The organism is Ruegeria sp. O6 (genome assembly GCF_056535045.1).
The window spans coordinates 332,059-389,532 of record NZ_JBQERM010000002.1 but is presented as its reverse complement, the minus strand read 5'-3'; the positions used below and the strand labels follow the sequence as shown (position 1 = coordinate 389,532).

General features: G+C 58.8%; 53 protein-coding genes (2 of these 53 cut by a window edge). 16 read left to right on the top strand and 37 right to left on the bottom strand.

The features are described from left to right. The 12 genes from tilS to ruvC form a co-directional block, all read right to left on the bottom strand. Positions 1–727, bottom strand: partial view of a tRNA lysidine(34) synthetase TilS gene (tilS, locus tag ACR0DY_RS05255; RefSeq protein WP_480546337.1) — the 5' portion only. Its footprint begins 533 nt before the window's first position; the window shows 727 of its 1,260 coding nt (coding positions 1–727); the start codon lies at positions 725–727; its stop codon lies beyond the left edge, outside the window. Next, entirely contained in the window at positions 718–1,542 is an 825-nt protein-coding gene (gene ybgF / locus ACR0DY_RS05250; protein ID WP_480488343.1) for a tol-pal system protein YbgF, read from the bottom strand. The genes tilS and ybgF overlap by 10 nt, the downstream gene beginning before the upstream one ends. A 4-nt stretch (positions 1,543–1,546) precedes the next feature. After that, positions 1,547–2,056, bottom strand: a complete 510-nt coding sequence (gene pal / locus ACR0DY_RS05245) for a peptidoglycan-associated lipoprotein Pal (RefSeq protein WP_267364104.1) — start codon at positions 2,054–2,056, stop codon at positions 1,547–1,549. A 72-nt stretch (positions 2,057–2,128) separates the two neighbouring features. Beyond that, complete coding sequence (tolB, locus tag ACR0DY_RS05240) at positions 2,129–3,448, bottom strand: Tol-Pal system beta propeller repeat protein TolB (protein WP_480488197.1); 1,320 nt, start codon at positions 3,446–3,448, stop codon at positions 2,129–2,131. After that, positions 3,445–4,548 carry an energy transducer TonB gene (locus tag ACR0DY_RS05235; RefSeq protein WP_480488199.1) on the bottom strand — a complete coding sequence of 368 codons (1,104 nt, stop codon included), beginning with the start codon at positions 4,546–4,548 and terminating at the stop codon, positions 3,445–3,447. The genes tolB and ACR0DY_RS05235 overlap by 4 nt, the downstream gene beginning before the upstream one ends. Before the next feature lie 9 nt (positions 4,549–4,557). Next, positions 4,558–5,034: a protein TolR gene (gene tolR, locus ACR0DY_RS05230; RefSeq protein WP_480483970.1), complete on the bottom strand. Its 477-nt coding sequence runs from the start codon at positions 5,032–5,034 to the stop codon at positions 4,558–4,560. Between the two features lie 2 nt (positions 5,035–5,036). After that, complete coding sequence (gene tolQ / locus ACR0DY_RS05225) at positions 5,037–5,732, bottom strand: protein TolQ (RefSeq protein WP_209505518.1); 696 nt, start codon at positions 5,730–5,732, stop codon at positions 5,037–5,039. Positions 5,733–5,841: 109 nt separating this feature from the next. Further along, positions 5,842–6,225, bottom strand: a complete 384-nt coding sequence (gene ybgC / locus ACR0DY_RS05220) for a tol-pal system-associated acyl-CoA thioesterase (RefSeq protein WP_480483971.1) — start codon at positions 6,223–6,225, stop codon at positions 5,842–5,844. Further along, positions 6,222–6,845: a hypothetical protein gene (locus ACR0DY_RS05215; protein ID WP_480483972.1), complete on the bottom strand. Its 624-nt coding sequence runs from the start codon at positions 6,843–6,845 to the stop codon at positions 6,222–6,224. The genes ybgC and ACR0DY_RS05215 overlap by 4 nt, the downstream gene beginning before the upstream one ends. 64 nt (positions 6,846–6,909) lie before the next feature. After that, positions 6,910–7,929: a Holliday junction branch migration DNA helicase RuvB gene (ruvB, locus tag ACR0DY_RS05210; RefSeq protein WP_267364110.1), complete on the bottom strand. Its 1,020-nt coding sequence runs from the start codon at positions 7,927–7,929 to the stop codon at positions 6,910–6,912. A gap of 4 nt (positions 7,930–7,933) precedes the next feature. Further along, the gene (gene ruvA / locus ACR0DY_RS05205) at positions 7,934–8,611 is read right to left on the bottom strand and encodes a Holliday junction branch migration protein RuvA (protein ID WP_480507047.1); all 678 of its coding nucleotides are present in this window, start codon (positions 8,609–8,611) and stop codon (positions 7,934–7,936) included. Further along, on the bottom strand, positions 8,608–9,105 hold the full coding sequence (ruvC, locus tag ACR0DY_RS05200) for a crossover junction endodeoxyribonuclease RuvC (RefSeq protein WP_209598197.1): 498 nt from the start codon (positions 9,103–9,105) through the stop codon (positions 8,608–8,610). Before ruvC ends, ruvA begins: the two co-directional genes overlap by 4 nt. Before the next feature lie 333 nt (positions 9,106–9,438). Between ruvC and ACR0DY_RS05195 the strand changes: the two genes are divergently transcribed. Beyond that, a complete protein-coding gene (locus ACR0DY_RS05195; RefSeq protein ID WP_480483975.1) occupies positions 9,439–9,654 on the top strand; it encodes a DUF1127 domain-containing protein in 216 nt (71 codons plus the stop codon). 107 nt (positions 9,655–9,761) lie between these two features. On the opposite strand, the gene ACR0DY_RS05190 is transcribed toward ACR0DY_RS05195, so the two are convergent. The 4 genes from ACR0DY_RS05190 to ACR0DY_RS05175 form a co-directional block, all read right to left on the bottom strand. Further along, positions 9,762–10,118, bottom strand: a complete 357-nt coding sequence (locus ACR0DY_RS05190; RefSeq protein ID WP_480483976.1) for a hypothetical protein — start codon at positions 10,116–10,118, stop codon at positions 9,762–9,764. Between the two features lie 89 nt (positions 10,119–10,207). Continuing rightward, complete coding sequence (locus tag ACR0DY_RS05185) at positions 10,208–11,086, bottom strand: 50S ribosomal protein L11 methyltransferase (RefSeq protein WP_480897894.1); 879 nt, start codon at positions 11,084–11,086, stop codon at positions 10,208–10,210. 65 nt (positions 11,087–11,151) lie between these two features. Then, on the bottom strand, positions 11,152–12,384 hold the full coding sequence (locus ACR0DY_RS05180) for an MFS transporter (protein ID WP_480473741.1): 1,233 nt from the start codon (positions 12,382–12,384) through the stop codon (positions 11,152–11,154). Positions 12,385–12,469: 85 nt separating this feature from the next. Then, positions 12,470–14,665 carry a primosomal protein N' gene (locus ACR0DY_RS05175; protein ID WP_480546329.1) on the bottom strand — a complete coding sequence of 732 codons (2,196 nt, stop codon included), beginning with the start codon at positions 14,663–14,665 and terminating at the stop codon, positions 12,470–12,472. Positions 14,666–14,753: 88 nt separating this feature from the next. On the opposite strand from ACR0DY_RS05175, the gene fsa reads away from it, so the two are divergent. The 4 genes from fsa (at position 14,754) to ACR0DY_RS05155 (ending at position 17,994) form a co-directional block, all read left to right on the top strand. Continuing rightward, the gene (fsa, locus tag ACR0DY_RS05170; protein WP_209505487.1) at positions 14,754–15,407 is read left to right on the top strand and encodes a fructose-6-phosphate aldolase; all 654 of its coding nucleotides are present in this window, start codon (positions 14,754–14,756) and stop codon (positions 15,405–15,407) included. Positions 15,408–15,604: 197 nt separating this feature from the next. Next, positions 15,605–16,312 (top strand): DUF484 family protein, encoded by a 708-nt coding sequence (locus tag ACR0DY_RS05165; protein WP_480483979.1) that lies wholly within the window; start codon positions 15,605–15,607, stop codon positions 16,310–16,312. Beyond that, a complete protein-coding gene (locus ACR0DY_RS05160) occupies positions 16,309–17,229 on the top strand; it encodes a tyrosine recombinase XerC (RefSeq protein ID WP_480546327.1) in 921 nt (306 codons plus the stop codon). Before ACR0DY_RS05165 ends, ACR0DY_RS05160 begins: the two co-directional genes overlap by 4 nt. Before the next feature lie 69 nt (positions 17,230–17,298). Continuing rightward, positions 17,299–17,994, top strand: a complete 696-nt coding sequence (locus ACR0DY_RS05155) for a CDP-alcohol phosphatidyltransferase family protein (RefSeq protein ID WP_480483981.1) — start codon at positions 17,299–17,301, stop codon at positions 17,992–17,994. Positions 17,995–18,016: 22 nt separating this feature from the next. Here ACR0DY_RS05155 and ACR0DY_RS05150 read toward each other — a convergent pair whose 3' ends face one another. Next, entirely contained in the window at positions 18,017–18,484 is a 468-nt protein-coding gene (locus tag ACR0DY_RS05150; protein WP_267364127.1) for a hypothetical protein, read from the bottom strand. A gap of 76 nt (positions 18,485–18,560) precedes the next feature. Next, on the bottom strand, positions 18,561–19,016 hold the full coding sequence (locus tag ACR0DY_RS05145; protein ID WP_480546325.1) for a methylated-DNA--[protein]-cysteine S-methyltransferase: 456 nt from the start codon (positions 19,014–19,016) through the stop codon (positions 18,561–18,563). 132 nt (positions 19,017–19,148) lie between these two features. Between ACR0DY_RS05145 and ACR0DY_RS05140 the strand changes: the two genes are divergently transcribed. Beyond that, a complete protein-coding gene (locus ACR0DY_RS05140) occupies positions 19,149–21,119 on the top strand; it encodes a hypothetical protein (protein WP_480546323.1) in 1,971 nt (656 codons plus the stop codon). 42 nt (positions 21,120–21,161) lie between these two features. On the opposite strand, the gene ileS is transcribed toward ACR0DY_RS05140, so the two are convergent. The 8 genes from ileS to ACR0DY_RS05100 all read right to left on the bottom strand — a co-directional run bounded on the left by ileS (position 21,162) and on the right by ACR0DY_RS05100 (position 32,522). Continuing rightward, positions 21,162–24,074 carry an isoleucine--tRNA ligase gene (gene ileS / locus ACR0DY_RS05135; protein WP_480483984.1) on the bottom strand — a complete coding sequence of 971 codons (2,913 nt, stop codon included), beginning with the start codon at positions 24,072–24,074 and terminating at the stop codon, positions 21,162–21,164. Between the two features lie 164 nt (positions 24,075–24,238). Further along, complete coding sequence (locus ACR0DY_RS05130) at positions 24,239–26,947, bottom strand: DUF2339 domain-containing protein (RefSeq protein ID WP_480897891.1); 2,709 nt, start codon at positions 26,945–26,947, stop codon at positions 24,239–24,241. 80 nt (positions 26,948–27,027) lie between these two features. Continuing rightward, positions 27,028–27,507 (bottom strand): DUF2269 family protein, encoded by a 480-nt coding sequence (locus tag ACR0DY_RS05125; protein WP_480546341.1) that lies wholly within the window; start codon positions 27,505–27,507, stop codon positions 27,028–27,030. Then, positions 27,507–28,823: an SDR family oxidoreductase gene (locus ACR0DY_RS05120; protein ID WP_480897889.1), complete on the bottom strand. Its 1,317-nt coding sequence runs from the start codon at positions 28,821–28,823 to the stop codon at positions 27,507–27,509. The genes ACR0DY_RS05125 and ACR0DY_RS05120 overlap by 1 nt, the downstream gene beginning before the upstream one ends. A gap of 76 nt (positions 28,824–28,899) precedes the next feature. Further along, positions 28,900–29,610, bottom strand: a complete 711-nt coding sequence (locus tag ACR0DY_RS05115; protein ID WP_267367744.1) for a VIT1/CCC1 transporter family protein — start codon at positions 29,608–29,610, stop codon at positions 28,900–28,902. Positions 29,611–29,672: 62 nt separating this feature from the next. Continuing rightward, positions 29,673–30,662, bottom strand: coding sequence for a YcjF family protein (locus ACR0DY_RS05110; protein WP_480483987.1), 990 nt, complete (start codon positions 30,660–30,662; stop codon positions 29,673–29,675). After that, positions 30,655–31,110, bottom strand: coding sequence for an N-acetyltransferase family protein (locus ACR0DY_RS05105; protein WP_480483988.1), 456 nt, complete (start codon positions 31,108–31,110; stop codon positions 30,655–30,657). Before ACR0DY_RS05105 ends, ACR0DY_RS05110 begins: the two co-directional genes overlap by 8 nt. Further along, complete coding sequence (locus tag ACR0DY_RS05100) at positions 31,107–32,522, bottom strand: YcjX family GTP-binding protein (protein WP_480488219.1); 1,416 nt, start codon at positions 32,520–32,522, stop codon at positions 31,107–31,109. The genes ACR0DY_RS05105 and ACR0DY_RS05100 overlap by 4 nt, the downstream gene beginning before the upstream one ends. Before the next feature lie 107 nt (positions 32,523–32,629). On the opposite strand from ACR0DY_RS05100, the gene truA reads away from it, so the two are divergent. Then, positions 32,630–33,397 (top strand): tRNA pseudouridine(38-40) synthase TruA, encoded by a 768-nt coding sequence (gene truA, locus ACR0DY_RS05095; protein ID WP_480483990.1) that lies wholly within the window; start codon positions 32,630–32,632, stop codon positions 33,395–33,397. 1 nt (position 33,398) lies between these two features. Here truA and ACR0DY_RS05090 read toward each other — a convergent pair whose 3' ends face one another. From ACR0DY_RS05090 to ACR0DY_RS05080, 3 genes are read right to left on the bottom strand one after another with little or no spacing between them, the layout of a single operon-like run. Beyond that, positions 33,399–34,313, bottom strand: coding sequence for a nickel/cobalt transporter (locus ACR0DY_RS05090; protein ID WP_480488221.1), 915 nt, complete (start codon positions 34,311–34,313; stop codon positions 33,399–33,401). After that, positions 34,298–34,972: a DUF1007 family protein gene (locus tag ACR0DY_RS05085; protein ID WP_480546317.1), complete on the bottom strand. Its 675-nt coding sequence runs from the start codon at positions 34,970–34,972 to the stop codon at positions 34,298–34,300. Before ACR0DY_RS05085 ends, ACR0DY_RS05090 begins: the two co-directional genes overlap by 16 nt. 44 nt (positions 34,973–35,016) lie before the next feature. After that, positions 35,017–35,820 (bottom strand): thioesterase family protein, encoded by an 804-nt coding sequence (locus tag ACR0DY_RS05080; RefSeq protein WP_480897887.1) that lies wholly within the window; start codon positions 35,818–35,820, stop codon positions 35,017–35,019. A gap of 231 nt (positions 35,821–36,051) precedes the next feature. Between ACR0DY_RS05080 and ACR0DY_RS05075 the strand changes: the two genes are divergently transcribed. Continuing rightward, entirely contained in the window at positions 36,052–36,987 is a 936-nt protein-coding gene (locus ACR0DY_RS05075) for a 2-hydroxyacid dehydrogenase (protein ID WP_480488223.1), read from the top strand. Positions 36,988–37,002: 15 nt separating this feature from the next. Here ACR0DY_RS05075 and ACR0DY_RS05070 read toward each other — a convergent pair whose 3' ends face one another. Continuing rightward, positions 37,003–37,311: a hypothetical protein gene (locus ACR0DY_RS05070; RefSeq protein WP_480488225.1), complete on the bottom strand. Its 309-nt coding sequence runs from the start codon at positions 37,309–37,311 to the stop codon at positions 37,003–37,005. 224 nt (positions 37,312–37,535) lie between these two features. Between ACR0DY_RS05070 and ACR0DY_RS05065 the strand changes: the two genes are divergently transcribed. The 3 genes from ACR0DY_RS05065 to ACR0DY_RS05055 all read left to right on the top strand — a co-directional run bounded on the left by ACR0DY_RS05065 (position 37,536) and on the right by ACR0DY_RS05055 (position 39,844). Continuing rightward, positions 37,536–38,369: a bifunctional allantoicase/(S)-ureidoglycine aminohydrolase gene (locus ACR0DY_RS05065; protein WP_267366556.1), complete on the top strand. Its 834-nt coding sequence runs from the start codon at positions 37,536–37,538 to the stop codon at positions 38,367–38,369. Positions 38,370–38,480: 111 nt separating this feature from the next. Further along, a complete protein-coding gene (locus ACR0DY_RS05060; RefSeq protein WP_480483996.1) occupies positions 38,481–38,804 on the top strand; it encodes a hypothetical protein in 324 nt (107 codons plus the stop codon). 53 nt (positions 38,805–38,857) lie between these two features. Continuing rightward, positions 38,858–39,844 carry a type I glyceraldehyde-3-phosphate dehydrogenase gene (locus tag ACR0DY_RS05055; protein ID WP_480488227.1) on the top strand — a complete coding sequence of 329 codons (987 nt, stop codon included), beginning with the start codon at positions 38,858–38,860 and terminating at the stop codon, positions 39,842–39,844. Positions 39,845–39,880: 36 nt separating this feature from the next. On the opposite strand, the gene ACR0DY_RS05050 is transcribed toward ACR0DY_RS05055, so the two are convergent. Beyond that, positions 39,881–40,816, bottom strand: coding sequence for a LysR family transcriptional regulator (locus tag ACR0DY_RS05050; protein ID WP_209598213.1), 936 nt, complete (start codon positions 40,814–40,816; stop codon positions 39,881–39,883). A gap of 329 nt (positions 40,817–41,145) precedes the next feature. Here ACR0DY_RS05050 and ACR0DY_RS05045 point away from each other — a divergent pair, with 329 nt between their 5' ends. Both ACR0DY_RS05045 and ACR0DY_RS05040 read left to right on the top strand, forming a co-directional pair. Next, positions 41,146–42,951, top strand: coding sequence for an autotransporter assembly complex protein TamA (locus ACR0DY_RS05045; RefSeq protein WP_480483998.1), 1,806 nt, complete (start codon positions 41,146–41,148; stop codon positions 42,949–42,951). Positions 42,952–42,989: 38 nt separating this feature from the next. Beyond that, the gene (locus tag ACR0DY_RS05040; RefSeq protein WP_480483999.1) at positions 42,990–47,036 is read left to right on the top strand and encodes a translocation/assembly module TamB domain-containing protein; all 4,047 of its coding nucleotides are present in this window, start codon (positions 42,990–42,992) and stop codon (positions 47,034–47,036) included. Between the two features lie 22 nt (positions 47,037–47,058). On the opposite strand, the gene ACR0DY_RS05035 is transcribed toward ACR0DY_RS05040, so the two are convergent. From ACR0DY_RS05035 to ACR0DY_RS05015, 5 genes are all read right to left on the bottom strand, one after another. Beyond that, positions 47,059–47,580 (bottom strand): thioesterase family protein, encoded by a 522-nt coding sequence (locus ACR0DY_RS05035; RefSeq protein WP_480484000.1) that lies wholly within the window; start codon positions 47,578–47,580, stop codon positions 47,059–47,061. Between the two features lie 10 nt (positions 47,581–47,590). Further along, positions 47,591–48,379 (bottom strand): cyclase family protein, encoded by a 789-nt coding sequence (locus ACR0DY_RS05030; protein WP_480484001.1) that lies wholly within the window; start codon positions 48,377–48,379, stop codon positions 47,591–47,593. 111 nt (positions 48,380–48,490) lie between these two features. Next, positions 48,491–51,274 (bottom strand): formate dehydrogenase subunit alpha, encoded by a 2,784-nt coding sequence (gene fdhF / locus ACR0DY_RS05025; protein ID WP_480484002.1) that lies wholly within the window; start codon positions 51,272–51,274, stop codon positions 48,491–48,493. Between the two features lie 13 nt (positions 51,275–51,287). After that, positions 51,288–52,991 carry an NAD(P)H-dependent oxidoreductase subunit E gene (locus tag ACR0DY_RS05020; RefSeq protein WP_480546311.1) on the bottom strand — a complete coding sequence of 568 codons (1,704 nt, stop codon included), beginning with the start codon at positions 52,989–52,991 and terminating at the stop codon, positions 51,288–51,290. 85 nt (positions 52,992–53,076) lie between these two features. Then, positions 53,077–53,958, bottom strand: a complete 882-nt coding sequence (locus ACR0DY_RS05015; protein WP_480546309.1) for a LysR family transcriptional regulator — start codon at positions 53,956–53,958, stop codon at positions 53,077–53,079. Positions 53,959–54,185: 227 nt separating this feature from the next. Here ACR0DY_RS05015 and ACR0DY_RS05010 point away from each other — a divergent pair, with 227 nt between their 5' ends. Beyond that, a complete protein-coding gene (locus ACR0DY_RS05010; protein WP_480484004.1) occupies positions 54,186–54,776 on the top strand; it encodes a hypothetical protein in 591 nt (196 codons plus the stop codon). A gap of 95 nt (positions 54,777–54,871) precedes the next feature. Here ACR0DY_RS05010 and ychF read toward each other — a convergent pair whose 3' ends face one another. Next, positions 54,872–55,969 carry a redox-regulated ATPase YchF gene (ychF, locus tag ACR0DY_RS05005; protein ID WP_480484005.1) on the bottom strand — a complete coding sequence of 366 codons (1,098 nt, stop codon included), beginning with the start codon at positions 55,967–55,969 and terminating at the stop codon, positions 54,872–54,874. Positions 55,970–56,169: 200 nt separating this feature from the next. On the opposite strand from ychF, the gene ACR0DY_RS05000 reads away from it, so the two are divergent. Further along, positions 56,170–56,658: an acyloxyacyl hydrolase gene (locus ACR0DY_RS05000; protein ID WP_480484006.1), complete on the top strand. Its 489-nt coding sequence runs from the start codon at positions 56,170–56,172 to the stop codon at positions 56,656–56,658. 101 nt (positions 56,659–56,759) lie between these two features. Beyond that, positions 56,760–57,474, top strand: the 5' portion of a protein-coding gene (trpA, locus tag ACR0DY_RS04995) for a tryptophan synthase subunit alpha (protein ID WP_480518752.1). It continues 77 nt past the right edge of the window; 715 of the gene's 792 nt are visible here — the first part of the coding sequence; it begins with the start codon at positions 56,760–56,762; the stop codon falls past the right edge of the window.

Genomic DNA, 57,474 nt, shown 5'->3' with positions numbered 1-57,474 from the left:
ACCCTGCGGATTCTTGCGTACAGAGGCCAAGTGCCGTGTTTGCCTGCGCCAGATTATCCGCCACGCGGGACAATGAAAGCGCATCAATTCCCAAAGGTTCCAGCCCACCCAAAGCTTCGCGCGCCTTGATCCGATCGAAACGGGCATCCTGATTCGAAGGATCGTCCACCCATGCTACGCCAGCCTCAGTCAGATAGGAGCGCAGCTGTTCACGGGTGATCCCCAGCATCGGACGCAGCAACGTCAGACCCCGCCGTTTCCGAATAGCCGACATGCCGGACAGGCCCGTGACCCCGGATGATCGGCCCAACCGCATCAGCAGTGTTTCCGCCTGATCATCTGCGGTGTGGCCCAGCGCAATGGCGTCGATTCCGCGGCCCTTCGCCCATTCGGATAACAAATCATATCGCGCCTGACGTGCCCGGTCCTGCAAGTTGCCGGTACCGTCCCATCCCGGCCAACGCAGCGTATCATGAGACATCCCCAACGCAGCCGCCTGCCGAAATACCGTTTCGGCCTCGCACGCGGATTCGGGTCGCAAACCGTGGTCGACCGTGGCAACGAAAAGAGTGATGGCCTCATCTTGCGCCACCTGATGCAAAAGATGCATCAAGGCGACGGAATCCCCGCCTCCCGAAACGGCAATCCCCAACTTGCGCGGAAGTGTTTCCGGTAGCTGGGCGCGCAGGTCTGCAAGTAGTTTGCCGGAGTGATGGTTCAAGTACATCCCAACGCGGTCATCTCCTGCGTGGCGCTCGAAAACTCTGGCGCAGAAGGAAAGCGTACTCCGACCTCATTAAGCGTGATGCAGGCCTGATCGGTCTGTCCCAAACGGCCAAGCGCCGCGCCCAGTTCGTACAGCGCCTCGGGTGCAAACGCGCCCTCGGAATCACCCGTGAAGCTGGCCAGAAATGCCCGGGCCGCTTCGCGTGTGTCGCCAATCCCTTCTAGGGCATGACCGCGTTTCAGGTTGGCTTCGGGCGCCAGCGGACTGCCGGGATAGCTTGTTTCAAACTGCGCAAACAACGTGGCAGCAGTCTGGAAATCGCCATCGGCCAACGCTTGCGAGGCAGCATCAAAATCAGCACGCTCACCTATGGCAAGTTCAACATTATCGGTCGCCGTTGGCGTTTCGATACTTGTTGGTCCGGTTATCACAGTGGCCGTGTCACCACCCAATGTCGAGGTCTCACCCAACGTCGACAAATCGCCGCCTTCCAGTTCAACCAGCCGGAACTCAAGGTCACCGATGCGGTTGGTGCCGTCGGTGACAATGTTCTGCACCCGCTGGTTCAATTGCTCGGTCTGGCGGGTCAGGCGCTGCAATTCGGCCTCGATGGCATCCACCCGTTCAAGGACCGAACTGCCGGACAGGTTAGGTGCGGGTGAACCCGTAGTGGAAAATTCGCGTTTCAAACGCTGAATTTCCACATGTAGCACCGTCAGTTCCTGACGGATGTCCGCAAGGGTCTGTTGATCCTGTGCCTGTGCTACACCAGCCGTCGCCACAACCGCCGCCAAAACCCATCCTGCAATGCGCATCATCTTACCCCAGAGTTGACCCGGTCAGAACCGTTACCGCACGGCGGTTCTTGGAATAACATTCCTCGGTGCTGCAAATCTCGATCGGGCGTTCCTTGCCATAGCTCACGGTGTTCAGGCGGCTGCCCGCAACACCGCGCGAAATCAGGTACTCACGCGCAGCGTTCGCCCGGCGTGCGCCCAGCGCAAGGTTGTATTCCCGCGTGCCCTGCTCATCCGCGTGGCCTTCGATCGTTGCGACAAAATCCGGATTGGCCAGCAGCCAGTCCGCCTGCCCTTGCAGCACTGTTTGCGCCTCGGGCGACAGGGTTGACTGGTCAACGGCAAACAGGACACGGTCCCCGACTGTTTGCTGGAAATACGCGGGCGAGCGCGGATCACTCGGTGATCCGGGGACAATGGATCCAATGCCTCCGCTACCACCACCGCCACCCAAGGCTGAGGGGTCATTGTTTGTGCAGGCGGCGATCACACTCAGCGCGCCCAGCGCCAGAACTTTGCTCAATACGTTCATTTCAGGTGCCTCGTGTTATGTTTATTGCCGCCTGTCTACCACAGGGACGATTTGTTGTGAACTTTGCTGCGATCAATTCTGCAATGGGCCCCAGGACGGATCGCTGCCGCCGTCCGGTGTACGTACCGGGCGCAGGTTCCTGCCCGAGATATCCACCGAGTAAAGCGATGCCCTACCACTGGCCCCCTGCGTTTCGCGGGTGAACATGATGACCCGGCCATTGGGCGACCAGGTGGGGCCTTCATCCAGGAAAGAGGCTGTCAGCAAACGTTCTTCTGACCCGTCGATGCGCATCACGCCGATATGGAACCGGCCCTGGTTCTGCTTGGTAAAGGCGATCAGGTCGCCGCGCGGTGACCAGACCGGGGTACCATAGCGGCCTGCGCCAAAGCTGATCCGCGTGACCTCGCCCCCGTTTGCTGCCATCACGTACAATTGCGGCGTGCCGGAGCGGTCGCTTTCAAAGACGATCCGGCTGCCGTCGGGTGAATAGCTGGGGGCAGTTTCAATTGCGGGCGTGTTGGTCAGGCGCGTGCTTTGACCCGAAACGATATCCATCTTCCACAGATCGGTATTGCCGCCCTGAATCAGCGAATAGACAATCGACCGGCCATCCGGCGAGAACCGAGGCGAAAAGCTCATCGTCCCGTCCTGCGTCTTCAGTTCCCGCGGTTTGGGGCGCCCGACTTCAGTCACGTAAATGCGCGGGCTGCCGCTTTCATAACTGGTATAAAGCAGCCGGTCACCGGTGGGTGAGAACCGGGGCGCCAGAACGATTGCGGCGCTGTCGGTCATGTACTGCACATTCGCGCCATCGTAATCCATGATCGCCAAACGCTTCAGGCGCTGGTCCTTCGGCCCGCTTTCCGAAACAAAGGCAACGCGGCTGTCAAAATAACCGCCTTCACCTGTGATCCGGCTATAGACCTGATCGGCCACCTTGTGCGCCATGCGCCGCCACCCGTCTGTGGTACCTGCCAGTTGAAGGCCATTGCCCAGTTCCTGGCCCGAGAACACATCCCACACCCGGAACCGGACCGTCAGTTTCTGACCTGACACATTGACAGCGCCCGTGACCAGCGCGTCAGCGTTGATCGCCTTCCAATCCGCAAACTGAACCGGAGCTTCGAAGCTGCTGACCCGGCTGATGAACGCATCCGAGGAGATTTCGCGGAACAACCCGGTCCCGGTCAGGTCAGCCGCCACCACGCGCGATATATCCTGCGCGAACTGAGCTGCGGCCGGGCCGTCCGGCACAAAATTCGGAACGGCAAAGGGCAAGGGTTCGATAATCCCCTCATCCAGTTCCAGGCGCAAAGGCCCGTTCTGTGCATAAACCGGCGCAGACATCAGTGTCAGGCCGACAAAGAGGCTGGTCAGAAGCTTCATCATTTGATCCGCATCCTCTCGGGGTTAAATGTAATCTCAACATCCTGCCAATGTTCGTATTTGTCAGCAGGCAAATCATATCCTTTGGCCCCGCAGCGCAAAATAGCACGTCGCGCAGCCTCGTAGGCCTGTTTAACGGCTCCCGCCGAGCCACCAGAGCTGTCCAGCATCCGAACACTGCCACCGACGACCGTACCATCACGGTTCAGTGAAAACGCGACAACAACCACAGTGTTCAGCGCATCCGTGGACAAGGAACCCACATTCCAACATCCAGAGACAGCCAGTCGCATCGCGTCTTTCTCTCCGCTGGTCAGCGGTGGGCCAGAAGGTTCGGACCCGCTGCCCAAGGCTTCGGCCAGGGCGTCGTTGATTGCCGTTTCATCGGTTTGTTTCTCAGGTTCCGGGGTCGCCTCAGGCGTTTTGGCCACAGCGGGTTCCGGCGGCGGGCTTGGCCGGTTTGGGCGCACGCGCGGTCGCGGAGATGTCAGGGGCGACTGGTCCTTGGTTTCCTCGGCTTCGGTCACAATCTCCGGGGCTGCCTCTTGCGGCGCGGTCTGATCCTGCTGTTCCTGTTGAACCTCTGCGCCTTCATCCAGGGATACCGGAGGCGTTTCAAAATCATCAGGCTTTGCCTCGGGCGGTGGCGGAGCTATTGCCTCAGGCGCGACGCGGTCTGATGGGCGCGGCTGTGCCTCCGGACCGGGCGGCGCAGGCTGTGCAACAGGCTCGATCTGAGGTTCCGTCAGAACCGGAGGCTCGTCAGGAACCTCGGGTTCTGGCGGCGCTTCCACGATGATGGGCTCTGGCTCTGGTTCCGGTTCAGCCGGTGCAACAGGTTCAGGGCGGGGCTGTTCGTCACTCTCGGGTTCCGGCGGCTTGGTCACAGCCTCCGGCTCGGGCGGCTGCTGCAACGCGGTCGGCACTTCGGGGAGTTCCGGCGCATCCCGCTGGGCCGTCATGGCCGCGAATTGTTCAGCCGTGATCACAGAGACATCCTGCACAGCCATCGGCAACGGTTCGGACCGGAAGGTGCCGCCGAATATCGCCCATCCGATCAGGCTGACATGCGCAATCGCTGAAATCTTGGTGCCGGTATCCACCGTGCGACCTCACTCTCCACCTTCATCCAGCGTCGGCCCGCCGGTATCGGTCACAAGGCCAACGTTGGAAAACCCGCCCGCGTTCAGCGCACCCATGACCTGCATCACCTGTGCGTAAGGGATTGCGCCATCGGCCCGCAGGAAAACCCGGTCACTGCTCCGCTCTGCCGCAATGGCACGCAGCTTGCCAATCAATTCTTCGCGCAACACGTCGGTGGTCTGGATCTGCACGCGTCCGTCAGCGGTCAGGGTCACGGTCAAAGGCTCTTCATTGTCGCCGGGCAGCGCACTGGCTGCGGTCTTGGGCAGATCGACCGGAACACCAACCGTCAGCAATGGCGCGGCCACCATGAAGATGATCAGCAACACCAGCATGACATCCACGAAAGGTGTCACATTGATCTCGGCCATCGGCTGCGCGCGACCGCGACGCCGACCACGCCTGCGCCCATTGCCGTTCGAAGATTGCTGGATCGCAGCGCCCATCGTCAGCTGTCCAACTGGCGCGACAGAATGGTTGCGAATTCATCCGCAAAGGCTTCATAGCCGCCAACGATCCGGTCACTATCGGCGCTGAGTTTGTTATAGAAAATCACCGCCGGGATCGCCGCCAAAAGGCCCAACCCTGTCGCCATCAACGCCTCGGCAATACCGGGGGCCACAACGGCAAGGTTGGTGTTTTGCTGTTCGGCAATCTCGATGAATGCATTCATGATGCCCCAAACGGTGCCAAACAGCCCGATAAACGGAGCCGTGGAGCCGACAGTTGCCAGAATGGGAAGACCTTTTTGCAGGGTTTCCGCCTCTTTCGCGATGGCGACATCCATCGACCGGTCGATCCGCGCGGTTGCCCCGGCAATCAGCCCGCCATCATTGCGATGTGACCTGCGCCACTCGATCATGCCTGACGCAAAGATCTTTTCCGAGCTGCCATCCGGCTGCGTTCCGATCTGCTCGAACAACTCATCCAACGGGTTGCCCGACCAGAAGCTTTCATCAAAAACCTGCGCCTCGCGTCGGGCCGCGCGATAGTTGATCAGCTTCTGAATGATGATCCCCCAGGACCAGATGGATGCGCCGGTAAGTACCAGCATCACCAGTTTGACGATAAAGGTCGCGCGGGCAAACAGCCCCCACATGGAGAAGTCGATCTCCTGCGCCAGCGCCAGCGTTTCAGCTTCCATGAACCTGCTCTTTGTTTTGCCTGATGGCCGTTCGTTTGGCCTTATTTTGCCAAACGCTATCTCAGTTGGTCATGAAAAGCCAACAGAACCACCCATGGTCCGCAAATTGTTACATCAATGCGCGAATCTCTGCCGGCAATCGGATCGGTTTGCCCGCTTTATTGATGCAAACGGCCGTGACAGATGCACGAAATATTTCGGTCTCACCGCGGCGAACAAGCTGCGCCATAGTCAGACGCACGCCCGAGATTTCGGTGACCTCGGTTTCGACGATCAATTCATCATCAAACCTTGCAGGCCCCAGATACTCGGCCTCGACCCGCCGCACGACCCAAACAATGCCCTCCTCCCGCATGGCGTTTTGGTCATTGCCCAGATTACGCACCCAGTCCGAGCGCGCGCGCTCGATATAGCGCAGGTAGTTCGCGTGATAGACAACCCCACCCATGTCGGTGTCTTCATAATACACGCGGATGGGGTAGGTGTGTTTCATTGCAACGCCTCCAGTCGGGCAAACAGCCTTAACGCATGCGAGGCATCCTGTGCCGCCCGTGGCAAAACCGGATCATAGGCCGCCCGGATCAAGGACGCGATGTCGGGACGCAGGATCGTGGCCTCACCTGCGATTGCCAGTGGAGATTGATTGCGAAATGCAGTGTCCGACCAGAGCAAGATGGTCTGCACGACCTGATTGAGCGCAAGGGTTTCCGCCGGAACCTTGCACAATTCCTTGTCCATGCGCAGAAACACAAACGCCGCGCGGACCGCGCCATCTTCTTCGAACCGGAAAATGCGGTACTGGTTTGCATCTGCCGCGACCAGCCGCGCAACCAAAGGTTCCAGATCCGGGATCAAGCGATCAAGGTCCGGTACCTCCAGCAGTTCCTGCCAGTCCCGGAAAAAGAAAACCATGCAATTCGCGCCAAGCTCAGGGTCCGTCTCGGCCATTTGGTGACCGGCCAGCGTGACAACGGCTTCGAATGCCCCCTTTACGGTGGCCAGCGTCTCGTCTTCGACGCCGAAAACGATCGGAACAATAGGCCGCCCCCAGCGCGCAAACAGAAACTCGCCGCTTTCGCGTGTGAACAGCGCTTCAATTTCTTCCGGTGTCACCGCCAGCCCTTCATCTTTTCAAAAATACTCTCGCCGAAAGGCATAAAATCTAAGCGCGCGGGCTTCAACCGAACAGATCGCTTTGCCGCTTGGGCGCGGCCATCCCAAGATGCGTCCACGCCTTCTGCGCCAACATCCGCCCACGCGGAGTACGCTGGATCAGCCCCTGTTGCAGCAAATAGGGCTCAATCACTTCCTCAAGCGAGTCGCGGCTTTCGGACAGCGCGGCAGACAGGGTTTCAATCCCCACCGGGCCACCTGCATAGTTTTCGGCAATCAGCTTCAGATACCGCCGGTCCGCACCATCAAGGCCCAAATTATCGACGCCCAGACGGGTCAAGGCACCATCGGCAAGGTCCCGTGTGATCCGCCCGTCCCCTTCGACAATCGCGAAATCCACAACACGCCTCAGCAATCGCCCGGCGATACGTGGCGTTCCGCGCGACCGGCGCGCGATTTCGCGCGCACCATCGTTATCCGCGGGCGCGCCCAGTTTCCGCGCGTTCCGGGTGACGATTTCGTGCAATTCATCAACCGTGTAGAACTGAAGCCGGGTCGGGATACCAAATCGGTCACGCAAGGGCGTTGTCAGCAGACCCATCCGCGTGGTGGCCCCCACAAGTGTGAATGGCTGCAACTCGATCCGTACAGTGCGCGCAGCAGGGCCTTCGCCGATAACAAGATCCAGCTCGAAATCTTCCATCGCCGGGTACAGCACTTCTTCCACCGCCGGGTTGAGCCTGTGAATCTCGTCGATGAACAACACGTCCCGCGATTCAAGATTGGTCAGGATCGCCGCCAGATCCCCCGCCTTGGCCAGAACCGGGCCAGAGGTCATGCGAAAGTTCACCCCCAGTTCACGCGCCATGATCTGTGCGAGGGTCGTCTTACCCAACCCCGGAGGTCCGTGAAACAAGGTGTGGTCCATCGCCTCGCCGCGTTGCCGGGCGGATTGAATAAAGATGCGCAAATTGGCACGCGCCTCAGCCTGACCAATGAATTCATCCAGCCCCTGAGGACGCAAAGCGCGGTCATTGTCTTCCGGCAGGGGCTCCGGGCGCAGGGTGGGATCAGCGTCAACCATTCACTTACCCTTTCGGAGCCAGCAGCCTGAGGGCCGCGCGGATCAGATCAGCCTCGTCAGCATCCGGCTGGCTTGCAGCCGCTTCAGCCACGGCACCTGCCGCCTCGGACGGCCCATATCCAAGATTGGCCAGCGCCGACAACGCCCCGGCAGACGCGGCCGCGGCACCCGATGGCGGTTTCGGAACACGTCTCGGCGCGGGTGTAGAGTCATTCGGTTCAACAACCTCAAGTTCCGGCCCGTCCATCGCCTGAGCAATCGTGCCGCCCATGGCCATCACTCCGGGTGCCTTGTCCTTGAGGTCCAACACGATCCGCTGGGCGGTTTTTGGCCCGACGCCCTTGGCCGCCTTGACCGCACCCCAGTCCCCCAGGGCAATTGCGCGGCTGACACCGTCGGGCCCCAATGCACTCAGGATCGCCAGCGACACCTTCGCGCCGACCCCCTGAACCGAGCACAGCAGGCGATGCCACTCTTTCTCGACAAGCGACAGAAACCCGTAAAGCTGCATAAGGTCTTCGCGGACGACCATGTCAGTGTAGATCGAGACCGCCTCACCCGCCCCCGGCAATGCCGCCAAGGTCCGGTCGGAACAATAGACAAGATAGCCGACGCCCCGAACATCGATCAGCACATGATCCACCGCGCGGTAATCCAGCCGCCCTGTCAGTTTGCCGATCATGCCCGCACCTCTTTCACACGCGCCTGTTGCGTTTTCCCGTAATAGGCATGGCAGATCGCAATCGCCAGTGCATCCGCCGCGTCGGCCCCTTTCGGCAAACAGCCCGGCAATTGCAGTTTGACCATATGCAAAACCTGCTCTTTCTCGGCATGACCCACACCCACCACGGTCTTTTTCACCCGGTTGGGGGCATATTCCCCCACCGGCAGACCGGCCTGTGCCAGCGTCAGCAACGCCACACCACGTGCCTGCCCCAATTTGAGGGTTCCGGCCCCATCCTTGTTCACGAATGTCTGTTCGATAGCAGCCTGATCGGGTCTGTGATCCGCAATCACTTCGACAATCTGATTGTGCAGCGACAGCAGCCGCTCGCCCAGATCGTCCCCATCCGATTTGCACAACCCGTTGGCCACATGGCTCAGGCGGCTGCCATTTGATTCGATGACGCCCCATCCCAGGGTTCTAAGCCCCGGATCGATGCCCAGAATTCGCATATTTTGCCTCGGCCTGCTCGGGTTGTGTGATCTTTTTTCAACGCCTAGCACGAAGCGTGAACATTTTCCAAGCGAATTGACCCCAGGGCTGAAAACGACACGCGTGTCTCAGGCGCGACTTCGGGCGCGTTTTGCGACCCCGTGAAGTCTGAATTCGACACTTTCCCAAAGGCTTTTTCACCAATTGTTAAAGGGGATTACAGCTTCGTGAAGCCTTGCAGAAAACGCATAGGACACATGCAAAAACTGAACTTGTGCGAACGAAATGACAGCACTAGATGCCCCGCAGATCGCAGAAATGCAATGTGAACACTAACCAGAAGGAAACAGGATATGGCTGCACTGGACACAACCCGCGTCGCTACCACTGGCTCGTTCGGCCTTGTTGGCCGTATCGGCGCATTTTTCGTATCGGCCGTTAACGCCGCAGTTGAATGGAATGACGCCCGCGTAACCCGCAACGCGCTGACCGGTCTGACCGACCGCGAACTGGATGATATCGGCCTGTGCCGTGGTGACATCGACATCATTGCCGAAGGTCGCCGCTAAGAACCGACCCCAACACTTATATGCCCCTTCCTCCTCCCTTGAGGGGCACACAAAAACACCGCGCACCATAAGGGTACGCGGTGTTTTTTTTAATCCGAGGGAGCGGATTAGTAGAAAACTTTGTTCAACTGACTGGCGAGGGCTTGCGACACAGGATCGATTTGCATCACCCAGGCACCGGCTTTTTCGACTGGTGTGCCTTCGTTCAGGCTGTCGATCCGATATTGATAGCCGGTGGGACTAAGGTGGGACAAAAGAAATGCTTTGAAGGCGAAGAAACCCACAAGCGTAAGCAACAGCACCTTTGCTGGCACCGCCGAGCTCACCCGCTGCGGCCTCATCACAACCAGGCCATCCTTGCGCATCGTCGCACGATAGCCACGGCTCATCTTTTGGTGTTTCTTGTTCAGGCGATTTACGCGCTGATTGAACTCCAGTTGTTTACCCGTCATGGCAGCCTCCAAAAACCGCCCCCCTCGACTTCATTCAGAAAACGGTAAAAAGAGATTGCGACAAAAACGTGGCAAAAACCTATAAAACTCCTGCAAATAGCCTAATTCGCGCCCTGTTTGGTTAAAATTAGGGTCGTCCACTCACCAATCTCGGCCCTATAGGTCTGATTGAACCCGTTTTGTGAATAAACGGAAACCACGTCATCGGCCTGTTCGTTAAGGATTCCCGACAGGATCGCATGCCCACCTGGGCGGAGATTCGCTGCCATTTCGGGTGACAAGGCCACCAAAGGCCCTTTGAGGATATTGGCAAAGATCAGATCGTAGGGTGCGTGTGCCTTGAGGTCGGGATGATCGAAACCTGCGGCTTCAACACACCGAACCGCGCCGGACATACCGTTTGCCTTCAGGTTGGCTTCGGCCACTTCAACGGCCACTTCGTCGATATCGCTGGCAATGAAATCGCCATCCCATACCCGGGCTGCCGCCATGGCCAGAACGGCCGTGCCGCAACCGATATCCGCTACTTTCGAGGCACTGAATCCTTCATCCAACAACCGGTCCAGAGCTTTCAGACATCCCAGCGTGGTGCCATGATGCCCGGTACCAAAGGCCATTGCCGCCTCGATCAGCAGTGGAATGCGACCGTCGGGCAGCTTGTCGGCATCGTGGCTGCCATAGACAAAAAAGCGGCCCGCCTCAACCGGGGCAAGCTCTCGCCGCACATGGGCCACCCAATCGGTTTCAGGCAATTCCGACACAACAAAAGGTTTGGCTTCAAAGGCAACTGCCAGAACGGCCAGTGCGGCCTCGTCAGGGGCTTCGGTGAAATATCCACCCACTTCCCACAGGCCCGAGCCATCTTCGACCTCGAACACACCGACGCCGGTTGGTTCGGGCTCCAGCCGCTCCATCGCTTCGCCCAAACCTTCGGCGGCTTTCTTACCTGTCAGCGTGGTCAGCGCAGTGAATGTGGGCATGGGGAACTCCTGTTTCAGTTGGCACTGCGCGTAGGACGGTGCGCCGCCAACGTCAAGCTTGCGACCTATTCCGCCGGGGCTGGCGCGTATTTGCTCAGGACGGTCTCATTGCCCGGTTCCGGGTGGCGTGGAACCAGCAGGGACAGCAGCAGAGAAACGACCGCCATCGCCGCCGCTAGGCCAAATACGGCGCCTGGCGACATGACCCAGAGCAAACCCAGCAACGCGGGCAGGAAAACAGCAGCGATATGGTTGATCGTGAACGCGACTGCGGCAGTTGGCGCAATATCCGCCGGATCGGCGATTTTCTGGAAATAGGTTTTCAGCGCCAGCGCCAGCGCAAACAGCACATGGTCGATGACATAGAGCGTCGCCGCCAACAGCACGCCCCAGCCAAACCAGTAGATGCCACCATAGGCTGCGAACACGATCGCCAGACCGGTGTATTCAAAGATCAACGTGCGCCGTTCGCCAAACTTGGCCACCGCTTTACCCAGCAACGGAGCAACCATCATGTTGATCATCAGGTTGATCAGATACAGGCTGGTCAGCTCATGCACTTCAAAGCCGAACTTCTCGACCATCATGAACCCGGCAAAGACGACAAATATCTGTCGCCGCGCACCGGCCATGAATTGCAGCGCGTAATATAGCCAGTATCGACGGCGCAGGATCAGTTTCTTGGTTTGCGGTGTGGGGGCATCGAATTGCGGGAAGGCGAACAGGCAAAACAGGGCTAGCAAAGCTGTTGCACCGCCAGCAGCCATGAAGACAAAGTTATAGGACAGATCGAACCGCTCCCAGGTCAGAACGATCAGCCCGTAAACCACCATCGTTGCAGCCGAGCCCATTGCGACCAGCCATCCCAATATCTGCGGCGCGCGATCCTTGGGAAGCCATTGCAACTGAAGCGACTGGTTTACAGTCTCATAGTAATGAAACCCGATTGAACTGAACAAGGTCACGAACAGCAATCCGCCAAGGCTTGGGAACCAGGCCGTAAAAGCCGTTGCGACCCCAAGCATCATCAGCGAGATCATGGCCAGCACCTGCTCGCGAATGAAAATGATGACGGCAATCACGCCGACCGCCAGAAAGCCCGGAATCTCGCGCACCGTGTGTAGCAGGCCGATATCGGCCCCGTCGAAATTCGCTGCCTCAATGACGAAGTTGTTCAACAGCGCGCTCCACGCATTAAACGCGATGGGCATGGTCAAGGCCATCACGAACAGAAGCGTGACAGGACGACGCCAGAACGGAAGGCTCTGCGCCTCGGCAAGGGGCATAGGTTTCAGCATGAGAATCCTCTACGCCCATTTCCCAACTTTGGCGAGGGGGAAGCGACCGGCGCACAATGGCCCTGCGTTAATGCAGACGTCACCGTCAGTAAAAGCTTTGTGGATCGATATCGACGGTCAGGCGGATATCGCCTTTCAGGCGTAACGGGGCAATCCAACGGGCGATAGCATCCTGGATTGGTGCGCCCTTGGGTGCCTTGACCAACAGGCGGACACGGTGACGTCCCCGAATACGGGCAATCGGCGCTGGGGCGGGGCCAAACACCTGCGCGCCAATCTGGCGCAATGGGCTGTCGTTGCGCGCCATGGCGTTGCCAATGTCAAAGACCGGTCCGACCTCGGGGCCCGACAACACGATCCCCGCCATACGTCCATAAGGCGGCACACCGGCCGCTTGCCGACCGGCGGCCTCGGCCTTCCAAAAGCCCTCTTCGTCACCCGACAGAATCGCCCGGATCACCGGGTGTTCCGGCTGGAAAGTCTGTAACAGCGCCTGCCCCGGTTTTTCAGCCCGACCAGCACGCCCCGCAACCTGTCGCATCAGCTGAAATGTTCGTTCAGCGGCCCTCAGGTCTGCGCCATGCAGACTGAGATCCGCATCGATTACCCCCACCAATGTCAGCTTGGGAAAGTTATGCCCCTTGGCCACCAACTGCGTTCCGATGACGATATCGGCGTCCCCTGCCGCAATCTCTTCGATCTTGGCCTTTAGTGCCCGGGCTGAGCCGAACAGATCAGAACTCAGCATGGCAATCCTGGCCTCGGGGAAGGTTGCTTCGGCCTCTTCGGCCAAACGCTCAATGCCCGGCCCCACCGGGGCCAGCTTGCCCTCGACCCCGCAGGAAGGGCATATCTCGGGCATCGGCTTGGTCTCACCGCATTGGTGGCACATCAAACGCTTCAGGAACCTGTGTTCCACCATGCGCGCGTCGCAATGGTCGCAGGCGATCTGTTCTCCGCACGCACGGCACAGGGTAACCGGTGCATAGCCACGGCGGTTGATGAACAGCAGCGACTGTTCGCCTTTCTCGATCCGCTGCTGCACCGCCTGCCGCAAAGTCGGAGATATCCACGTTCCGGCCTGCATCTGTTCGGCCCGCATGTCGATGGGCTTCATCTCGGGCAACACCGCCGCGCCGAAACGCGAAGTCAGGTCGACCCGATCATATTTACCTGCCTCAGCATTCGCCCAGCTTTCCAGCGACGGGGTTGCACTGGCCAGAATCACCCGCGCACCGCAGATGGCAGACCGCAGGACCGCCATGTCGCGCGCGCTGTAATGCACCCCGTCTTCCTGTTTGTATGAGGTGTCGTGTTCCTCATCCACCACGACCAGCCCCAGATCGCGAAATGGCAGAAACAGGGCTGACCGCGCGCCAACAACCAGTTGAGCTTCCCCCTGCCCGACCATCCGCCAGACTCGCCTGCGTTCAGTCATGGTCGCGCCCGAATGCCACTCGGCAGGGCGCGCGCCAAACCGCGCCTCAACCCGTGTCAGGAATTCTGCGGTTAGCGCAATTTCCGGCAAAAGGACAAGTGCCTGCCGCCCCATGCGCAGCGCTTCGGCCACGGCCTCCAGATAGACTTCGGTCTTGCCGGAACCCGTCACGCCTTTCAGCAGCGTTGTGCCGTAATTCCCCGTCCGTTGCCCGGCCCGAAGCTGCGCAACCGCACTTGCCTGATCTTCGGTCAGGTCCTTTCCCGGCAAATCGGGATCAAGATGCGGATACGGCAGGTCGCGCGGGCTGTCTTCTTCACGAACCGCGCCTTGCTTGACCAAGCCTTTGACAACGGACGAAGTTACTCCGGCCTGTTCCGCCAGTTCCTTTAACGTAAATGCCAGCCCGCCATAGTCGCGCAACACCTCAAGTACACGGGTTCTGGCGTCGGTCATCCGGTCTGGCAAGGTGGTTCCCAAACGATAGATCTTGCGCATGGACGGTGGGTCACCCAGCCCCGGCGCGCGGGTTGCCAGTCGCAGCATCGCGGGCATCGGCGTCAGGGTGTAGTCGGCAACCTTGCCGAGGAATGCCCGCATTTCCTCGCGCATGGGCGCAACTTCAAGCACACGGATCACCGACCGCGCCTTGTTCAGATCGAATCCACCCTGCCCCGGCCCCCAGACAACCCCCAACACCTTGCGCGGACCAAGTGGCACCTCGACAAACGCACCCAGAAAGCATCCTCCTTCCGGCGCTTTGTAATCCAACGTCCGGTCCAGCGGTTGCGTTGTCAGCACCGCAATCAGCTCTCCCTCGTCGAAAAATCCGTTAGCGCTCACAGCATATCCTTTGCAGGGGGTTCCAGCATGGCTCTCTTTGAGGTAAAGCCATCCGCGACCAAGGCCAACCCATCAAAGGACTGCCCTCATGAAATTCTTCGTAGACACTGCCGAGATCGACGCCATTGCTGAACTGAACGATCTGGGCATGGTGGACGGCGTGACCACCAACCCCTCGCTGATCCTGAAATCGGGCCGCGACATTCTGGAAGTGACAAAGGAGATCTGCGATCTGGTCGACGGTCCCGTTTCCGCCGAAGTTGTCGCCACCGAAGCTGACGACATGATCGCCGAAGGCCGCAAGCTGGCCAAGATTGCCCCGAATATCGCCGTGAAGGTTCCGTTGACATGGGCCGGTCTGAAAACCTGCAAGACGCTCAGCGACGAAGGGCAGATGGTCAACGTCACCCTGTGCTTTTCGACCAATCAGGCGATTCTGGCTGCAAAAGCAGGTGCGACCTTCATTTCGCCCTTCATCGGCCGTCTGGACGATATCAACCTGGATGGCATGGATCTGATCGCCGACATCCGTCAGGTCTATGACAATTACGGATTCGAAACCGAAATTCTGGCTGCTTCGATCCGCACCGTGAACCACGTCACCGAAAGTGCCCGCATTGGTGCGGACGTCATCACCGCGCCGCCAGCCGTAATCAAGAAACTGGCCGATCACCCGCTGACCGACAAAGGTCTGGAAACCTTTCTGGCAGACTGGGCCAAAACCGGTCAGAAAATCCTCTGATCTGGTGTGCAACCGCGCGGCGCTATCAGGCGCCGCGCCCGGCCCAACGGCCCAAAGCCTGATCTGTGATCAGGCGTGGCAGGCGGGAGCCTATCCGCCACAGCATCCGGGGAAATCCACTCTTGCGTGCATTTTTCCCAAGGCAAATCCGGTTCGGCATGCTATAACCCGCCCAACAAAAAAAGACCGGACAGGACATGAGCAGCAATCCCAAACTCGAGGATAATCTCCGCGCGGCAATTCTGGCCGAGCCCGACGTCGTTCTGGACGACAAGGACCTGATGCAAGCCCTTGTGGCCGCGAACGAACGCGCCCGGGGTGATAATGTGATCGATCTGCGCGGCATTGCCATGCAGCGGCTCGAGGCGCGGCTGGACCGGTTGGAAGATACCCACCGCTCGGTCATCGCTGCGGCCTATGAAAACCTTGCAGGCACCAATCAGGTACACCGCGCGATTTTGCGCTTGCTGGAACCCGTCGAATTCGAGGATTTCCTGCGTGCCCTTGGCGCCGATGTCGCAAATATCCTGCGGGTTGACCATATCACGCTGGTTCTGGAAACCACCGTGGCTCAGAACGATCCTGCCATCGACAGGCTTGGAGGCGTTCTGACGATCGCAGAGCCCGGCTTCATCAACCAATACCTGACCAATGGTCGCGGCGGCCCTGTCCGCGACGTGACCTTGCGCGAAACTCATCAGCCGAACCGACGTGTTTTCGGCGCGCTGGCGGATCAGTTGCGCTCGGAAGCCTGCCTGAAGCTGGACCTCGGTCCGGGTCGCCTGCCGGGCATGATCGTCATGGGGGCCCGTGATCCGCGGCATTTCACACCGCAACTCGGCACCGATCTTCTCACCTTCTTTTCCGGCGTATTCGAACGCTCGATGCGCCACTGGCTGTCATGAACCTTATTTCACCTGCTTGCCGCGACGCGCTCCAGCACTGGCTGGACACTCTGGGCGCGCTGGCGGGGCGGTCCCAGAACACCCAGACCGCCTATCGCGGCGATGTCACCGAGTTTTTGTCTTTCATGACCCTTCATCACGGGGAACGACAAGGGTTGAAGGCGCTGGAACGGATCACCGTCTCGGACATGCGCGCCTGGATGGCAGATCAGCGCAGCGGGGATATCGGCGCGCGATCCCTTGCGCGCAAACTGTCCGCCGTCAAAAGCTTCTATCGTTGGCTGGCCGAGCGAGAGGGATTTGAACCCACCGCCGTTCTGTCGACCCGCGCGCCCAAATTCACCAAGAAACTGCCCCGCCCTCTGGCCGAAGACGCCGCGCGCGCCATGATTGACACGGTCGAGCTGCAATCTGTGTCCGACTGGGTTGCGGCCCGTGATGTTGCGGTTGTCACCCTGCTTTATGGATGCGGCCTGCGGATATCCGAGGCCTTGTCCCTGACCGGTGCAGACGCGCCCTTGCCCGAGACATTGCGCATTGTCGGGAAGGGCGGCAAGGAGCGGGTCGTCCCGGTTCTTCCAGCTGCCCGAGACGCGGTTAACCGATATCTTCAGCTTTGCCCCCACCCGCAAGCGAAGGACGCAGCCTTGTTCCGGGGCGCTCGTGGCGGCCCGCTGAACCCGCGCGCGATTCAAGGCGTCATGGCCAAGGCACGGATGCAACTGGGGCTACCTTCAACCGCCACGCCTCATGCCATGCGACACAGCTTTGCCACCCATCTGCTGTCCGCCGGAGGAGATCTGCGAGCCATTCAGGAACTGTTGGGACACGCCTCATTGTCAACCACACAGACCTATACCGCCGTGGATACCGCACGGCTGATGGAGGTCTACAACCGTGCGCATCCAAAGGCGTGACCGACACATCGAACAGGAACCTCGGGCTTTTGGTTTGCATCTCTGGCGTGCATCGGTCATGACCCTAGCATGACACTCAGATTCAAAGCTCTTGCCGTACATCTCTTCACTGCCACTGGTGCTGTTTTCGCAATGCTGGCCATGCTGGCCGCCGTGGAAGAGAAATGGAGCCTCATGTACCTTTGGCTGGTTGTATCCTTCATTGTCGATGGCATCGACGGCCCGTTGGCGCGGCACTATCACGTCAAGAAAAACGCACCCGAGTTTGACGGCGTCTTGCTGGATCTGATCATCGATTATCTGACCTATGTGTTCATCCCAGCCTTTGCGCTGTTCAAATCCGGATTGATGGATGGATGGACCGGCTGGTTCGCAATCATCGTCATCACCTTTGCCAGCGCGATGTATTTCGCGGACACCCGGATGAAAACAAAGGACAATTCCTTTTCCGGCTTTCCCGGATGCTGGAACATGTTCGTTGTCGTGATCTTCGCACTGGAGCCCAATTTCTGGATCATCCTGCTGCTGGTCACGCTGCTGTCGCTTGCGATGTTTCTACCTTTGAAATTCGTTCACCCCGTGCGCACCGAGCGTTGGCGCAGTCTGACCTTGCCGGTCGCCCTTGCCTGGACGTTCTTTGCGGGCTGGGCCGCATGGGTCGATTTTCATCCCGAAAGCTGGGCCCACTGGGGTCTGGTCATCGCCAGCCTGTACCTGACATTTGCGGGTATCGCACAACAGGTTGTTCCGCAGCGCCGTACCTGACACGAGCGCTGCCGGACCGGATTTAAAGAACGTCCTGAACCTCAAATTCAGTACCGTTATGGGTAAAGACGTCGCCTGCTTGCAGGCCCGCCATGGCTAGGTAGATCGGGCTTTGTGTCGAGATCCCCATATATGTATCTCCACCCACCTCGAACCGGGTCGTCGAAACGCAGACGACAAAGCTGCGGTTGTTGAACCTGATCACCGATCCCGGCCTGACTGTATCTGTCAGACCAAAATCGGTATTCTCGATCACATCGATTTTGGCATGATGCGCATGAACAGGCGCGTCAAATGCAGCTGCCAGATCGGCATTTTCGCGCGATGCGGCTATGTCATCCTTGTCGTGGCCTTCCCGGTCATCCAGTTGGGCATCCTTCAGAAATGCGTCGTAATGGGCCTGCGCCGTTGCAAGCTCCTCTGCCTCAAGCGACATCAACCGGTCGATAATGGCCTTCTTCTGGGCTGCGCGATCTTTTTCGGTGCTCATTCAATGCGATCCTTCAAATTCAGCAACTGATATAAGTTGTGCTTCCCAGAACCGGATTGCAACCGAATTTCGAGGCTTAGATCAAAAGACCCGCCGCCCGTTCATGCCGTAGCAGTGCAACCTTTGTCTCGACCCCGCCGCACCCGGAAAACCCGCCCAGCCCATTGGCAGCCAGCACCCGGTGGCAGGGAATAATAACGGGAATCGGGTTTGCCCCACAGGCCTGACCGACCGGTTGCGCCGGTTGTCCCAGCGCCTTGGCGATATCCCCGTAGGTGCGCGTTTCCCCAAGAGGAATGGCATACATAAGATCACAGACCCGCCTTTGAAACTGCGATCCATGGATGCGGTAGGGCAGATCGAAGCGGTCAAGCCGTCCAGCGTCATAGGCCATCAACTGCGCCGCCGCCTCGCGCAGCAGAGCTGTTGGTTCGCCGTCGTCCTGACCGTCCCAGACCAGCCGCGTGAGGGCACCATCCGTTTCCTCGATCCCAAGTCTTCCGAACTGAGTATCAACTGCAATCATCGCCATGGGCTGACGGTTTCAGATCAATCCTCCAAGTTCAAGTGGCGAATCCGTGGGGCTGCGCGACGCGCGGATTTTGCGAATTGCGGCAATCATGTTAGCCTAGCCGCATTGTCAAAAAGAGATTTGGAGCATGAGATGGGTCGTCATTTGATCCTGACGGTTCACGGAATTGGCGAACAAATACCCGGTGAGACCGTCGATCAGGTCGTCGGGGCCGCGACAACCTGGCTGGATGGCAATCCCGAACCCCCGATTGAGGTTCAGCGTGGGATGATCGAGCTGGCCGAAACAACCTTCGACGGCACCCCCCGAAGCGCGAAACTGTTCCCGGTCAACCTGCGCAAGGTGACGAAACCGTCAGCACCGCAGGACGAGGCCATGTTTGCCGAGGTTTTCTGGGCCGACCGCTCACCCGCCCCGAAAGGAGCCATTAAGACAGCATTGGACCTGATCTGGGTTGTTCTGGCGCTGGGTTATCTGGCCATGGACAATGCCGAACAAACGCATAGCCGCGCGGATGTGGCCTCGGACCAAGCCAACGGCAGGAACACTTTGGCCGCGCGGCTGGTTCACCTTTTTACTTGGGTTTTCTTCGGCGCAGTTGCGACCCTGAATGCCTATCTTCTGATCGGTGCCATAGCCGTTATGGTTGATCGCGTTCCCGGGATCTTCTTTCAAAGCACGATCCTGCTGTTCTGGCTCTTGTTCACGCTTTATGCCGGAGGGGCCGCATACGGACTAAGGCGCAGCTTTGCAGCCCCGACTTATCTAAGACGCGTATTCTGGCGCGGCATTTTCGGGATGGGGTTTTTGCTGCTGATCTGCCTGGTCATTGGTCCGCTTGGTCTGGAAATACGAGCTTGCACACCCTTGCCGGACAGCCCGGTTTGCCCTTCGGCGCTGGAGCAGTTTGTAGCTTTTCAGGTCTACCTGCTCGCGTTTTTCTGGGCTTCTCTGATCTTCATGACAATCATTTTGTACGTGCTTTCTGCGACCAGCCTTGATGAAAAGGTTCAGGCAGACAATCTGAAAGAACACAGGCGGCTGTACCCCAGCATTTGTGCAGGCATGTTGGTGTTCTGGATGTTCTTCATTTCCGGGTTGTGGCTAATGCTGCGGGAAATGCTCGACACGGTTCCGGGGCTGTCGGATGGAAAACTGACCGGTCTTTTTGACAATTTCCTCAGTGACTCCATCGAAACACTCAGTGTTGCCTTCGCGGCAATTGTCCTGCTTGCGTTTGTTGGTGTTGGCCTGTTTGCCGGTCGCAGAAGGCTGAAGGCAAACCTGCATATCCGCGACGGGCTGATCAGCCGCGCCATCCTCAATCGTTTTGCACAATGGGTTTTTTTGTTCGGTGCAATCGTACTGGCGATGGTCACTATCCGAGAAATCGCGTTGAGCCAGCACGTCGATCCCCTGTGTCAGATCGGAACGGACAATTGCAACCTGATTGGCCGGGTTCTGAACAAACTGGCAAGCAAACAGGGCGAGATTGGCCTGATCGTCCTGGGTGCAACAGCATTGATGTACCGCTTTTCCGATTTCGTCGCAGCAGGGCTGGGTGTGGCACGGGACATCGTCACCTATGCCATTCGCGACAAGTGTTTACTGAAAGCGGACCTGAAAACGAGGCTGCGCAATTATCCGGATCGCAAGGCGATTGATGAACGATTTTATCGTGCACTGCATTATGTGGTGGATATCTTTGCCGCGGACCACATCACGGTGACCTCACATTCACAAGGCACGGTGATTGCCACGCAAATGCTGGCTGATCCACGCGTGCAAAAGCTTATCAACGGGCGCAACGTGACGCTGATTACGATGGGCTGTCCTGTGACCCATATCTATCAGCGCTATTTTCCCGAGATGTTTACAGTCGTTCCCAAAAACCTGAACGCCGCATGGTTCAACATCTTCAGGCAGGATGACTTTGTAGGGACCGAGATTGAAGGCGGGCTGATTTCCGCAAACCGCAACATTCCGGTCGAGCCCGGTGGTCACACCGGATATTTCACGGATTATCAGGTTTGGAAGGCCCTGAAGGACTCAGCCATAGGCTTTGACCTGTTTAATCCGACACCGCAATCCGCGCAGACGTGAAACGAAAAACGCCCCCTCGAAGGATCGAGAGGGCGGTTTCAATCAGCTTAGCGCCTCATCGCAGCGTCGGCAAACTCCGACATGGGCGTGGCGGCCCACGTCAGGAAGGATTTTCCAACAGCGCTGACATTTCTCGCCTTCTGCTTTTTCGAACACGACGGCCACGCCTTCGATTTCGGGCACACGGAACGCCTCGGCAGGGGCCGGGTCGCCGGTCACGGTCAGGCCCGAGGTGATGCACATGTCGTCCACGTCGAACGTGGCCAGCAGATCGCGGGTATCGCCATCATCGACATGCACGATCGGGGCCGCTTCGAGGCTTGAGCCGATCACCTTGTCCTGGCGCTGGATTTCCAGCGCGGCAGTCACGGCCCGGCGCACTCGGCGCACCTTTGCCATGTTGGCCTCAAGCTCGGCATCGCGCCAATCCGCAGGCGTTTCCGGGAAGTCGACCAAGTGGACCGAGCTATCGTCGCCCGGAAAGCGCCCCAGCCAGACCTCTTCCATGGTGAAAACCAGAACCGGTGCCAGCCACGTGGTCAGGCGATGGAACAGGATATCCAACACCGTCCGCGCAGCACGACGGCGCGGCGTGTCGCCGTCACAATAAAGAGCATCCTTGCGAACGTCGAAATAGAAGGACGACAGATCAACCGTGGCAAAGGTAAAGACCGCACTGAATACGCCCTGGAAATCGAAAGACGCATAACCCTTGCGCACCTGCTCATCCAATTCCGCCAGCCGGCTGAGCACCCAGCGTTCCAGACGCGGCATATCTTCGGGCGCGACGCGATCGGCCTCGGTGAAATCCGCCAGCGAGCCCAGCATGAACCGCATAGTGTTGCGCAGACGGCGATAACTGTCGGCAGTGCCTTTCAGGATCTCCGGCCCGATCCGCTGATCGGCGGTATAGTCGGTCTGTGCCACCCACAGACGCAGGATATCGGCGCCGTACTGCTTGACGACCTCTTCCGGTACGATGGTGTTGCCCAGCGATTTGGACATCTTGTTGCCCTTGGCATCCAGCGTGAAACCATGTGTCACGACGTTGCGATAAGGCGCGCGGCCTTTGGTGCCGCAGGCCTGCAACATGGAAGAATGGAACCAACCACGGTGCTGGTCGGTGCCTTCCATGTAGACGTCGGCGATACCGTCCTCGGTCCCATCTTCGCGGTCGCGCAAAACAAAGGCGTGGGTCGAACCAGAATCGAACCACACATCCAGCACGTCAAACACCTGATCGTAGTCATCGGGGTTGGCGATGCCGTCGAGAATTTTCTCTTTGAACCCGTCGGTGTACCAGATATCGGCGCCGTCTTTCTCAAACGCCGCCTTGATGCGCGCGTTCAGGTCTGCGTTGCGCAGAAGGTAATCCGCGTCGGTGGGCAAGGCACCTTTCTTGGTGAAACAGGTCAGCGGCACGCCCCAGGCACGCTGGCGCGAGAGAACCCAGTCCGGGCGCGCTTCGATCATCGAATAGAGGCGGTTGCGCCCCGTCTGCGGCGTCCATTTGACCAGTTCGTCGATCGAGCGCAGGGCACGTTCGCGGATGCTGTCGCCCATCTCACCCATGCCGTCATCCAGGTTGCGGTCAACGGATGCAAACCACTGCGGCGTGTTGCGGTAGATGATCGGAGCCTTGGAGCGCCACGAATGCGGATAGCTGTGCTTGATCTTGCCGCGCGCCAGCAGCCCGCCAACCTCGGCCAGCTTGTCGATGACAGCTTTGTTCGCGTCACCCTCACCACCCTTGCGGGACAGGATGTATTTGCCACCAAAGAACGGCAGATCGGTGCGGAACGAACCATCATCCATCACGTTATAGGTGATGACCTGCTCCAACATGCCTAAATCGCGGTAGAGTTCGAATTCCTCCATACCATGTGACGGCGCACAGTGGACGAAACCGGTGCCTTCGGTATCGGTCACGAAGTCAGCCGCGCGGAAGTCGCGGAGGTCGTCCCATTCGCCATTGCCGCCCTCGGCCCCGGCCAGCGGGTGGGTCAGTTGAACACCTTCAAGTTCATCGGTGGCGACACCGCGTACACGGGTCCACTGATCGTCGTTCAGACGGGCACGACCCAACACATCTGCGGCCATATTGTCAGCCAGCAGGAATCTGTCACCCACATTAGCCCAGCATTCCTCAGGCGCGCCGGTGACTTCGTACAGGCCGTAGGAGATGTCGTTGCCATACACGACCGCCTTGTTCGACGGCATGGTCCAGGGAGTGGTGGTCCAGATTACGACGAACGCATCATCCAGATCACCCGCGTTCATGACCTTGAACTTCACCCAGATGGTAAAGCTTTCCTTGTCGTGATACTCGACCTCGGCCTCGGCCAGCGCGGTTTTTTCGATGGGCGACCACATCACGGGTTTCGAGCCCTGATACAGCGTGCCGTTCATCAAGAATTTCATGAACTCGTCGGCGATCACGGCCTCGGCATGAAAGTCCATGGTGATGTAGGGATCAGGCCAGTTGCCGGTGATGCCCAGGCGCTTGAACTCTTCCCGCTGGATGTCGATCCAGCCTTCGGCGAACTTGCGGCATTCCTGACGGAAGTCGACGATGTTCACCTCGTCCTTGTTCTTGCCCTTCTTGCGGTACTGTTCTTCGATCTTCCATTCGATCGGCAGGCCGTGGCAGTCCCAACCGGGCACGTAACGCGCGTCAAAGCCCATCATCTGATGAGAGCGCACGATCATGTCCTTGATCGTCTTGTTCAGTGCGTGGCCGATATGCAGGTGGCCGTTCGCATAGGGGGGGCCGTCGTGCAGAGTAAAGGGTTTGCGCCCCGTTTTCTCGCGCAGGCGGTCATAGACACCGATGGTCTCCCACCGCTCCAGCCATGCGGGTTCGCGTGCAGGCAGGCCCGCGCGCATGGGAAAATCGGTTTTGGGCAGGTTCAGCGTGTCTTTATAGTCAGGCGTTTGGGTCGTGTCGGCGCACATTTTGAGCGTCCTTTGGATGATCTGGTCGTACTAGGATCGAAGCGGTCGGTGCGAATTCTCAAACACCTTTGCCCGGCGTCTCAGAGGGTCAGAGCGCCGGGGATATAATTCGAATAATGATGGCCGTCCGGTCATACATGGCCGCGCTTATAAGACGCCTGCCTTCAATGGTCCAGAGGTTCCGGCCCATGCGGCGAATGGCGCAGCTTGGCCCAGCGATTCAACCATGCCAGACCGGCCAACCCAAGCCCCAGCGCCAGCAGTGAGAACACGCGGATCAGCCCGCCCAGACCGGCAATATCGATCAGAAAGACCTTGGCCACCGCCAGCCCGATCACCACCAACCCCGCCTTGCGCATCACATCCGAACCGCGTGCCAGAGATTGGTAGAACAGCACCGCCCCAACCAGCAGCAGAACAAGGGTATATGTATAAAGCTCGGGCTGCGTGACGCCGTTACCTTCAAACATGCCTGCTGCTCCCTGCCAGACATGGCGGATAGTCAGGCCAAACCACACAGCAATCAACGCACCCGCAATGGCGTAGCTTGCCAGCCTGATCTGCTTTGGCATGTCCTTGATCCGCCAGGCCGAGAATCCAATGGTCAGTGCGGGCACCAGATAGGCAAGGACAAGGGTGTTCAGAATCGGTGGGCCAAGCACCGGGTCGGCGTTGGGGTTCAGAAGCGGGTTTTGGTCGGTCAAAGCCAGGGTCAGCCGGAACACGCCATGACCGGCAAAGAACGCCGCCAACACGTACCGTGCAAAATTCAGCTTGCCACCCAGCCCAAACCTCTGAACCTGAGCGAAGGCCAGCAGCAGCCAGATGACCGCCAGCAGGCCCAGACCCCAATGGCTGTTGTCGGCCCCGCCTTCACCGAAACCTTCAAGCCACCGCAGTAGCAACAGGGACAGCAGAATGCCGCCCGTCGCCCATGCCGCGCTTTCCAGCAACAGTGCTGCAACCGGCCGCTGCAAGGGACGCAACAGCCACCAGCCAGCCACGAAACCCAACGTGGCCGCGCCATAGACCATCGCCATTTCGGGAAGCGGGGCCACGTTAGCCCAGTCCAGACCCGGATCAAGTACCAAGCGCACGGTGACGGTAAAGACACCGGCCCAGATAAACCAACTCATCTGCGGCAAGGTGAACCTGCGATCCAAGGCTGCTGCTGCGACGACACTGGCCACCAGCGCAATCGTCAGCGCGGCCGAGCTGAGCACGATGACGCAAGCAAAGACCAGACAAGACAACGCCGACAACGTGGCCAGAGCGGCCCGCATCCGGTCATCGCCATCGGCGCGACCAAAACGCCCGGCCAGAACCACCATAAGAACTGCCAGGACAATTGCGTGCAGGGCCCAGGCGTGCGCACCGATAACCGTGGCAGGATGCCAGCCCATTTCCAAAGCGATAGCCAGCGCGGGTGCAAGAACTACAGCGCCCCCGGCCCAGATTGCACGATACTGGTTTGCCCTGAATGACCGCCATGCCATCAAAATTGACATAAACGCGCCCAAAGCAACCAGCGCGGTGGCTGCCATCGGAAAGTCGGCCTCGGGCGTCTCGGCATAGGTGTCGGTGAAACTGCGAAGAACTACTCCGTATTCCAGCCCGTGAGAGGCCACAAAAAACACAAGGCCCGCCGCAGGCAGGACGGTCAGATCCTGTAACGCAGGCGCATCCTTGGCGCACAAAAGCAGCGCCAGAAGCAGGACGGACAGCAGGCAGACACCCAACCAGAATTCAGCCGCTGAGTCTGCCCAATGCCAGGACAGGATCGCGGCACTGGCCGCAATAGCTCCCGCGGCGAGCCGAGTTGGAAACTCGGGCCACGGGCGGGTTCCGGGGTTGCGGATCACCTGAGACATCATGCGCCCTGCATGATCGGGCCAAACGCGCCGCACCGGAATGGCCGTCGCCAGCAGTGCCAGCACTGTTGTCGCGACCAGATATCCCGGTTCCGTATACGGAGCGCCACTGACCAAAAGCAGGTTTGCCGCATATATCCCGACCAACGTCAGAACCGAAATCCACGCCCAGCGCCGCACCGTGTCGATACCCAGCCCCAAAACGGCAACCAAAAGAAAATAGGCATAGAGCCACGATGGATCGTCAGATGCGCCTCCAACCAGAAAGGGTGCTGCAAAAGCTCCGATCAGTCCAACCGCAGCCAGCAGCGGGCCGTGGAACCACCCCAGAACAAGCCCAACAAGCGCGATGACAACCATTCCTGCCAAGGCCGTCTCGGCCCCGATCAGGCCATAAAGCTGCCGCGCAGACAGGATGGCGCCGAACAAGGTAACAAGGCCGGCCCCGGAAAAGACCGATGGCAAATAGGCAGTGGCCACCGCTTCGTCATCCCCGAACCTGCGGCGCAGAACCTCACCCCCGATAATCAAAACCGAGCCGAAGCCAAGCGCGGCAAAAACGCGGGCCGCCGGAGGTAACAATCCGTTCTCAACGCCATATTGCACGAGGAAAATACCGGCCAATGCCAGCGACAGTGCTGAGACCGCGTAAAACCAGTTCTCACGCAGCCACGCGCCCAGCGCGGCAAACCTGTCATGGCGAAATACAATTGCAGGCGTAGCGGCCTCGGTGTTTACATCTTCGGCACTTTCGTCTTCCTGCCGCTTTGGCGCGTCCCACGGCCCCGGGCTGTGAACCTGTTCCTCTGCCATAGGTTGCGGTGCAGGTGCATCCTGTTCCGGTTGCAGCGATGCAAGCGCATCGCCCGACACCAACGCATTGATCTGCGCTTCCAGTTGTTCGACCCGGCGACGCAATCGGGAATGCCCGACCAGAAGTGCAATCAATGTCACCGGGATGGCCAAAACAACCAGGCCAATAAGAACAAGCAACGTTTCCAACCGAGTCTCTCCGATCCGTAATTTCGGCCAAGCTATCTTGTGCTGTCGGTCAGCAACAGTCAGGAAAGCCGTGACAAAGTCTAAAGTACCGAAATCGCCGGACGGGCGATCATCAGCCACAGGATAGTCAAAACCGCCAGAAACGCCGGAACCCCGCAGGCGAACCAGAACCGAAACAAGCGGTGATACTCCGGTGGCAGTTGCGTTCCCCGCTCTGCCGCCATTCGCGCGTGGTCGCGCAACCGGATTTGAACCCAAACCACCGGCAACCAGAAAAAGCCCGTCAAAACATAAAGCACCAGAGACAACACGATCCAACCTTCACCCAAAGACCACCCGATCTGCCAGGCAAGCAACGCTCCGGTCACCGGTTGCAGGATGACAGCGGTCGTGGTGAACAGAAGGTCGGCCAGCACCACGATACCCGCCGTATGGGCGATGACGCGCGGGTCGTTTGTCCGGTGCGCCATCAGCATGAAAAAGGCGATCCCTGCTCCTGTTCCCAGCAGCACACATGCACCGATGACATGCAGCCATCGCAAGATCAGTTCAGGGTCCATCATCGGCTCTCAAACAAGGGCAGCGCCACAAGCGACAGGATCATCGCGGGCAGGATTTTCACCAACGGCCCCAGCGGATCCAACCACAAGTCCGGCATCGTGACCGAAGCGGCAATCAGGTAGAATATGGCTACTGTCAACTGCGCCACACAGGCCCGCGCCGCCCATCGGCGCCACAGGATGGCCAGACCCAGCGCTATGTCGATCAGAGACCAGAACACAACGCTGGTCACCGCCAAGGCGGATGACCACCCTGCTTCGACCAGCATACCCGAAGCCGCAGACAAACCCGCCAGACCAAACAGGCCCGACAGCAACCAGAACAGGCTGAGTGTTGCAACGATCAGCGGAATCAATAGCGCCATCCGCGCGGTCAACCGATGCTCGCGCGCGCAAGGCAGCATGGCGTAGACCTCAGGCAAGGCGGCAATTCCGTGCCCGGCCGCTGCACGATATGGGCCAGGGTCGCCGACCACGCCATCCGCCATGACCGTCATCGCCGTGCTGCGCAGCGGAGACCGCCAACCCAACAAGGCCAAACAGTCGGCAATGGTCGCAACGGCTTTTGTCAGGACAGGCGGCAGGATTATATGAAAGCGCGCGGCAGGAAACCCAAGCCACTGTCGCGTGCAGCGCACCACGTCCGACAAACTATGCGGGGTATCCTCGACCAGATCGTAATTACCCTGCGGTAGGCGACCGGCAACGGCAGCAATCACGACGTCACACAGATCGGGCATCCCGATGCATTGAACGGGTGTATCGGGGTAAGCCAGCGGTTGAATAAAAGGAACAGACGCCAGCATTCGAAGCAACGCCGTTCCCCCATAATCCGTTTGCCCGATAACAAGCCCTGGCTTTAGAATCCAAAGTGTTACGCCCGATGCGCGCAAAGCGGCATCTCCGCGTGCCTTGCTGCACAGGAAATGCGTGCTGGCGTCCGGCTCTGCTCCGATGGCCGAAATCTGAACAATGCTTATGCCACCTTCCGCGCAGGCCCCTGCAAGGGCTGCGACCGCCATATGGTGCACCGCTTCAAGGTTGTCCTGCGCGTTATCCTGCAAAGCCCCTGCGCAATTCACCACGACATCGACGTCGGCCAGCAGGTCCTGCCAATCGTCCTTGTGCAACAGATCGCGCATATCGCCCTGTTTCAGCAAAACCCCCGGCAGGACCTTTGCCCCTTGAGCAAGATTGCGCCCCATGCCCTGAACCGTGGCACCTGCGGCCGACAATGCCCGCGTGACGGCGGTGCCGATGAACCCATAAGCACCCAGAACCAATACGTTCTTTCCAGAAAGCTCGTGATCTGCCATCGTCCTTTGCACCTGTTTTGCGCCACTCTACCTATCCGGGAAGTTTTGACCAGTCGCGACTACCGTGCTGCGACATTTATGGATGGAACAGAGACCCGACGAGATACGCGATCAGTGCCGCCAGACCACCGATCAACAGCGTTTCGATACCTGACCGCCACCAGGGCGCCAACGACCACCGGCTTTTGAACGCACCAATCGCAAAGAAGACCCCCATCGTCATCCAGACCGACATCTCGAAAGCATTCTCCACCGACGCCAAAAACGGCAACAGCGGGATCATCCCGGCCACAAGGAACGCGAAGAACGTTGCCAACGCGGCTTTCATCGGATGTGGGTCGACACTGCCCAGCCCATATTCACCCTCGATCATCAGGTTGACCCAATGTTCGTGGCTCGACGTGATCGCGGCGGTGGCTTCGTTCAGAATTTCCCCTGACAACCCTTTTTGCGACAGAATTTCACGGACCTCCTCGCGCTCGCCGTCGGGGTAGAGTGCGATGTGGCGTTCCTCGATCGCCCGAATGCGCCGTATGTTGTCCAGTTCGGCCTTGGTGCCCGAGTAATTCCCGGCAGCCATTGAAAACCCGTCCGCCAGAACGTTTGCCAAACCAAGTGCCACGATAACAAACGGGGAAAGGCCCGCCCCCGCGACACCGGCGACAATGGCAAATGTGGTGACGGAACCATCAATGCCGCCATACACAACGTCGCGTAACACACCGCGCCCGGGCGGAGCGTTGATCCGGTCGGCAATTTCCTGCGGACTGTGACCGTGATCCGTCATGGTTTGCTCCTATTGTTCACTGGCAGAGTGCAGAAGGGTGTGGTCTGACGCTTTGCTCTGGATCAACCCTTGGAGAACAGACCCTGCAAGGCGCGTTTAATGATGCCTCGCGTGGAAGGTTTGTGGCGTTTTGAGAATGGTAAGGGGCGGCAGACCTCCATCGCGGCCACGCCCACTCGGGCGCTGAGCGCACCGTTGACCAGACCTTCTCCGAACCGTCGGGACAATTTGCTGAGAACGGATCCGCCCAGAACAGGTTCCAGCAGATCGTCACCAACGGCCACCGCCCCAGTTGCGACCAGATGCACAAAGACGGCACGGGTCAGACGCCAGCTTCCCAGTGTGCCAGCCCGCCCCCCGTAGATTTCCGCGACGCGGCGGATCATCCGCAGGGACGCGGCTAGTGCCGTTACAACATCCGCCAGTGCCAGCGGGACCAGAGCGGTCACGGTGGCAACCTGCCGTGCTGCGGCCTCAACCTCACGGCTGGCAGCGGCGTCGAGCGGGGCCAACAATTCATCCTCGGCAAGGTTTAAAAGCGCCTCGGCATCGAACTGTTCCCCCATACGCTCGGACAACCGCTCGCGACCCCAGCGGGTATCCTCGCGCCCTTTGTAGAATGCAATGATGCGATGTGTGACAGCACGTGCCTGAGCCAGGTCTTCATCAGCCAATGCAATATCCGCTGCACGGCGCATCCCATCAACACGGGACAACCGCCCCAAAGCCGCGAGCTCGCGCAGCGCGATGATCACCACCACCAGAACCAATGCAGCCAACAATCCGGCAACGATCCAACCCAAAACGGGCGTCCGCGCCACCAGAGAGGTTGCAAAATCCCAGGCGGCCACCGATATGGCCGCCCCGACTACGGAAAGCGCAAGCCCCCAGAACCAGCGCGCAAGGGCCGAGGGTTTGCGGGCCGCCAGTCGGGCCGCGCTTTGCATCGCCTGCCCCTGAGGCGGCACAATATCCGGCACCGGTTTTGCCTGCGCGACATCAGCAGCGGGTTCATCATCGTCAAGATCGATCAAAACCGGACCTTTAGCCATTTGTCGTATCCCTGCTGTGCCAGACAAACCTTATGTCCGGCAGGTTTTCATCGTTTTCTGCCCCATCGCTGCGCGCCACCTCGGCAAAGCCGTTTCGCTCATAGAACCGACAGGCGCGGGAATTATCCTGAAACGAGTACAAGCCCAGCCGCCGCTGGCTTGCTTTCGCGTGACCCAGCAATTGCTGACCAATCCCCTGCCCCCGAGCTTGTGCATCCAGATAAAGTGAATGGATTTCACCACCATTCAGCGCCAGAAACCCGACCACGCCCGTCTCTGCCTCGGCCACAGTGACCCAGCCCTGATCAATCATCCGGCCGCAAAAGGCGATGGTTTCAGCACAGCTGTGCAATTTGGGCATCCAGTCGTTTTCCAAAGCGAAATCGTGCAGGATCGTACCGATTGTACCGGCATCTGTGGTGCGTGCGGGGCGCAGTGTCGCGATCATAATCTTTCTCCGATCAGAAACTGCGCTGCACGATCCAGTCGAATATGCGGGGGGCCGTCACCAGGTTTCAGGGTTAGTTTTGCAGGCGCAAAGGCCATGAACCCATAATCTTCGTTCAACCAGCTCTCCGCCCCATTTCGCGCCGGACCCAACAGATGCGCCGGATCCTCGGGCAATTCTCCGGGATAAAAAGCAGCCTGTTTGCCGCTGTCCAACAAAGTGCCACGCACGCATGGCAGATCGGTTCCGTCATGGCTGCGTATCTCTTCGGTCGTTGCACGCAGCGAGGCCAGAGACAGGGCCGCAGTCCGGGCCCCGGCGAAATTCGCACGATCGCGTGCCTCGCGCGTCAAAGCTTCGATAATCGCGGTCAGGCGGGGATGCTGAGTGTGGTGCAGGTGGTCCGCTTTTGTCGCTGCAAACAGGATGCGCTCGACCTTTTTGCCCAACAAAAGCTGGCTCAGCCATGCGTTCCGTCCCGGACGAAAAGCCGACAGGATATCGGCCATCGCGCGGCGCATATCTTCAACGGCCTGAGGACCTTTGTGAATTGCGCCCAGCGCGTCAACCAGAACCACCTGCCGGTCAATCCGCGAGAAGTGATCCCGAAAAAACGGTTTCACGACCTGAGATTTATAAGCGTCGAACCGCCGTTCCATCTCGCGCTGAAGGGTCCTGCGCCGCGACGGGCCAGTGATTGCCAACGGTGCAAAGGTCAGAACCGGAGATCCCGCCAGATCACCCGGCAACAGGAACCGACCGGGAGTACAGTCATAAAACCCGGCATCGCGCGCTGCGTTGAGATAGGCGGTGAACGACGCGGCCAGAGCTTGTGCGGCAGGTTCGTCGTGCCCTACCGACGGGTCTGTATCTTGGACCAGCGCCAGATACGCGGCAGCCTCGGCGCGGGTCTTAATCCGTGCCAGTGTTTCCTGAGACCAGTCTGCGTAAGACTTGTCCAGCAAGGCCAGGTCCAGCAGCCATTCACCGGGGTAGTCGACAATATCCAGATGGACCGTGCGCGGCCCCTGCAGCCCGGCAAGCAGCCCGGCGGGACGGGCTTTGAAGGACAAGCGCAATTCAGATACCGCGCGCGTGCTGTCTGGCCAGTGCGGTGTCGGTCCCGTCAGGGCGGACAGGTGCGATTCATAATCAAACCGGGGCACAGTGTCATCCGGTTGGGGTTGCAGAAAGGCGGCATTGATTCGCCCCTCCTGCTGCGCAACCAGCCCGGTCATACGGCCCCGATCCAGCAGATTGGCAACCAACGAAGTGATGAATACTGTTTTACCGGACCGCGCCAGCCCGGTGACACCCAAACGGATGACCGGCTCGAAAAATGTCTCGGACACGCTGTCGCCGATACTTTCGACGCCACGTGCAAGACTGTCTGCCAGTGAAGAGATCACCAATCCGCCGCCCCGCAATTTTCCTTTTACCCAAGATAGGTAGCGGTCGCGGCACATACCAGCGCTTTCGCCCCCTTGCCCGATCCTGCGCTGCGCTGTACCAGCGGCACATGCCCAGATATGCGTTGAAAGTTGAATACCAGGGGGAACCGTTTGCCGGATGGCAGCGGCAAAAGGATCAACCATCTGTACAAGGCGCCATCGAACAGGCCCTGTCCCGTATTCAGCCGGGCGACCACACAATTGCCGCAGCGGGGCGCACGGACGCCGGTGTTCACGCCCTGGGGCAGGTTGCCCACTGCGACATGGCAAAGGAATGGGACCCGTTCCGCCTGTCTGAGGCGCTGAACTATCACCTCAAGCCACTCCCAGTGGCCATCGTAAAGGCCGCCCCCGTGACCGAGGATTGGCACGCGCGGTTTTCAGCGGTTGAACGGCAATATCTGTTCCGCATCCTGATGCGCCGGGCGCCCGCAACCCACGACCGGGGACAGGTCTGGCAGATTAGCCACCTTCTGGATGTCGACGCCATGCAGGAAGGGGCAAACATGCTGCTGGGCCGGCATGATTTCACCACGTTCAGGTCGTCGATCTGCCAGGCGGCCAGCCCGGTCAAAACCCTGGATGAACTGCGCGTTGAACGGGTCGCAGGCTTTTCCGGCCCCGAGGTTCATTTCCACGTGCGCGCCCGGTCGTTCCTGCACAATCAGGTACGCAGTTTCGTCGGAACGTTGGAACGTGTGGGCGCCGGAGCGTGGACCCCGGAAGATGTGCGTGAGGCTTTAGAAGCCGCCGACCGCGCTGCCTGCGGGCCGGTATGTCCGCCGCACGGGCTGTATCTGGCGCGGGTCGGATATCCGGACCCGGTGTTCGACTGATCTAAACCGCGCGCAGAAGCAACCCGCCTGCAATCACCGCAATGACAAGTCCCGCCACCAGTTCGATGGAGGGTGCCAGAACCGACGCAAAGCGCGTGGCCGACGCCGAAGCCAGTAGCCCGCCGCGCAGACCAAAAGACGTCCACCCGACCAGCGTAGTCACAGTCGCCGTGCCAAGCGCCATGGCGAAAGCACCCGCGATCCCTACCATGGCGATGCCCATTTGCCACGTCAGGATCAGTACAAACAAGGCACCGGTACAAGGCCGCGCTGCTATGCCTGCGATCAGGATCAGGGCTTCGCGCAACGTGCCCACATTTGCGACCTCGTCCGCGGTTGGACCATGACGATGACCGCACTCCGCACAGGCTCCCTCATCATGATGGTGCCGATGGGTGTGATCGTTAGAGACATGCTTTTTTTGCTGTCGTGCGAAATTGCGCACAGCCCGTACAACCAGCCAAAGCCCAATCAACGCAATGGCCCCGTAGCTGATCGGAGCCATCACCTGTTCGGTCGTCCCAACTAGGCTTTCGCGGGACATCTGAAAGACCAGTACCCCCGCGTAGACCAGCACAACCGCCGTCACCGCCTGACCAAGGCTGGACAATACACTGATCGCCGACAACCGCCAGAAGGCGACACGCCGACCCAAACCGTAGCCGCCGATCAAAACCTTCCCGTGGCCCGGACCCACAGCATGAAAGAACCCATAGGCGAAACAGACAGTCAGAAGCGTGGCCACCGCCTGAGGCTGTTCCGCGCGCGCTGAACGCAAGGACCGCGCGATCTGGTTCTGAAAGTCACGCTGCTCTCCGGCTGCCCAACCTGCCAGACTGTCAAACCCACCACTGCCCCAGAACCAAAGAAGCAAACCGAAGGCCAGAGCGACCGGAACAATCAGGAAACGGGACATGAAATGAGGATCTCGGTCGCAAAGCTCTCACCAACCAAGGGAATATCGTTTTCCTCCAGGTCGTAATCCGCGTCCAGTGTCAACAGAAACGCCTGCATCTGTGCAAGCTGCCCGTCTATGTCAGGGTCGTTACGATCCACCCGGCATAAAGCCGGGCCCGTCACGGTTACAGGGCGCGTAATCTCGTAGGCCGTATAGAAGGACTCATCAAATGCCTTGGCGGAAAGCCCTATGGCAGGTATCGCGTCGCCTTCGACCGCGCGCATATGGGTGGTCACGACCCGCCCATCTTCCGTTGTCGCACTGGGCTCCATTGGACCGGACAGTGCAACCAGCGCTCCGTCTTTGGTGAGCACGAAGTCGCCGTTATACCCCTCGACCCATTGCATATCGAACCCGCTCAGACGTTCTTCTTCGCTTTTCGTCAAAATGCCGTCAGCATCCTGATCCAAATTCATGTCTTCCAGAACAAGCAGAGAGTAGAATTCGTCATATGCCCACGTCACCCGGATATGGGTCAGGTGACCGGCCTCATCCACGATGAATTCCAGCCCGGTGTCGATAAAGACATGCGGGTGGGATAGTGCCGGGATCGGCAGGCAACAGGTCATGAAGGTGAAGAGCCAGCGCATATGCGCAAGATAGGTCTGACGGGACACGGTGACAACGGCCTTTACACACGCATGCGGAAACTGGCCGACCTTCAGACTGGCGGGAACAGCACCAGTGTTTGCAGGGCGGTCCCTACAGGACCCTGCGTATCAAAAAGCACCGACTGAGACATGCCGATGCCCGTAGGTTGCCAATGTGAAACCGAACTGGACGCCAGCCAATCTGAAACCGGTTCGCGGTGGATATTCACGGTCAGATCGGTGTTCATGAACCCCATCTCCGACGTCGGAGCATTCCACGAGATACCATTGCCGCAATCCGCCAACGGGCACAGTGCCTGAATGGGCGACTGATCTTCGCCGCTCAACAGCTTTGGGGTGCGCATCCAGACCGTTTTGGGTCCGGCCCCCTGTTTGCCGTCTTTGGGATAAAGGATGTCACTGTAGTGGGCAAACCCCTTCAAATCGTGACGAATCTCGCCGATTGGAAAAGGACCTTCTACTGCGTCTTCCAACTGTGGCGCACTGGTTTCGACGTTTGCCACCGCGCCCAGATCGCGCCGCACCAGATGCATGGTGGTGGCCGTGGCGCAGAGTGTGTCATCCAGATCATGCACCGTAACCCGTGTGGTCGCCAGCGTCTTGGTATGGCGCGTGGTTTCTGCGGCAACCCGCAACCCGGCCAAGGGCAGAGGGCGCAACAGGTCAACTGTCAGGCGGGTCAGCATCTTTTCGGGGCCAACCTCAGTTTCCGCTGCCCGCACTATCAACCCGCTGACCGGCCCTGCGTGGCAATGATCGGCAGACCACGGACCGCGTGCAGGATCATGTCCTACAAACGCCCCATCCTCGCGCTGATGAAAATAGGTCTGATCCGTGAAGTCGAGCCCTGCCATCAGTCCCCTCTGGTCATTCGCTGCGTTGTGTGCCTCGGCTCACTCATACCGGTAACCGGTTGCGAAGTAACGTGGTTTCCCTTGCACGAGGTGAGTGGTATCTTCACGAAACTGTCCTTTTCGGGTTATGAAACCGGGCTGTACTTTTAGGCACGAGGATGGCTTAACAGACCTGATCCTGTCCACCGCTGTGACGGGACGTCACCACATCACATCCAAGTGGGGTCGCATATGGCGTTGTTGATTGAAACCGGGTTGTCGGACTGGATTGGGGATGAGGAAATCGCCACCTCACTACAAGCCTTAGCGCCCGGTGCAGACATCCGCACACCCGGAACGCTGGGCGACCCCAACGACATTACGATGCTTGCAGTGGTCAGCATGCAAAGCAATCACCCGGCGAAGTTGCCCAACCTGAAACTGGTTCAGAAGCTGGGGGCCGGGGTTGAGACCATAGTTGGCCATCCGGACCTGCCTCCGCATATCCGTGTAGCGCGATTGAAGCCAGACGCGCCTGCGCAGGGCATTGCCGAATGGTTTCTGGCCTATATTCTGCGCGCTCAGCGCCATATGGTTTTTCACGAGGCATCCCAGAGCCGCGCCGAATGGTTGCCGCGCGCACCTATCTTCACACCTGATACGGTTGTGGGCGTTCTGGGTCTGGGCCATATAGGGGCCCGCACTGCCCGCATGTTACATGCCGTCGGGTTTCAGGTCATGGGCTGGAGCCGCTCACCAAAGTCCATCGATGGTGTCACCTGCCTGCATGGGCAAGACGCGCTGCCTCGGCTATTGGGGCAATGTGATCACGTCTGTGCCATCCTTCCTTCGACGCCGCAAACCGCGGGTTTGTTTGACGCACAGACGCTGGCCGCGATGAAGCCGGGCAGTCAGTTGCTGAACGCCGGACGCGGAAACCTGATTGACGAGGCGGCGCTGATCGCGGCGCTGGATAACGGCTCACCGGGCCATGCCGTGTTGGACGTCACGTCACAGGAACCGCTGCCAAAAGACAGTCCCTTGTGGCGGCACCCTTCTGTGACGATCACACCGCATGTCTCGGGCTGGTATCTGGGGGACGCACTGTCGGATGTGGCTGAGAACTACCATAGGCTCAGGTCCGGCGATCCCCTGTTGCACGAAGTCAGTCGCGATCTGGGGTACTGATAACCAAGTCAGAGATCAGGGCGTCAGGATCCAGTTTCCGTTACCGTCATTGCACCGGCGGGTTCTGATCTCGCGGCTTTGATCGCTGCCTTCCGGCTGGATGACATGCTGAAGGCCGACGCAGTTGCCCTGAACGTTTTGCACCCGGATCGTTCCTTTTGAGCCGGTCTCGTCGTTTTGCCAGGACCGTTCCTGCCCTACGGAGGGCGTGCCATTGTTCAAAAGGGCATTCGAGGTTTCACTGACCACTTCAAAGTCTGCCGGGGACAGCCCCATCTCAGCTATGATTCGGGAGAGTGACTTGGCGCCGGCGGAACCGGTCATCAATAGGGCGCCACACGCGGCAATGACGGGTAAAAACTGGGCTTTCATTGTGGCCTCACAGAACTGAAATCATTTACGACCAAGGATATACCTCTGTTTCAGCAGGGCCAAGCCCCGGGGTGCCGACCTTCAAAATATCCCGAACAAACCTATCGCGTGTCAGGACCTAATAGCGCCGCGCCTTTGTCCCCATAGTGCCATTCAAACGATCCCGAGGCACACAAATGACCCATCCGACCTACTTCGCCCCGACCGGCGGCCACCCCGGCCAGAACCAGTTGCTGACCGACCGCGCCATGTTCACAGACGCGTATGCGGTCATTCCCAAAGGTACGATGCGCGACATTGTCACCAGCTATCTGCCGTTCTGGGAAGGAACACGCCTGTGGGTTCTTTCACGCCCGCTCAGCGGATTTGCCGAAACGTTCTCGCAATACATCATGGAAGTGCAGCCCGGCGGCGGCAGCGATCAGCCAGAGACAGACGCGCAAGCACAGGCAGTGCTTTTTGTCGTCGAAGGAACAGTCACTTTGACGCTGAACTCGGAAAACCATGTGTTGGAGACAGGCGGATACGCCTATATCCCCGCCGGCAGCGACTGGACATTGCGGAACACTGGCCAGACGGCAGCCCGGTTCCACTGGGTCCGCAAAGCCTATGAGTCCGTTCCCGGGTTGTCCGCGCCAGACCCGATCATCACCAACGAACGCGATGTGACGCCTGTCGAAATGCCGGGCACCGAAGGCCGATGGTCCACCACGCGGTTCGCAGACCCGCAGGACCTGCGCCATGACATGCATGTGAACATCGTCAATTTCGAACCAGGCGGGGTCATTCCCTTCGCCGAAACCCATGTGATGGAACACGGGCTTTATGTTCTGGAAGGGAAAGCGGTTTATCGCCTCAATCAGGACTGGGTCGAAGTTGAGGCCGGAGATTACATGTGGCTGCGCGCCTTTTGCCCGCAAGCCTGTTACGCAGGGGGGCCGGGCCGGTTCAGGTATCTGCTTTACAAGGACGTCAACCGGCATATGCCCCTGTCCCTGTCGCGCCGCTAAACGCTGGGCTGGCTGGGAATCGCAGTGATCTTTTGCCCCGGGGCTTCACACAAGGGTCGGAATTTGCTGAAATCCAGGTAACTTCTTGTTTTGAGCATTGGAGATTTGTCCATGAAACTGCGCCTTGCCCTGATAGCCGTTGCCACACTCTCTACCTCTGCAATCCTGCACACCGCACCCGCCATTGCGGGGGAAGAGACCAAATCCGTCTTCGTCATGAGCCGCAACTGGGCTGTGACACAGGTCGCAGACGAACCGGTCATTTATCGCGCCACACGCGACAACAACAACCTGAACCCGTTCGGCCCGCCCCCACGCCTTCGCACGACGCAAGCTATTACTGCCATTCAACAAGCGACGGGCTGCAAGGTGATCTTCAACAGCATGTACCAGAATATATCGGGTCAGTTCTTTTCTCAGGTCAGGTGCAAGTAAGCTGTTGCTGATCAGGCATTGAGATCGACCCGACGCCCTGCCATAGCTTGCGCATGAAACTCGCGATAAACGGATTCGGCCGCATTGGCCGCACGATCCTGCGGCAGGTTCTGGCCCTGCCCGAAGGGTCGGATATCGAGCTGGTGCTGATCAATGACATCGCGCCGCTGGAGACCTGTGCTTACCTGTTCAAATACGACAGCACCTTCGGCCCCTATCCCGGCGATGTGTCACAGGGCGATGCCGCGCTGATCGTAGACGGACGCTCTGTTCCTATGACGCACAGTGCCGATCTGACACGCGTTGATTTATCCGGCGTAGACGTGATGCTGGATTGTACCGGGGTCGCGCGCGCATCCGACGTGGCGCGTCGCGGATTGTCTGCGGGCGCCAGCAAGGTCCTGATCTCGGGTCCTTCGCCTGCGGCCGACTTAACCGTCGTTCTGGGGGCGAACGAGGATCAGTTGGGCAGCGCCCGGATCGTATCGAACGCCTCCTGCACAACGAATGGGCTGGCACCGCTGGTCAAAGTGCTGGACCACATTGGCGGTATTTTGTCGGGCCATATGACAACCATCCATTGCTATACCAACAGCCAACCCATGGTTGACGCCCCGCGCGGCGACCTTGCCCGGTCGCGGGCCGGTGCGCTGTCCATGGTTCCGACAACGTCCAGCGCCACACACCTGATCGACGTGGTCCTTCCACATCTGGCCGGGCGCATCTCGGGTGCCGCAGTTCGCGTCCCGACAGCCAGCGTTTCGGCGGTCGACCTCGTGGTCACGCTGGAACGCGGTATGCGGGCCGAGGATTTCGATCGTGCTTTGCGTCAGGCTGTTGTCGCGTCACCGGTTTTGGGTTGGACGGATATGCCGCTGGTCTCTTCCGATTTGCGGGCGCGCCCGGATTCGCTGGTCATTGCCGGGCCGGAAACCCGCATGGTCGGAGAAAATCAGGTGCGCGTTTTCGGCTGGTACGACAATGAATGGGGCTTTTCGGCTCGCATGCTGGACGTGGCCCGTCTGATGGCCGCGTCGTGACCGGACTAACCTTCGTACACAGCGTCGGGTCGGCAACTATGGTTTAGGCCCCGCGACAGGGTATTCTGTAACGCGAACCACCTTACTGATCCGTTCAATCATGAAATCCATGAACAGGCGTGCCTTTGGATCCTGATGGCGCCGATGCGTGTATAGGCAGGCCATCTGAACTGAAACAGGCGGAGTTTCCGTTGCAACCGGCACGAGGCGGCCGGATTTCAGATGCTCGGCCACCTCGAAAACCGGCTTCATTGCAATGCCTTGACCGGACAACGCCCAATCCGTCAGAACATCCCCATCATCACATTCGAACCGCCCGGACACGGCAAATCGTTTCGGGCCATCGGGTGTGACCAGCATCCACTGAAACTCGGTCGCACCCGGAAAGCGCAGATTCAGGCATTCATGCTTGTCGGCAATCAGGTCAGCCCCGGTCTTAGGCATACCGCGCCGCGCCACATAGTCTGGCGCAGTGCACAGTACACGCTGGCAGTCGGCAATCTTGCGAATACGCAACGTGCTGTCCTCGGGCTGGCCAATGAAAAACGCCAGATCCAGACCTTCCGTCGTCAGATCAACCGAGCGATCCGTCAGGCGCAACCGGACATCAATCTCGGGGTATTCCGCAAGAAACTCGGGCACATGTGGAGCCAGCAATCGCCTCCCCACCCCCAGTGGAGACGCCACGAACAACGACCCGCGCGGTGCCTCGGTCAGATGTGTGACCTGAGCCTCGGCCTCGTCCACCGCATCCAGAACCGCCACCGCACCGGGATAGAATGCCTTTCCCTGCTCTGTCGGGGACAGGTTGCGTGTGGTGCGCTGGAACAGACGTACACCCAGATGGTCCTCAAGCTGCGATATTCGCGCCGATGTCACCGCTGGCGAAATCCTAAGATCCCGCCCGGCCGCAGACATGCTGCCCAGATCGTAAACCCTGACAAAGGTTCGGATGTTGTCGAGATAGGACATTTTTTCGGTTTTTTTTGATACCCGTTGGCAATATACTGGGAATACCGAAGAACCGCCCGTTTGCCTAGTGAATTGCACTGGCCAAGACCAAAGGCCAGCCCGGACATTTGTTGCATACGGTTGACTATCGCCTGCAACGCGGCAATTCCAGTCTGCCAATCTAGATGCGCAATACGATGTGTCGGCACAAACCGGGACAATTTGACCAAAATTACCCGATCCCGCGTTTATCCCTTTTCCCAATAGCATTCAGATGTTCTAACCTGACACTATAAGACCGTCCGTGACACGGTAGCTGAGATTTGGAACTGGGACAATTGGGGCAATTCATGCAAGGGCGCACGCCGCAAGGCCGTTTGAAGTTCTGGCTGAGTGCCATTGTCATTTCACTGACCCCGACTGCTCTGATGGCGCTGGAAACCTCTCTGACGGCGCCGGGCGCTTCGAAGGAACTGGTTGAACGCCTGAAAAAGACATCATCGGTTACAACAGCGAAAGAGCGGGGCTTGGATACGCCACTTGAGATCCTGTCTGCCGCCTTGTCGGATTACCGCACGCTTGTACAGATCTTGTATGATGAAGGGTATTTCAGCCCGGTTGTCAGCATCAAGCTTGACGGGCAGGAAGCCGCTGAGTTGAGCTCTTTGACTGTGCCAACACAGATCAACAGGGCCGCAATTACCGTTGAAACCGGACCAAGCTTCAAATTCGGCACGGCCATTGTTCAGCCCCTGGCGTCTGGCACCGTTCTGCCCGAAGGTTTCGCCCCCGGCAAGTTGGCAACGACCGGAGCCATTCAAAAAGCAGGCTCGGACGGTGTGCAGGGGTGGCGGAATGCGGGCCATGCGAAAGCGAAAATTGAGGATCAGACCATCATCGCCCGCCACGCGCAGGCCCGTCTGGATGCGCAGATTGATCTGGACCCGGGGCGCAGGTTGACGTTTGGCAGAATGTTCATCAAGGGCGACACGGATGTGCGCCACCGGTCCATCGAAAAAATCGCCGGTTTCCCAAGCGGAGAAGTTTACTCACCAGAAAAAATCCAGAAGGTTGGAACACGTTTACGCCGCACCGGCACGTTCAACGTCGTGTCATTGCAGGAACATGAGACAGCAAACCCCGACGGCACACTGGATTTCGACGCCACATTCGAAGACTTGCCAAAGCGTCAGCTGACCTTTGGGCTCGAGCTGGCCTCGCGCGACGGCCTCGACGTGACCGCGACCTGGACACATCGAAACATGTTCAAACGCGCGGAACGCCTGCGGTTCGAGGCCGCGATACGAAATATCGGTGGTTCCGAAGATCTTGATGGGCGGATCGGATTGCGCCTGGATCAGCCCGATCGTCTGGGTCCGGACGACAATACTTTCTGGAACGCGTTGCTGGAGCGCCGCAACACCGAAAACTACAATGTCTCGGTTGCGTCTGTGGCATATGGTGCGCGCCGCACATTCTCGGACACGCTCTATGCCGAAGCCTCGGCTGGGTTACAGTGGTCAGATGCTGACGACGCCTATGGAAGTGGCCGCAAGTTCAGATACTTTATCCTGCCCTTCCGCTCGGAATGGGATGAGCGAGACAGCAAAGTTAGTGCCACACGCGGTTTCTATCTGGATTCTCAGATAATGCCGTTTGTCGGTTTTTCTGGCACAGACACTGGCATTCGCATGTTCTTCGACGGTCGGGCCTATACCAGCCTTGGCACGGGTGGAAGGATAGTGCTGGCGGGGCGGGCGCAAATTGGATCAATCATTGGTCCACCAGCAGATGGTGTCACACCCGACTTTCTGTTTTTTTCCGGTGGTGCGGGAACCGTGCGCGGGCAACCCTATGAAAGCCTTGGCATCCCTGTCGGGACCGGTGTCGCAGGCGGCAAGTCCTTTCTTGGACTTTCCGGCGAGATCCGGGGCAAGGTGACAGATTCTCTGTCGCTGGTTGGGTTTTACGACTACGGTGTCGTCGATACCTCTTCCTTTATTGGAAGTGGCGCGGAAGATCATGCAGGTGCCGGTATCGGCGTAAGATATGATTTGGGCGGCTTCGGACCCCTGCGGTTTGACCTGGCCTTCCCGGTAAGCGGCCCCACCGGAGACGGTTTGCAATTCTATATCGGGATCGGGCAAGCGTTTTGAGACGGCACCTTTCATACCCTCTGCTGATTGGCACGCTGATGCTTGTGCCAGTGGCCGGCCCCGCGCAGGAGGACGAAGGCGGCAGCATGATCGAGCGGTTCCTACAGGACACGCTGTCGGGCGACGATCAGAATGTCACCGTCAAAGGCCTGCAAGGCGCGCTGAGTTCACGCGCCACCATTGCCGAGATCACGGTGGCCGATGATGAAGGGGTCTGGCTGACCATTCGGGGAGCGGAACTGGATTGGAACCGGTTGGCGCTGATCCGCGGGCGGTTTTCGGTCAACGCGCTGACCGCACAGGAAATCGACGTGGCCCGTGCGCCGGGCACCACGACCAAGGACACGCCGTCCCCTTCTGCCGAGACCCAGGCTTTTCAACTGCCTGAACTGCCTGTGGCCATCGAAATCGGCGAAATCCGTTTTGGCGAGCTGGCATTGGGCAAACCTTTGATCGGCGTTGCGGCGGAACTGGCCGTCAATGGCAACCTGTCGCTGGCCGACGGCACGCTGGACACCAAACTGGACATCACCCGACTGGATCGGGCCGGTGATGAAATCTCTTTGGCTGCGGGTTTTAGGAACACTGACAGCCAGATCGATCTTGACCTTCAGGTCACCGAAGCTGCGGGGGGTCTGATCTCGACCGCGCTAAAAATGCCGGACAGCCCTCCGATCGGATTGTCCGCGAAAGGGTCCGGGCCGGTGACGGATTTTACGGCCGATATTGGCCTGAGCAGTGATGGGCAGCCACGAGTGACCGGACAGGTTCGGTTGCGTTCGGCCCCAACAGCCGCGGCTAGCGCGGAGGAGGGCATCGCCTTTACCGCAGATCTGGGCGGTGACCTAACGCCCTTTGTCGCTGAGAATATGGATACGTTCTTCGGCCCCAAAACGCAGTTGATCGTGGAAGGACGGACCCTGCCTGAAGGCGCGTTGGATATCAGTGATCTGGAACTCAGTTCTCAGGCACTGAACCTGAAAGGGGCGTTGCAACTGGCGCCGGGCGGTCGGCTGCAACTGGCGGCCCTGCAAGGACGCATTACGCCACCAGAGGGGCAAAGCGTCGTCCTTCCGTTATCAGGTGGCGACACATCGATCGAAGCTGCGCAGGTCTCTGCGTTGTTTGATGAGAAAAACGGCAATCTCTGGGATCTAAGTCTGACCGCTAACGCCGTAAGATCCGACACCCTGAACCTGCAACGCGCGCAGATTACGGCGCAAGGGACCTTGGAACAGGGTGACGTTTTGCGGATCGACGGTGATTTGCAGGCTGCTTTGGACGGTATCGACCTGACTGACGATGCCCTGAACACCGCCGTTGGCGACCGCATTACGCTGGACGGTATGTTCCAATATGGCAGGGATCAGACCCTGAACCTGTCAGGGGTCGAGATGGTCGGCTCGGACTATGAACTGGGCGTTGATGCCGAGATCAGCGGCTTGTCCAGTGGTTTGGCCGTCAATGGTGCTGCGACGTTACAGGCGACCGATCTGTCGCGGTTTTCGGGTCTGGCGCAGCTGGAACTGGGCGGTCAGGCCTCTGCCCGGCTCACCGGCCAGGGTTCGCCGCTTGAAGGCAGTTTCGATGGCAAGCTTGAGGTCGAAGGGCGCGATCTTTCCACAGGGCGCGACGACATTGACCCGGTGATAAGGGGCAACACAACAATCACGCTGGACGCCAAACGCGGAGCGGATGGCGTAACGATCCGGGATTTTACGCTGATCGGCGACGCTCTGCGCGCGCAGGCGGATGGCGCGGTTACCACCCCTGACGGCAACGTGACGATTGATGGGCAAGCAACAGTCAACGCTCAGGACCTTTCCGTGTTCTCGGGCCTCGCCAAACGTGAGCTTGGCGGTGCGGTACAGGCGAAACTGGACGGCAAAGGCACTGTTCAGACGCTCGAATTCGATGGCACAGCCAGCATGATGAGCCGGGATGTCAAAACGGGCCTACCCGAGATTGACCCGCTGCTGGTCGGCCGGACCGAGATCACGCTCGACGGCGCGCTGAGCCAGAAGCAGATTGAAATCCGCGACGCGGTGATCAAAGGTTCAGCCCTTGTGGCAAGCGCCGCAGCAACAATTGACGATCCGACGGATGCATTGGCTGTGGACGGGCAGGTCAGTCTGAACATCCCGGACCTGTCACCCTTTTCAACTCTTGCCGGGCGAGATCTTGCAGGTTCGATTATCACGGATGTCGCAGGCAAAGGTACGGTTGGCAGCAAGGCCTTTGACGTAAAAGGCAACCTGGCTGCTGATGACATCAAATCCGGCATCAATGCGGTTGACAACCTGATCCAGGGGCGAACGAACCTGACGGTGGATGCGGTGAATGACGAGGCCGGTCTGAATATTCGCACATTCCAGCTGATCGGCACCGCCCTTTCTGCGGATGCATCCGGCAAACTGGACCGCGATGCTGGCGGACTGACCTTTACCGCTGCGCTGGATGATTTGGGGCGGCTGTCGAAAACACTCTCCGGGCCTCTGAAGCTGGACGGCAACGTCGCTCCGACACAATCCGGGCTGGAAGGGTCAGCTCATCTGCTGGGGCCAGAGAGTTCCTATGCCAAAGTGGCCGGTACGGTGGACACAAATGGATCCGCCGATCTGGACTTTGATGCCAAGTTCAACCGCATCGAAAGGTTTGTGCCAGAGTTTCCCGGCACCCTTACCGCTGCGGGCAATGCAAAGCGGGACAGTGGCGTTTGGACCATCGACGCCAAGGCGCAAGGTCCCGCAGACATCGTCAGCACGGTTGCAGGCACCTTTGATGAAACCAGCAGCAATGCAGATATTTCAGCGAAGGGTGGCGTAAACCTGGGGATAGCAAACGTCTTCATCACGCCTAACAAGATTGAAGGGTCCGCACGTTTTGATCTGGCCCTCAAAGGCCCGGCTGATCTGGCGTCCCTAAGCGGGTCGATTACCACCTCGGGAACATCCCTAGCACTTCCCGGCGCGGGTCAGACCATCACCGGGATCAACGGACAGGTGGATCTGGCGCAAAGCCGTGCAACCATCAAACTGAACGGCGGTGTGCGGGCCGGTGGTGGCTTTACCGTAAATGGACCTGTCGATCTGACGCCCCCGTTCAACGCGCAGATCACGACAACAATCGACAACCTCGTCCTGACCGATCGGCTTTTGTATGAGACGACTTTGAATGGCCAGATTGCCATGACCGGCGCCTTAGCCGGGAACAGTTCGCTGGCCGGGCAGATCACCTTTGGTGAGACCAATATCAACCTCGCTGCGGCTTCGGGGGCTGTAGGTGCCGCACCGATCCCTGAGATACAGCATGTCAACGAAAGCGGAGCCAGTTTCATCACGCGTGAGCGTGCAGGTCTGGTAGCCACCGAAGACAAGGGGCAACGCACGTCCAGAATAGCACTGGACGTCAACTTGCTGGCACCCAAAGCTGTGTTCGTACGGGGGCGCGGTGTAAATGCCGAATTGGGCGGCCGGATCTCCATTGGTGGTACGACGACCTCGGTGGTCCCGTCAGGTCAGATTGAATTGATCCGCGGTAATTTCGATATTCTGGGCCGCAGGCTGGCCCTGACCAAAGGCATCGTGACCCTACAAGGTGACTTGACGCCTTATATCGAGTTTGAATCCTCTGCCAGCACCTCGGACGGCACCGCGACCATCGAAATCGCAGGGCCACTGGATTCACCCGAGGTTAACGTGTTTTCCGATCCCGAGCGTCCGGCTGAAGAGGCGCTGGCGATGCTGCTCTTTGGGAACAGGTTCTCGGAAATCTCACCGTTCCTGATTGCGCAGATGGCCGCATCGCTGGCGCAGCTCAGCGGTGCTGGCGGGGATGCGACCAAGGGATTACGCGACTCTACCGGTGTTGATACGATTGATGTTGGTGCGTCAGAGGGTGGCGCGGGCCGACTGGGTGCCGGGGCCTATCTGGGTGAAAACCTCTACACCGACTTTACCGTCAATACCGAAGGCAATACCGAGGTGAACCTGAACCTTGATGTAACCGACAATTTCTCGGTCAAGGGCACGGTTGACGGTCGTGGCGAAACGGGCATCGGAGTGTTCTTTTCAAAGGACTATTAGGATCGCGTCCGACCCCAGCAAACTATTTCCGGCGAATTCCTATCGGTTGGCCGATCTGCGAAGCCGGTTCCAGAGACTTGTGATCCTCCACCATTTGCGCAAGACGCGCCGCTGCCCAATTCGGATAGGGCGCGGATCGCCCGGTACTATGGCTGACATTCATGAAAAGCGCCTCTTGCGTCGCACAAATCTCGTCAGTTTCTGCCAAAAGCATCTGGGCGAAGTAATGTCCTCTCTTGCTGTCAGCATCCAGCATACGGAACCTGAAATAAAATGACGAACCATCTTTGACCTCTTGCACGAAATGCAGATGAGACTGCAGGATGTAAGGCCCCTGCCCCAACGCCTTGACCTGCACCTCGCCCAACCCGAGATGGTCAACCATCAGCTTTTCCAACGCCATGTCAAAGGCGACACCGTAAAACCCGACATTCACATGGCCGTTATAGTCGATCCATTCGGGCCGTACTTCAAAGCCGCGAATTTCCACAGGCGCGGCATACGGGCCATCATGCCCGCCAGGAGGTGTCGAAGTCAGCTGCATTTGGCCCCCTTTACTGTGCGCCTTCATCGTCAAATATAGCCACGGCCCGGACAAATCCCGCAGAGGCCCCTTTTATCTTGAAGGGGAAACAGGAAATCTCGAACCCGGTGGGCGGCAGGTCTTCCAGATTGGTCAGCTTTTCCAAGTGGCAATACCCGATATCCATCGACGCGCGGTGGCCTTCCCAGATAATTGATGGATCTCGGGTCTCTGCGTATTCCTGAGCGGTGAGCGGAAACGGTGCATCCCAGCTCCAGGCGTCGGTGCCGGTGACACGCACGCCACGTTCCGTCAGATAAAGCGTCGCCTCGCGCCCCATTCCACATCCTTTGACCAGATAGTCCGGCGCGCCATAACGTGTCCCTGCCGCAGTGTTGACCACGACGATATCCAGCGGGCAAAGCTCGTGGCCGATGCGCTTCAATTCGGCTTCGACATCTGCCGCGGTAACGACATACCCGTCCTCGAAGTGTCGAAAGTCCAGCTTGACGCCAGGGTTCATGCACCATTCCAACGGCACTTCGTCGATGGTTATCGCCCGTTCACCTTTGTTCATCGTGGAATGATGGTGATACGGCGCATCCAGATGCGTGCCGTTGTGGGTCGCGATCTGCAACCGTTCGATGGCCCACCCTTCACCGTTCGGCAGGTCTTGCCGTTCCAGACCCGGAAAGAAAGATATGACCTGTTCTGCCGTCTGATCATGGGTCAGATATTCGATTTGCGGCAACATGATTGGCGGGTCAGACACGATCCCGGTTTCCAACGGAACGGACAGATCGACGAAACGACGGGCCATTAGCAACTCCTCCACCATATTCCCGGACAGGGTTGGTTGAGCGCAAGCGCCTGTCAAGAAAAGAAAAAGGCGACCCGTCTGGCCGCCTTCTTTGCTTGATATGTATTGGGTTCACTCAGCCGCAACTGCGCCTTCGATCTTCTCGACGCGAATGGCCGAGAATTTGAACTCGGGGATTTTGCCATAAGGGTCGATGGCTGAGTTTGTCAGGATGTTTGCCGCCGCCTCAACATAGGCAAACGGGATGAACACCATATCCTCGGCAATCGCCCGGTCCGCGCGGACCATGATCTCAATCGAACCACGGCGTGTGGTCAGGCGGATCATGTCGCCCGGCTCGATGCCCATCAGCTTGAGCGTACGTGGATTCATCGAACAGTTCGCCTCGGGCTCAACCGCGTCCAGAACATTGGACCGGCGGGTCATTGAGCCAGTGTGCCAATGTTCCAGCTGACGGCCAGTGGTGGCGATCATCGGGTATTCCTCGTCCGGGGCCTCATCCGGCGGAATGACGCTGGCGGGGGTGAACTTCGCCTTACCGCCCGAGCGGGGGAAACCATCCCCGAACACGATGGCCTGACCCGGGTCGGTTTCGCTGAGCGACGGGTAGGTAATCGTCTCGGTCTCCAGACGCTCCCACGTGATGTTGTCAAGCGATGCCATGGTCAGTTTCATCTCGGCAAAGACCTGAGAGACATCGGTGTAATCCCAGTTCAGCCCGATGCGCTGTGCCAGCTCGACCGTGATCTTCCAATCTTCGCGCGCTTCTCCCGGGGGGGTAACGGCAGGCCGTACACGCTGTACCTGACGGTTGGTGTTCGACACCGTACCGTTCTTTTCATAGAGCGCCGAGGCAGGCAGGATGATATCGGCATAGTTCGCCGTCTCGGTCAGGAAGATGTCCTGCACGATCATCAGATCCAGTTTGGCCAGCGCCGCGCGGGCGTGGTTCACATCCGGGTCGGACATGGCCGGGTTTTCACCCTGAATATACATGCCCTTGATATTGCCCGCATAGGCCTGATCGATGATTTCGGTCACCGTCAGACCCTTCTCGTTCGAGAAGTCATCCGAATGCCAGACATCATTGAACCTGGCACGAACGCCGTCGTCAGTCACCGACTGATAGTCCGGCAGGAACATCGGGATCAGGCCCGCATCCGATGCGCCCTGCACGTTGTTTTGCCCCCGCAGCGGGTGCAGCCCAGCGCCGGGTTTACCGACATTGCCCGTCATCAGAGCCAGCGAAATCAGGCAGCGCGAGTTGTCGGTGCCGTGGATGTGCTGGCTGACGCCCATGCCCCAGAAGATCAGGCCAGCTTTGGCCTGCGCAAAGGTACGCGCGACACGGCGCAGCTGATCCGGTTCAATACCACAGATCGGTGCCATCGCTTCGGGCGTGAAGGCGCGCAGGTGCTCTTTCTCGGCCTCCCAGTTCTCGGTCCAGCGGTGGATGTACTGGCTGTCATACAACTCTTCCTCGACGATCACGTTCATGATCGCGTTGAGCATCGAGACATCCGCCCCCGGACGGAACTGCAGCATTTCATCCGCGAACTTGCGCATACCAACGCCACGGGGGTCCATAACGATCAGTTTGCCGCCACGCTTGGCGAACTGCTTGAAATAGGTCGCCGCGACAGGGTGGTTCTCGATCGGGTTCGAACCGATGATGATCGCCACATCGGCGTTTTCGATCTCGTTAAAGGTCGCCGTCACCGCGCCCGAACCCACATTCTCGATCAGCGCCGCAACGGATGAAGCGTGGCACAGACGGGTGCAGTGATCGACGTTGTTGTGCTTGAAGCCCTGACGGATGAACTTCTGGAACAGATACGCCTCTTCGTTGGTGCACTTGGCCGAACCGAAGCCCGCAACCGAACGTGGGTCTTCGGCGCGCAGGGTCATCAGCTTGGTCGCGGCCAAGTCCATCGCCTCTTCCCAGGTCGCCTCGCGGAAATGAGTCGACAGATCGCCCGGATCAACGTTCAGCCCCTTGGCGGGCGCATCCTCGTGCCGGATCAAAGGTTTGGTCAGGCGGTGCGGGTGGTGGATGTAGTCAAAGCCAAAGCGACCTTTGACGCACAAACGACCTTCGTTTGCGGGGCCGTTGATGCCCTCGACATACTTCACCTTGCCGTCCTTGACCTTCAGCGACACTTTGCAGCCCACACCGCAGAACGGGCAGACGCTTTCGGTTTCGCTATCGTAATCCTTGCTGTCCCCCTGCTGCTGATCGTCCAGCACGGTGGCAGGCATCAGCGCACCGGTGGGGCAGGCCTGAACACATTCACCGCAAGCAACACAGGAGGAGGTACCCATCGGATCATTCTGGTCGAACACCACCTGCGCGGTATGACCGCGACCAGCCATGCCAATCACGTCATTCACCTGCACTTCGCGGCAGGCCCGAACACAAAGGTTGCAGTTGATACACGCATCCAGATTGACACGCATCGCCACATGGCTGTCATCCAGAAGCGGGATTTTCTCGGCCTCTTTCGCAGGAAAACGGCTGTCGCTGACATCGTTCAGCTTGGCCATATCCCAGAAATGGCTGGATACGTCATGCGGCTGCTCGGGCTGATCGGCCACCAGTAGTTCCATGACCATGGCGCGCGATTTTTCGGCGCGGTCGGTGTCGGTCTTGACCACCATCCCATCGGCCGCCGGGCGGATGCACGAGGCGACCAGCGTGCGCTCGCCCTCCACCTCGACCATGCAGGCGCGGCAGTTGCCATCGGGGCGGTATCCCGGTGCAGGCTTGTGGCACAGATGCGGGATCACCAGGCCCCGGCCATTAGCCGCTTCCCAGATCGTGGTGCCCGCGGGCACGGTGACGTCATCGCCGTTCAGGTTGAAGGTGACGGTCTTGGTTGGGCTTGCGTCAAGCATGGCTCTGTCTCCCTCAGATTTCGTCAGCGAAATGTTTCATGACCAGGCGGATCGGATTCGGGGCCGCCTGCCCCAGACCGCAGATCGAGGCATCGCTCATGACCTGGCACAAATCTTCCAACAGATCGGTGTCCCACTTGTCGGCCTGCATCAGCTTGACCGCCTTTTCGCAGCCTGCCCGGCAGGGGGTGCACTGGCCACAGCTTTCATCCTCGAAGAACCGCAGCATGTTAAGCGCGGCATCGCGGGCGGTGTCCTGATCGGACAGAACCACAACGGCGGCAGACCCGATGAAAGTGCCAAGCGGTTGAAGCGTGTCGAAGTCGAGCGGGACGTCGTCAATGCTCGAGGGGAGAAGACCAGACGACGGCCCGCCCGGTTGATACGCCTTGAACACATGGCCATCAGCCATGCCGCCGGCGGCATCAATCACATCAAGAATGGTCGAACCTGCGGGCAGCAGGTAAACGCCCGGCTTCGCCACACGCCCCGAGACTGAATAACTGCGCAGGCCCTTGCGACCGTTCTTTTCAACAGAGTTCAGAACCTGCGGCCCTTCGCGGCAGATTTTTGAGACCCAATACAGCGTCTCGACATTGTGCACCAAGGTCGGACGGTTAAAGACCCCAACCTGCGCCACAAACGGAGGACGGTGGCGCGGCAGGCCCTTCTTGCCCTCGATCGATTCGATCATCGCGGATTCTTCACCGCAGATATAGGCACCGGCCCCCCGGCGCAGGTCGATGTAACCCTTTGCGACGATACCGGCATTTTCCAATGCCGCTATCTCACGGCGCAGAATTTCCAGCACTGCCGGGTATTCGTCGCGCATGTAGATGAAGCAGGTCTCGGCCTCGACTGCCCAAGCGGCGATCAGCATACCTTCGAGGAAGACATGCGGCGTGCGCTCCAGATAATAGCGGTCTTTGAACGTGCCGGGCTCACCCTCGTCGCCGTTTACCGCCAGATAGCGCGGACCTTCGTTCATACGAACAAAGCCCCATTTCTTACCCGACGGGAAGCCAGCGCCGCCCAGACCACGCAGACCCGAGGACAGGACGTCTTCTTGCACCTGTTCCCAATCACCGCCGTCGCGCAGCTCTTTAAGCTTGGCGTAGCCGCCGTTTGCCTCATAGGCCGTGAAGGTCTCATAGTCGGGCAGATGCGCATGGGTGTCCCCTGCTGCAATCGCCGACTGCACCTTTTCGGGGGTCGCATGATCAATGTGATTGTGGCCAATCTCCAATACCGGAGCGGTATCGCAACGCCCCATGCAGGGCGCGCGAACAACGCGAACTTCGGCAGGGTCCAAACCGTCTTCCAGCGCCTTCTGCAACTGCTGGGCACCGGCCATTTCGCAGGAGAGGGAATCACAAACCCGGATGGTCAATGCCGGAGGAGGCGTCTCACCTTCTTTCACCACATCGAAATGGGCATAGAAAGTCGCGGTCTCATAGACCTCGGCCTGACCGATCCGCATTTCCACGGCAAGCGCCGCAATATGGTCGGCGCTGATATGACCGTGTTCGTCCTGAATCAAATGCAAAAACTCGATAAGCAGGTCGCGGCGACGCGGGCGATCACCCAGCAGGCGTGTGATTTCAGCCTGCGCCTCATCCGTGAACTGACGGCCCTTGGGTGTGTGCCGCCCCTTGCCTTTACCTGACTTCCAGACGCCCTTGGGTGTGCCTGATGGCTTGGTATCTAATGGTGCCATGATGCCCTCCGATTGAGGTTCCGTCTCTCATCAGGCAAACATATCGTCAAATCGCTTTTGGCAATCGCACGATAACGACACCTTATCACCGCAAAGAGGTCACCACATCCCGCAAAGCCTTAACCGTCGGCAATTCGGGGTCCCGGTTAAGGGTCGCCAGACAAATCGGTTTGCTGACAACAGGTTCGATCAGCGGCAACACTTTCGTTCCCTTCAAATCGCCCAGCGCACGTACCAGAACCCGAGGAACAACCGTCGCCGCCAGCCCCTCCCGCACCATGACCATCGAAGCCGTGAAACCGCTGGTTTCGGCAACGATATCGGGGTGCAGCCCCTGTTCGGCAAACACCCGGTCCAGAATACGCCGGTTCTGCATCTGCGGCTCCAAAAGGCTGAGCGGAAATTCTGCGACCTGCGCCCACGGAATCGGGCCGCTTTGGTCCGTCAGATGCGTGGGCACCAACAACACATAGGTTTCCTCGTAAAGAGGCTGAACCTGCCGGAAGTCCGTGCCGATGCTGTCACCATAAGTCACCCCGGCATCAAGGCTGCCTTCGTCCAGCCGGTGCTGAATTGCGGTGGCAGACATGGTTTCAATGCGTGTGACGATACGAGGATGCGCGTCACGCAGCCTTTTGACCAACCGTCCCGTGAAGGCGATTGCGGTCGGGATCACGCCGAGGATCAGTGTGCCCGTAATCTCACCCTTGGCGGCCAGTACCTGCTGTTCCAGCGCCTTGGTGTCGTCCAGAATACGCCGCGCCCGCTGGACAATCATCTCGCCCTCTTCGGTCAGCCCTTGAAAGCGGTTGGCGCGACGGACGATTGAGACACCCAATCGGTCCTCAAGATTGCGGATGCGCATTGAAAACGCGGGCTGCGAAATCCCGCATTCCTCGGCTGCTTTGGCAAAATGCCGATGCCGCGCCAAGGCGCTGAGCAGTTGCAGGTCGCGGATTTCGATCACTTACAATTGTCTCCGACAGCTGGTTGATCCATACCTTAGCGAGACTTCGATTGGGAAGGAAAGCAGGCGTTACATGGCGCGCGCAATAAGCGAGAAGAGCTTACACTTGTTACTATCCATCGACACCTCTTATTTGAAGTGAAACTGGATATTCAAAACCGTTGTCACACAAAAGATGAAATGTCATTTGCCCTTAAAGATCAAAACGCCAGAAACCGGAGCAGCTGATGAGCAAACCATTTAGAACTTTCCTATTTATTTGCTTTGTCTTCACTGTTTCTATAACCGTCAACTTACGAGCAGCGGCTGCAGATGAGCCCTACAAGAATGCATTTAAGTTCCCTGACGGCTTGACTGTACGCGTGCAGGTTCCCACGCTTTTTCGATCACTCTTTACTGAGTATGAGCGCCGCTTGGTCGTGTGTGACGACACCCCCTTCTCTTGCGCCTACGAATGGCTCGTGGCCGATTTGGGCCGCGAGGTTAATCTATACCTGCACGATGACGGCACTATTATCGTCGTGAACAGTGTATGGATGATGAAGATTTTAGATGGGCCAAGCGTCCGCATCTTCGACCATCAGGAAGAAGTGGACGCACGACTGCGTAATGATGATTGGAGTTGCAGTGAAGTAGGGCCCACCGCTGGTGTCGCCCCACCTGCTTCAATCTTTTTCAAGGATATGAAATACCTTGGTGCCTTCCGGTATCATCCAAATTCAAACGAAACAAAACATAGCATCGGCTACGAAGATTTCCGCTTTTTCCCCTTCAAAAGCTTCGGCGAAACACTCTGTGGGTATCCAGTTAGAGGATGATACCAAATTACTAATGGCAATTGGTGCGACGCCGCAGACGTTACAGCGCCCACCTCAAAACACTTCAAACAACCATCCACAAATAAGACCGTGAATCACGTATTAAACAAAAAGTGCATCACATCGCCGTCCTTGACGATATAGCCCTTACCCTCTGCCCGCATCTTACCCGCCTCTTTCGCGCCCTGCTCACCATTGGCAGCGACATAGTCGTCAAAGGCGATGGTCTCGGCGCGAATGAAACCCTTTTCGAAATCGCCATGGATCACACCTGCTGCTTGCGGTGCAGCGGTGCCGGTGCGGATGGTCCAGGCGCGGGCCTCTTTCGGGCCGACGGTGAAATAGGTTTCCAGCTTCAGCAGATCGTAACCTGCGCGGATCAGACGGTCGAGGCCGGGCTCTTCCAGACCCATCTCCTCAAGGAACATCTGGGCTTCGTCCTCATCCAGCAGGCTGATCTCTTCTTCGATCTTGGCGCTGATGATGACATGGGCATTGCCCTGCGCGGCGGCCATTTCGGCCACGCGGGCAGAGAATTCGTTGCCTTGTGCGGCGTCTTCCTCGGACACGTTGCAGACGTAGAGAACCGGTTTGGTTGTCAGCAGTTGCAACATCTTCCATGCCTTGGCGTCCTCGTCTCTGACTTCGACCAGACGTGCGGGCTTGCCGTTTTCCAGCATGGCCTGCGCCTCGGCCAACAGGCGATCTTGCTGTTGCGCCTCTTTGTCGTTGCCCTTCAGCTTGCGCACCAGATTGGCCCGGCGCTTTTCGATGCTTTCCAAATCGGCCAGCATCAGTTCGGTTTCGATCGTTTCAGCGTCCGCAACCGGATCAACACGCCCGTCGACATGTGTCACGTCACCGTCTTCGAAACAGCGCAGCACATGGGCAATCGCATCCGTTTCGCGAATATTCGCCAGAAACTGGTTGCCCAGCCCTTCGCCCTTTGACGCGCCTTTCACCAGACCCGCGATATCCACAAAAGTCATCCGCGTGGGGATGATCTGTTTTGAGGACGCAATCGCTGCCAGCCTGTCGAGGCGGGCGTCGGGAACCGCAACATCCCCGACATTGGGCTCAATGGTGCAGAACGGGAAGTTCGCGGCCTGCGCAGCAGCGGTTTTGGTCAGCGCATTGAACAGGGTCGACTTGCCGACATTCGGCAGACCCACGATTCCCATTTTAAAGCCCATCACGGCCTCCTGCATAGAATACGATCGCAGCTTCTATGCAGGTCCGCCTGAATGCGCAAGGGATTGCTGGCGGCACCTTTGCCGAGTCCATTTCGCCACATCACAAAATCGTTTGAAAATTGTGTTCTTGCCGAAATTGAAAAACAACTCCTACGATTACCAGTTAATAGCACACGATCACTTTTTGTTGGCGGACACTGATGAAACACCTTTTTCTTGCAACCGTTCTGGCGGCAACGGCCTGCGCGTCAGCCCAGGCCCAAACCGTTGTTTTTGGTGCCGGATACGCGGACTATTCTGAAGACACATCCGAAGATCAGGGTCTGATCTCGATCGAATACCACCACACGCCATTTCATCAGGCGACGCGGTTTCGCGCCGGTTGGGGTGCGGCCCTAACTGTAAATGAAGATGGTGACACGCATATCGGCGCGGGTTTGATCGGGCAGTATGCGCTGAGTGATCGCTGGTTTTTGGAAGGCAGTGTTATGCCCGGCTACTATAATGCCAGCAACGACCTGAATGATCTTGGGGGCGATTTCCAGATTCGCAGCCTTTTGGGACTTGGCTATAACCTGAACAATGGCAACAGCGTGTCTGTCGCGCTAACCCATAAATCCAACGCCAGTACCAATGACGAGAACCCGGGCGTGAATGCCCTGCTGGTACGCTATCATCTGGGCTTCTGATCCATATCATCTGGGCTTCTGATCCATTCCTGTCTGGGCGGGATTGATTTTCGGTCAAAGTTTCTGCACATCAGGTCGAAACCCGAGTGCAAGGACATCCGATGACCCGTATCGACGCCAAGTTCGCCGCCCTGAAAGCCGAAGGAAAAAAAGCCTTTGTCGCCTATGTCATGGCCGGAGATCCCGACTATGACACTTCGCTTGAAGTGGTCAAAGGCCTGCCTGGTGCTGGCGTGGATGTTATCGAGCTGGGCCTGCCCTTTACCGACCCGATGGCCGACGGCCCTACTATTCAGGCCGCAGGCCAACGTGCGCTTGAGCGGGGCATGACCTTGCAACGCACATTGGATCTGGCACGAACGTTTCGGGAAACGGACGATACAACCCCCATTGTCCTGATGGGGTATTACAACCCGATCTACAGCCGGGGTGTTGACGCGTTTCTGGCCGATGCAAAAGCGGCAGGGATTGACGGTTTGATCGTGGTGGACCTTCCCCCCGAGGAGGACGCAGAACTCTGCCTGCCCGCGCAAGCGGCAGGTCTGAATTTCATTCGCCTGGCGACCCCGACTACGGATGACAAACGCCTGCCACGTGTTCTGCAAAACACTTCTGGCTTTGTTTATTATGTCTCGATCACCGGGATCACTGGCGCAGCCGAGGCAGAAGCAACCGATGTTGGCCCCGAGGTTGCCCGCATCAAGGCCGCGACCGATCTGCCGGTGATCGTGGGGTTCGGGATCAACACGCCTGAGAAATCGCGCAATATTGCCTCGGTGTCGGATGGCGCGGTGGTCGGGTCAGCGATCGTCAGCC

What these genes read in the sequence shown, in the direction of transcription:
- ybgF (WP_480488343.1), bottom strand. Translation starts at nt 1,542, where the DNA reads ATGCGCATTGCAGGATGGGTTTTGGCGGCGGTTGTGGCGACGGCTGGT.
- pal (WP_267364104.1), bottom strand. Translation starts at nt 2,056, where the DNA reads ATGAACGTATTGAGCAAAGTTCTGGCGCTGGGCGCGCTGAGTGTGATC.
- tolB (WP_480488197.1), bottom strand. Translation starts at nt 3,448, where the DNA reads ATGATGAAGCTTCTGACCAGCCTCTTTGTCGGCCTGACACTGATGTCT.
- tolR (WP_480483970.1), bottom strand. Translation starts at nt 5,034, where the DNA reads ATGGGCGCTGCGATCCAGCAATCTTCGAACGGCAATGGGCGCAGGCGT.
- tolQ (WP_209505518.1), bottom strand. Translation starts at nt 5,732, where the DNA reads ATGGAAGCTGAAACGCTGGCGCTGGCGCAGGAGATCGACTTCTCCATG.
- ybgC (WP_480483971.1), bottom strand. Translation starts at nt 6,225, where the DNA reads ATGAAACACACCTACCCCATCCGCGTGTATTATGAAGACACCGACATG.
- ruvB (WP_267364110.1), bottom strand. Translation starts at nt 7,929, where the DNA reads ATGGTTGACGCTGATCCCACCCTGCGCCCGGAGCCCCTGCCGGAAGAC.
- ruvA (WP_480507047.1), bottom strand. Translation starts at nt 8,611, where the DNA reads ATGATCGGCAAACTGACAGGGCGGCTGGATTACCGCGCGGTGGATCAT.
- ruvC (WP_209598197.1), bottom strand. Translation starts at nt 9,105, where the DNA reads ATGCGAATTCTGGGCATCGATCCGGGGCTTAGAACCCTGGGATGGGGC.
- ACR0DY_RS05195 (WP_480483975.1), top strand. Translation starts at nt 9,439, where the DNA reads ATGGCTGCACTGGACACAACCCGCGTCGCTACCACTGGCTCGTTCGGC.
- ACR0DY_RS05185 (WP_480897894.1), bottom strand. Translation starts at nt 11,086, where the DNA reads ATGCCCACATTCACTGCGCTGACCACGCTGACAGGTAAGAAAGCCGCC.
- ACR0DY_RS05180 (WP_480473741.1), bottom strand. Translation starts at nt 12,384, where the DNA reads ATGCTGAAACCTATGCCCCTTGCCGAGGCGCAGAGCCTTCCGTTCTGG.
- fsa (WP_209505487.1), top strand. Translation starts at nt 14,754, where the DNA reads ATGAAATTCTTCGTAGACACTGCCGAGATCGACGCCATTGCTGAACTG.
- ACR0DY_RS05165 (WP_480483979.1), top strand. Translation starts at nt 15,605, where the DNA reads ATGAGCAGCAATCCCAAACTCGAGGATAATCTCCGCGCGGCAATTCTG.
- ACR0DY_RS05160 (WP_480546327.1), top strand. Translation starts at nt 16,309, where the DNA reads ATGAACCTTATTTCACCTGCTTGCCGCGACGCGCTCCAGCACTGGCTG.
- ACR0DY_RS05155 (WP_480483981.1), top strand. Translation starts at nt 17,299, where the DNA reads ATGACACTCAGATTCAAAGCTCTTGCCGTACATCTCTTCACTGCCACT.
- ACR0DY_RS05150 (WP_267364127.1), bottom strand. Translation starts at nt 18,484, where the DNA reads ATGAGCACCGAAAAAGATCGCGCAGCCCAGAAGAAGGCCATTATCGAC.
- ACR0DY_RS05145 (WP_480546325.1), bottom strand. Translation starts at nt 19,016, where the DNA reads ATGGCGATGATTGCAGTTGATACTCAGTTCGGAAGACTTGGGATCGAG.
- ACR0DY_RS05140 (WP_480546323.1), top strand. Translation starts at nt 19,149, where the DNA reads ATGGGTCGTCATTTGATCCTGACGGTTCACGGAATTGGCGAACAAATA.
- ileS (WP_480483984.1), bottom strand. Translation starts at nt 24,074, where the DNA reads ATGTGCGCCGACACGACCCAAACGCCTGACTATAAAGACACGCTGAAC.
- ACR0DY_RS05125 (WP_480546341.1), bottom strand. Translation starts at nt 27,507, where the DNA reads ATGGACCCTGAACTGATCTTGCGATGGCTGCATGTCATCGGTGCATGT.
- ACR0DY_RS05120 (WP_480897889.1), bottom strand. Translation starts at nt 28,823, where the DNA reads ATGGCAGATCACGAGCTTTCTGGAAAGAACGTATTGGTTCTGGGTGCT.
- ACR0DY_RS05115 (WP_267367744.1), bottom strand. Translation starts at nt 29,610, where the DNA reads ATGACGGATCACGGTCACAGTCCGCAGGAAATTGCCGACCGGATCAAC.
- ACR0DY_RS05110 (WP_480483987.1), bottom strand. Translation starts at nt 30,662, where the DNA reads ATGGCTAAAGGTCCGGTTTTGATCGATCTTGACGATGATGAACCCGCT.
- ACR0DY_RS05105 (WP_480483988.1), bottom strand. Translation starts at nt 31,110, where the DNA reads ATGATCGCGACACTGCGCCCCGCACGCACCACAGATGCCGGTACAATC.
- truA (WP_480483990.1), top strand. Translation starts at nt 32,630, where the DNA reads ATGCCCAGATATGCGTTGAAAGTTGAATACCAGGGGGAACCGTTTGCC.
- ACR0DY_RS05090 (WP_480488221.1), bottom strand. Translation starts at nt 34,313, where the DNA reads ATGTCCCGTTTCCTGATTGTTCCGGTCGCTCTGGCCTTCGGTTTGCTT.
- ACR0DY_RS05080 (WP_480897887.1), bottom strand. Translation starts at nt 35,820, where the DNA reads ATGGCAGGGCTCGACTTCACGGATCAGACCTATTTTCATCAGCGCGAG.
- ACR0DY_RS05075 (WP_480488223.1), top strand. Translation starts at nt 36,052, where the DNA reads ATGGCGTTGTTGATTGAAACCGGGTTGTCGGACTGGATTGGGGATGAG.
- ACR0DY_RS05070 (WP_480488225.1), bottom strand. Translation starts at nt 37,311, where the DNA reads ATGACCGGTTCCGCCGGCGCCAAGTCACTCTCCCGAATCATAGCTGAG.
- ACR0DY_RS05065 (WP_267366556.1), top strand. Translation starts at nt 37,536, where the DNA reads ATGACCCATCCGACCTACTTCGCCCCGACCGGCGGCCACCCCGGCCAG.
- ACR0DY_RS05060 (WP_480483996.1), top strand. Translation starts at nt 38,481, where the DNA reads ATGAAACTGCGCCTTGCCCTGATAGCCGTTGCCACACTCTCTACCTCT.
- ACR0DY_RS05055 (WP_480488227.1), top strand. Translation starts at nt 38,858, where the DNA reads ATGAAACTCGCGATAAACGGATTCGGCCGCATTGGCCGCACGATCCTG.
- ACR0DY_RS05050 (WP_209598213.1), bottom strand. Translation starts at nt 40,816, where the DNA reads ATGTCCTATCTCGACAACATCCGAACCTTTGTCAGGGTTTACGATCTG.
- ACR0DY_RS05045 (WP_480483998.1), top strand. Translation starts at nt 41,146, where the DNA reads ATGCAAGGGCGCACGCCGCAAGGCCGTTTGAAGTTCTGGCTGAGTGCC.
- ACR0DY_RS05040 (WP_480483999.1), top strand. Translation starts at nt 42,990, where the DNA reads ATGCTTGTGCCAGTGGCCGGCCCCGCGCAGGAGGACGAAGGCGGCAGC.
- ACR0DY_RS05035 (WP_480484000.1), bottom strand. Translation starts at nt 47,580, where the DNA reads ATGCAGCTGACTTCGACACCTCCTGGCGGGCATGATGGCCCGTATGCC.
- ACR0DY_RS05030 (WP_480484001.1), bottom strand. Translation starts at nt 48,379, where the DNA reads ATGGCCCGTCGTTTCGTCGATCTGTCCGTTCCGTTGGAAACCGGGATC.
- fdhF (WP_480484002.1), bottom strand. Translation starts at nt 51,274, where the DNA reads ATGCTTGACGCAAGCCCAACCAAGACCGTCACCTTCAACCTGAACGGC.
- ACR0DY_RS05020 (WP_480546311.1), bottom strand. Translation starts at nt 52,991, where the DNA reads ATGGCACCATTAGATACCAAGCCATCAGGCACACCCAAGGGCGTCTGG.
- ACR0DY_RS05010 (WP_480484004.1), top strand. Translation starts at nt 54,186, where the DNA reads ATGAGCAAACCATTTAGAACTTTCCTATTTATTTGCTTTGTCTTCACT.
- ychF (WP_480484005.1), bottom strand. Translation starts at nt 55,969, where the DNA reads ATGGGCTTTAAAATGGGAATCGTGGGTCTGCCGAATGTCGGCAAGTCG.
- ACR0DY_RS05000 (WP_480484006.1), top strand. Translation starts at nt 56,170, where the DNA reads ATGAAACACCTTTTTCTTGCAACCGTTCTGGCGGCAACGGCCTGCGCG.